Annotated in this window: 43 protein-coding genes and 3 pseudogenes; 25 read left to right on the forward strand and 21 right to left on the reverse strand. The window is 50.3% G+C overall.

From position 1 onward, the window contains the following. Positions 1-267 precede the first annotated feature (267 nt). On the reverse strand, positions 268-1,470 hold the full coding sequence (locus QZF50_RS06215) for an MFS transporter (RefSeq protein WP_000189036.1): 1,203 nt from the start codon (positions 1,468-1,470) through the stop codon (positions 268-270). A gap of 228 nt (positions 1,471-1,698) precedes the next feature. Beyond that, positions 1,699-2,397: an autotransporter outer membrane beta-barrel domain-containing protein gene (locus QZF50_RS06220; RefSeq protein WP_001296791.1), complete on the reverse strand. Its 699-nt coding sequence runs from the start codon at positions 2,395-2,397 to the stop codon at positions 1,699-1,701. 157 nt (positions 2,398-2,554) lie between these two features. Here QZF50_RS06220 and tag point away from each other — a divergent pair, with 157 nt between their 5' ends. Further along, complete coding sequence (tag, locus tag QZF50_RS06225) at positions 2,555-3,118, forward strand: DNA-3-methyladenine glycosylase I (RefSeq protein ID WP_000438953.1); 564 nt, start codon at positions 2,555-2,557, stop codon at positions 3,116-3,118. Further along, positions 3,115-3,555, forward strand: coding sequence for an N-acetyltransferase (locus QZF50_RS06230; RefSeq protein ID WP_000617478.1), 441 nt, complete (start codon positions 3,115-3,117; stop codon positions 3,553-3,555). The genes tag and QZF50_RS06230 overlap by 4 nt, the downstream gene beginning before the upstream one ends. On the opposite strand, the gene bisC is transcribed toward QZF50_RS06230, so the two are convergent. Next, positions 3,524-5,857, reverse strand: a complete 2,334-nt coding sequence (bisC, locus tag QZF50_RS06235; RefSeq protein WP_000013916.1) for a biotin sulfoxide reductase — start codon at positions 5,855-5,857, stop codon at positions 3,524-3,526. The two genes, QZF50_RS06230 and bisC, sit on opposite strands and share 32 nt — an antisense overlap. 152 nt (positions 5,858-6,009) lie before the next feature. Here bisC and QZF50_RS06240 point away from each other — a divergent pair, with 152 nt between their 5' ends. Both QZF50_RS06240 and ghrB read left to right on the forward strand, forming a co-directional pair. Then, on the forward strand, positions 6,010-6,669 hold the full coding sequence (locus QZF50_RS06240) for an OmpA family lipoprotein (protein WP_000747625.1): 660 nt from the start codon (positions 6,010-6,012) through the stop codon (positions 6,667-6,669). Between the two features lie 103 nt (positions 6,670-6,772). Then, complete coding sequence (gene ghrB / locus QZF50_RS06245; RefSeq protein WP_000805027.1) at positions 6,773-7,747, forward strand: glyoxylate/hydroxypyruvate reductase GhrB; 975 nt, start codon at positions 6,773-6,775, stop codon at positions 7,745-7,747. Between the two features lie 49 nt (positions 7,748-7,796). Here the strand turns inward: ghrB and QZF50_RS06250 are convergent, their stop codons facing one another. Next, a complete protein-coding gene (locus tag QZF50_RS06250; RefSeq protein WP_000190517.1) occupies positions 7,797-8,507 on the reverse strand; it encodes a DUF3053 domain-containing protein in 711 nt (236 codons plus the stop codon). A gap of 433 nt (positions 8,508-8,940) precedes the next feature. On the opposite strand from QZF50_RS06250, the gene QZF50_RS06255 reads away from it, so the two are divergent. Both QZF50_RS06255 and cspA read left to right on the forward strand, forming a co-directional pair. After that, the gene (locus QZF50_RS06255; protein ID WP_000455798.1) at positions 8,941-9,231 is read left to right on the forward strand and encodes an HTH-type transcriptional regulator; all 291 of its coding nucleotides are present in this window, start codon (positions 8,941-8,943) and stop codon (positions 9,229-9,231) included. A 280-nt stretch (positions 9,232-9,511) separates the two neighbouring features. Next, positions 9,512-9,724, forward strand: a complete 213-nt coding sequence (cspA, locus tag QZF50_RS06260) for an RNA chaperone/antiterminator CspA (protein ID WP_000014594.1) — start codon at positions 9,512-9,514, stop codon at positions 9,722-9,724. A gap of 190 nt (positions 9,725-9,914) precedes the next feature. Here the strand turns inward: cspA and hokA are convergent. From hokA to QZF50_RS06280, 4 genes and pseudogenes are all read right to left on the reverse strand, one after another. Further along, positions 9,915-10,064 (reverse strand): annotated as a pseudogene (hokA, locus tag QZF50_RS06265) (type I toxin-antitoxin system toxin HokA); the annotation flags it as partial. Positions 10,065-10,389: 325 nt separating this feature from the next. After that, the gene (glyS, locus tag QZF50_RS06270) at positions 10,390-12,459 is read right to left on the reverse strand and encodes a glycine--tRNA ligase subunit beta (RefSeq protein ID WP_001291774.1); all 2,070 of its coding nucleotides are present in this window, start codon (positions 12,457-12,459) and stop codon (positions 10,390-10,392) included. A 9-nt stretch (positions 12,460-12,468) separates the two neighbouring features. Next, positions 12,469-13,380, reverse strand: a complete 912-nt coding sequence (gene glyQ / locus QZF50_RS06275) for a glycine--tRNA ligase subunit alpha (RefSeq protein ID WP_001168544.1) — start codon at positions 13,378-13,380, stop codon at positions 12,469-12,471. 94 nt (positions 13,381-13,474) lie between these two features. Continuing rightward, positions 13,475-13,774: a YsaB family lipoprotein gene (locus tag QZF50_RS06280; RefSeq protein WP_000980111.1), complete on the reverse strand. Its 300-nt coding sequence runs from the start codon at positions 13,772-13,774 to the stop codon at positions 13,475-13,477. Between the two features lie 174 nt (positions 13,775-13,948). Here QZF50_RS06280 and wecH point away from each other — a divergent pair, with 174 nt between their 5' ends. Further along, positions 13,949-14,944, forward strand: coding sequence for an O-acetyltransferase WecH (gene wecH / locus QZF50_RS06285; protein ID WP_001182653.1), 996 nt, complete (start codon positions 13,949-13,951; stop codon positions 14,942-14,944). 41 nt (positions 14,945-14,985) lie between these two features. Here the strand turns inward: wecH and yiaA are convergent, their stop codons facing one another. The 4 genes from yiaA to xylA all read right to left on the reverse strand — a co-directional run bounded on the left by yiaA (position 14,986) and on the right by xylA (position 18,827). Further along, positions 14,986-15,423, reverse strand: a complete 438-nt coding sequence (gene yiaA / locus QZF50_RS06290; RefSeq protein WP_001298726.1) for an inner membrane protein YiaA — start codon at positions 15,421-15,423, stop codon at positions 14,986-14,988. Positions 15,424-15,468: 45 nt separating this feature from the next. After that, a complete protein-coding gene (gene yiaB, locus QZF50_RS06295) occupies positions 15,469-15,810 on the reverse strand; it encodes an inner membrane protein YiaB (protein ID WP_000858193.1) in 342 nt (113 codons plus the stop codon). 168 nt (positions 15,811-15,978) lie between these two features. Beyond that, on the reverse strand, positions 15,979-17,433 hold the full coding sequence (gene xylB, locus QZF50_RS06300; protein ID WP_000275386.1) for a xylulokinase: 1,455 nt from the start codon (positions 17,431-17,433) through the stop codon (positions 15,979-15,981). 71 nt (positions 17,434-17,504) lie between these two features. After that, positions 17,505-18,827: a xylose isomerase gene (xylA, locus tag QZF50_RS06305; protein ID WP_001149592.1), complete on the reverse strand. Its 1,323-nt coding sequence runs from the start codon at positions 18,825-18,827 to the stop codon at positions 17,505-17,507. A 365-nt stretch (positions 18,828-19,192) separates the two neighbouring features. On the opposite strand from xylA, the gene xylF reads away from it, so the two are divergent. From xylF to xylR, 4 genes are all read left to right on the forward strand, one after another. Continuing rightward, positions 19,193-20,185, forward strand: a complete 993-nt coding sequence (xylF, locus tag QZF50_RS06310) for a D-xylose ABC transporter substrate-binding protein (protein ID WP_001296518.1) — start codon at positions 19,193-19,195, stop codon at positions 20,183-20,185. A 77-nt stretch (positions 20,186-20,262) separates the two neighbouring features. Then, on the forward strand, positions 20,263-21,804 hold the full coding sequence (gene xylG / locus QZF50_RS06315; RefSeq protein WP_001146482.1) for a D-xylose ABC transporter ATP-binding protein: 1,542 nt from the start codon (positions 20,263-20,265) through the stop codon (positions 21,802-21,804). Then, the gene (gene xylH, locus QZF50_RS06320) at positions 21,782-22,963 is read left to right on the forward strand and encodes a xylose ABC transporter permease XylH (protein WP_000045978.1); all 1,182 of its coding nucleotides are present in this window, start codon (positions 21,782-21,784) and stop codon (positions 22,961-22,963) included. The genes xylG and xylH overlap by 23 nt, the downstream gene beginning before the upstream one ends. Positions 22,964-23,040: 77 nt before the next feature. Beyond that, a complete protein-coding gene (gene xylR / locus QZF50_RS06325) occupies positions 23,041-24,219 on the forward strand; it encodes a D-xylose utilization transcriptional activator XylR (protein WP_000494484.1) in 1,179 nt (392 codons plus the stop codon). A 107-nt stretch (positions 24,220-24,326) separates the two neighbouring features. On the opposite strand, the gene QZF50_RS06330 is transcribed toward xylR, so the two are convergent. Then, entirely contained in the window at positions 24,327-25,151 is an 825-nt protein-coding gene (locus QZF50_RS06330) for a protein bax (protein ID WP_023568973.1), read from the reverse strand. A 319-nt stretch (positions 25,152-25,470) separates the two neighbouring features. Between QZF50_RS06330 and malS the strand changes: the two genes are divergently transcribed. Then, positions 25,471-27,501, forward strand: a complete 2,031-nt coding sequence (gene malS / locus QZF50_RS06335; RefSeq protein WP_000761259.1) for an alpha-amylase — start codon at positions 25,471-25,473, stop codon at positions 27,499-27,501. Positions 27,502-27,678: 177 nt separating this feature from the next. Beyond that, positions 27,679-28,932 carry a valine--pyruvate transaminase gene (avtA, locus tag QZF50_RS06340; RefSeq protein WP_000144344.1) on the forward strand — a complete coding sequence of 418 codons (1,254 nt, stop codon included), beginning with the start codon at positions 27,679-27,681 and terminating at the stop codon, positions 28,930-28,932. Positions 28,933-29,083: 151 nt separating this feature from the next. Here avtA and QZF50_RS06345 read toward each other — a convergent pair whose 3' ends face one another. Continuing rightward, a complete protein-coding gene (locus tag QZF50_RS06345) occupies positions 29,084-29,557 on the reverse strand; it encodes a 4Fe-4S binding protein (protein ID WP_001315901.1) in 474 nt (157 codons plus the stop codon). A gap of 101 nt (positions 29,558-29,658) precedes the next feature. Next, a complete protein-coding gene (gene yiaJ, locus QZF50_RS06350; protein WP_000514233.1) occupies positions 29,659-30,507 on the reverse strand; it encodes an IclR family transcriptional regulator YiaJ in 849 nt (282 codons plus the stop codon). A gap of 200 nt (positions 30,508-30,707) precedes the next feature. On the opposite strand from yiaJ, the gene yiaK reads away from it, so the two are divergent. The 9 genes from yiaK to araD all read left to right on the forward strand — a co-directional run bounded on the left by yiaK (position 30,708) and on the right by araD (position 38,756). Then, positions 30,708-31,706, forward strand: a complete 999-nt coding sequence (yiaK, locus tag QZF50_RS06355) for a 3-dehydro-L-gulonate 2-dehydrogenase (protein ID WP_000869039.1) — start codon at positions 30,708-30,710, stop codon at positions 31,704-31,706. Between the two features lie 11 nt (positions 31,707-31,717). Continuing rightward, the gene (locus tag QZF50_RS06360; protein ID WP_000576096.1) at positions 31,718-32,185 is read left to right on the forward strand and encodes a YhcH/YjgK/YiaL family protein; all 468 of its coding nucleotides are present in this window, start codon (positions 31,718-31,720) and stop codon (positions 32,183-32,185) included. 117 nt (positions 32,186-32,302) lie between these two features. Next, a complete protein-coding gene (yiaM, locus tag QZF50_RS06365; RefSeq protein WP_000721664.1) occupies positions 32,303-32,776 on the forward strand; it encodes a 2,3-diketo-L-gulonate TRAP transporter small permease YiaM in 474 nt (157 codons plus the stop codon). Between the two features lie 2 nt (positions 32,777-32,778). Next, the gene (gene yiaN, locus QZF50_RS06370) at positions 32,779-34,056 is read left to right on the forward strand and encodes a 2,3-diketo-L-gulonate TRAP transporter large permease YiaN (RefSeq protein ID WP_000279599.1); all 1,278 of its coding nucleotides are present in this window, start codon (positions 32,779-32,781) and stop codon (positions 34,054-34,056) included. Positions 34,057-34,068: 12 nt separating this feature from the next. After that, entirely contained in the window at positions 34,069-35,055 is a 987-nt protein-coding gene (gene yiaO, locus QZF50_RS06375) for a 2,3-diketo-L-gulonate TRAP transporter substrate-binding protein YiaO (protein ID WP_000776894.1), read from the forward strand. A gap of 3 nt (positions 35,056-35,058) precedes the next feature. Further along, positions 35,059-36,555, forward strand: a complete 1,497-nt coding sequence (gene lyxK, locus QZF50_RS06380; RefSeq protein WP_000196082.1) for an L-xylulokinase — start codon at positions 35,059-35,061, stop codon at positions 36,553-36,555. Then, positions 36,552-37,214, forward strand: a complete 663-nt coding sequence (gene ulaD, locus QZF50_RS06385; RefSeq protein ID WP_000089497.1) for a 3-keto-L-gulonate-6-phosphate decarboxylase UlaD — start codon at positions 36,552-36,554, stop codon at positions 37,212-37,214. Before lyxK ends, ulaD begins: the two co-directional genes overlap by 4 nt. Next, on the forward strand, positions 37,207-38,067 hold the full coding sequence (locus tag QZF50_RS06390; RefSeq protein ID WP_001296811.1) for an L-ribulose-5-phosphate 3-epimerase: 861 nt from the start codon (positions 37,207-37,209) through the stop codon (positions 38,065-38,067). Before ulaD ends, QZF50_RS06390 begins: the two co-directional genes overlap by 8 nt. Further along, a complete protein-coding gene (araD, locus tag QZF50_RS06395; protein ID WP_000893142.1) occupies positions 38,061-38,756 on the forward strand; it encodes an L-ribulose-5-phosphate 4-epimerase in 696 nt (231 codons plus the stop codon). Before QZF50_RS06390 ends, araD begins: the two co-directional genes overlap by 7 nt. 31 nt (positions 38,757-38,787) lie before the next feature. Here the strand turns inward: araD and QZF50_RS06400 are convergent. Beyond that, a pseudogene (locus QZF50_RS06400) lies at positions 38,788-38,889 on the reverse strand (AraC family transcriptional regulator); the annotation flags it as partial. Between the two features lie 3 nt (positions 38,890-38,892). Here QZF50_RS06400 and QZF50_RS06405 point away from each other — a divergent pair. Then, positions 38,893-39,156, forward strand: a pseudogene (locus QZF50_RS06405) (hypothetical protein); the annotation flags it as partial. Here the strand turns inward: QZF50_RS06405 and QZF50_RS06410 are convergent. After that, entirely contained in the window at positions 39,103-39,843 is a 741-nt protein-coding gene (locus QZF50_RS06410) for a MipA/OmpV family protein (RefSeq protein WP_000906808.1), read from the reverse strand. The pseudogene QZF50_RS06405 and the gene QZF50_RS06410 overlap by 54 nt on opposite strands. Before the next feature lie 123 nt (positions 39,844-39,966). Here QZF50_RS06410 and QZF50_RS06415 point away from each other — a divergent pair, with 123 nt between their 5' ends. Next, positions 39,967-40,941, forward strand: coding sequence for a LysR family transcriptional regulator (locus tag QZF50_RS06415; RefSeq protein ID WP_000164036.1), 975 nt, complete (start codon positions 39,967-39,969; stop codon positions 40,939-40,941). Here the strand turns inward: QZF50_RS06415 and QZF50_RS06420 are convergent. Both QZF50_RS06420 and QZF50_RS06425 read right to left on the reverse strand, forming a co-directional pair. Beyond that, complete coding sequence (locus tag QZF50_RS06420; RefSeq protein ID WP_000364884.1) at positions 40,938-42,074, reverse strand: HlyD family secretion protein; 1,137 nt, start codon at positions 42,072-42,074, stop codon at positions 40,938-40,940. The genes QZF50_RS06415 and QZF50_RS06420 overlap by 4 nt on opposite strands. 5 nt (positions 42,075-42,079) lie before the next feature. Further along, positions 42,080-42,403 (reverse strand): DUF3302 domain-containing protein, encoded by a 324-nt coding sequence (locus QZF50_RS06425; RefSeq protein ID WP_000478193.1) that lies wholly within the window; start codon positions 42,401-42,403, stop codon positions 42,080-42,082. A 182-nt stretch (positions 42,404-42,585) separates the two neighbouring features. Between QZF50_RS06425 and QZF50_RS06430 the strand changes: the two genes are divergently transcribed. Beyond that, positions 42,586-42,729: a hypothetical protein gene (locus QZF50_RS06430; protein WP_001066080.1), complete on the forward strand. Its 144-nt coding sequence runs from the start codon at positions 42,586-42,588 to the stop codon at positions 42,727-42,729. Positions 42,730-42,947: 218 nt separating this feature from the next. On the opposite strand, the gene aldB is transcribed toward QZF50_RS06430, so the two are convergent. Next, positions 42,948-44,486: an aldehyde dehydrogenase AldB gene (gene aldB, locus QZF50_RS06435; RefSeq protein WP_000183978.1), complete on the reverse strand. Its 1,539-nt coding sequence runs from the start codon at positions 44,484-44,486 to the stop codon at positions 42,948-42,950. Between the two features lie 164 nt (positions 44,487-44,650). Next, a complete protein-coding gene (yiaY, locus tag QZF50_RS06440) occupies positions 44,651-45,802 on the reverse strand; it encodes an L-threonine dehydrogenase (protein WP_000168712.1) in 1,152 nt (383 codons plus the stop codon). Positions 45,803-45,879: the final 77 nt, after the last annotated feature.

Consider the following 45,879-nt stretch of genomic DNA (forward strand, 5'->3'; position numbering starts at 1 on the left):
CATTATACAAATGGTGCTAAAAAAGAAAATTATTTTTACTGAAGATTAGTTTTTGCAATAAATTGAAATGTACTTCAACTTCAATTAATTGCACACAAAAACGCTTCCAACGACTATTTTTTTAGGAATATATTTATATTTACATGATATATAAACAAATAAAATATATTTGTGGTGTAAATATTATTGTTCTTTTAATATGCGTCCATAAAAAAAGGGAGACTTTGAAGTCTCCCTCCTCGCATTTATTTCAGTAGCAACATATTTCTAAATATGCGCCTCACGCAATACTTTCTGCTCTGGCTGACGAATTGTCGTAGAAAGCGCCAATGACAGAATCAGCAGGGCGAAAATCACGTAGAAGGTCACATAGAAGCCGCCAAACAGTGAGGCGATAATCGAACCACAAATGCTACCGATACCGAAACCGAGGTAAATCACACCGTAGTTTTTCGCCAGGTTATTGAGGCCGAAGAACTCACTGACCAGTGACGGAAAGACGGTAATAGTGCCGCCAAAGTTAAATGCCACGCAGGCAATCGCTGCAAAGAACGTCACTGCATTTAATGGTGCAAACAGCAGGGCCGCCATACCCACCAGCGAAATCACCTGACCAATGGTGATAACACGGATACGGGCAATTTTGTCAGACAGTATCCCCAGCACCAGACGACCTGAAAGGTTAGCGATGGAAATAACCGTTACTGCATTGGCTGCGGAAACCACATCAAGGTGTGCCAGACTTTGGGCGATATCTTTCGCTACCCCAATCACGTACAGGCCGCTCATGCAGGCAGTCAGGAACATTACCGCTAACATCCAGTACTGCGGTTTACGCATCGACTCTGCCAGCGTGTAATCTTTCTCCACCACACCATTGCTGGTTTTCACTTCCTGTTTTGGTGCGTCTTTCATTAACGTTGCGCCGAAAACAATCATCACCAGCGCAATCGCTCCCCAAATCACAAATGTTTTTTCCAAACCCACCGTTTCGAGCAGCTGCGTGTCGATAAATTTGAAACCCAGGCTACCCAGACCATAAGAACCGATAGCGAACGCGGAGATCAGACCTTTACGCTCCGGGAACCACTTCACGCAGTTAGAGAGCGTCAGCAGGTAACCCGCGCCATCCGCCAGACCGACCAGCACACCGGCGCTTAACCACAGCATCATCAGGTTGTTGGAATGCGCGGTCAGGAAGAAGCCTAATCCCAGCAAAATGCCGGAAGCCATGGTGACGCGTTTAACGCCAAAACGTTCCTGCAATTTGCCCGCAACAGAAGACGAAATTGCCAGCCCCAGACTTAACAAGCCGAAAGAGAAAGCGACCTGGCTTACCGGCGCATCCAGCTTGGCAGAAAGCGCGCCATTAAACAGGCTCCAGGTATAAACCGACCCCAGTGCAAACTGGGTAATGATAGTACCGATGAGTGTCAGCCAGCGGGTACGCTGATAATTTGAAGGTGTCATGGCAGTATTCCTGCAGTAATAAAAAGGAAAAATCTCTGCCGACAACCATAACGAAGTGCATTTTATGCCTGGGGAAAAACGGCATGAAATGCCATCAGAACGGAATGAAATGCCTTAGTTCAGGAATGAATGACGCGACAATTATTCACCAAATTTATTATTTGGTAAGTTAGCACCCACTATCGCCACAACTGTTGTTATTCAATGGTTTCAATTGTGACTGTTACGTTAAAATCTGGCGCTAACCCCCATCGTATACAGATAGTCGCTATTATTAGTGGTATTTTCTGCCTGAGTTAGCGCGGCATAGGCGGCAATATTTTGATTGAGCAACATATCAGCGCCTACGGTGACATCCAGCCAGTTGCCGTTCTGGTTTGTCGCCGTCATCCGGCTCAGGCCTGATTGCGCCTTCCAGATATTCTCGCCAAATTGCTGGTTATAGCTGATTTGCGCCCAGGGTCGGAGATCGCCAAGCCGGGAGTCAACACGCCAGCCTAAGCTACTCACGCTGGCATGCCATAACGGATCGGTCAGCGTGGTAGTACTGTCGCCAAACTCGTTATACATCGAGGTGGTTGTGCCATCGTAATGTAATGCCGCGACCGGGCCGGTTGTAACCTGTTCATATAAAGGAAAATTCCAGCCCATACTCATACTGCTGGTCACATCCACAGGAGTTTCTTCCGCCAGATTGACTTCCAGTCCCAGCGCCCTTTGGCTACTTTGAATACGTTGCGACAAAATATCGTTGTAATCAGGTTGATGATCACTATCCCAGGTGTAACGCTCTGTGGAATGTCCGGGTTGCGTATCAACGATATATTCTTGTTGCCAGGCGTAAGCTGTGTTGAGAAAAAAGGCACTGATTACCACGCTCGCCAGCAGGCTTAGCTGCCAGCGACCACCGCTTTTTTTTATGATCATTAACACGACTCCAGGGAAGAGCCGAATTCGGCAATATTATTGTCATTGTATGAAGGATATCGGGCATAGTAGCCCTGTATTAAATATTGACTTTTTCACCGATGCGTCAAGAAAAGCGGCTGAAATTTTTACGATCGGGTACATAGCGAGGGAAAGTATGGAACGTTGCGGCTGGGTGAGTCAGGACCCGCTTTATATTGCCTACCATGATAATGAATGGGGCGTGCCTGAAACTGACAGTAAAAAACTGTTCGAAATGATCTGCCTTGAAGGGCAGCAGGCTGGGTTATCGTGGATCACCGTCCTCAAAAAACGCGAAAACTATCGCGCCTGCTTTCATCAGTTCGATCCGGTGAAGGTCGCAGCAATGCAGGAAGAGGATGTCGAAAGACTGGTACAGGACGCCGGGATTATCCGCCATCGAGGGAAAATTCAGGCAATTATTGGTAATGCGCGGGCGTACCTGCAAATGGAACAGAACGGCGAACCGTTTGCCGACTTTGTCTGGTCGTTTGTAAATCATCAGCCACAGGTGACACAAGCCACAACGTTGAGCGAAATTCCCACATCTACGTCCGCCTCCGACGCTCTATCTAAAGCCCTGAAAAAGCGTGGTTTTAAGTTTGTCGGCACCACAATCTGTTACTCCTTTATGCAGGCATGTGGGCTGGTGAATGATCATGTGGTTGGCTGCTGTTGCTATCCGGGAAATAAACCATGATTCGGGAAGCGCAACGTTCAGAACTCCCCGCGATCCTCGAACTGTGGCTGGAAAGTACAACCTGGGGGCATCCCTTTATAAAAGCGAATTACTGGCGTGACTGCATTCCGCTGGTGCGGGATGCCTATCTTGCCAACGCGCAAAACTGGGTCTGGGAAGAGGACGGTAAGCTTCTCGGTTTTGTCAGCATTATGGAAGGCCGATTTCTGGCAGCAATGTTTGTCGCACCGAAGGCCGTCAGACGCGGTATTGGTAAGGCGCTGATGCAGTATGTGCAGCAGCGCTATCCCCATCTGATGCTGGAGGTTTATCAAAAAAATCAACCGGCGATAGATTTTTACCGTGCGCAGGGTTTTCACATTGTCGATTGCGCATGGCAGGATGAAACCCAACTACCCACCTGGATTATGAGCTGGCCGGTGGTTCAAACGCTGTAAGTGTCAGTTCCGGACCGTTGTATTTTTCCAGCCATGCCAGCGCCGTATTACCCGCACAGCCATTCCCCAGCCGCGAGCTGGGGAGATCTTTGGTCAGCACGTTCACTGCGCCGTTTTTACAAATACCGTCAGCGGTTAAATCCAGATCCGGCCATGCCCCTTCGTGAATGCAAATCACGCCAGGTTTAATTCCCTCGCTAATGACCGCTCCGGCAAGGATCTGCCCACGGGAGTTCCACACCCGCACCATATCCCCTTCGGTTATGCCGCGCGCCTGAGCATCGTCAGGATGAATGGTGACAGGCTCACGGTTTGCTACCGCGTACAATTCGCGCAGAGAACTGTAATTCAGCTGGCTGTGCAGGCGGTGCGCCGGATGGGCAGAAAGTACCTGCAACTGTTCTGGTTCGGCATTGCCCTGCCATTCGTCCGGCTCCAGCCACATTGGATGCCCAGGGCAATCCGGGTAACCGTAATCGGCAATACGCTGTGAGAAGATTTCAATCTTGCCGCTGGCGGTTTTTAACGGATGCGCCAGCGGATCGCGGCAAAAATCAGCGAAGCGAATAAACCGCTCGCTGTCCGGGTTTTCCGGCATCTCAATTAACTGGTTGGCTTGCCAGAACTCAGCAAATGGCGGCAATTCAACCTGCTGGCTTGCCCCGCGCTGCCGGGCAACGTTATAAAACGTTTCCAGCCATTGCAGCTGACTTTTTCCTTCCGTAAACCGCGCATAGCCGCCCTTCTCCCAACGTTCACTCAACTCGGCAAAAACATCAAAATCATTACGCGCTTCATAGCGTGGCGGCACCACTTGCTTCATCGGCACCAGATGCTGATTACTGTAATCACCGGTCATGGTGAGATCATTACGCTCAAAAGAGGTAGTCGCAGGCAGAACGATATCCGCGTGTTTCGCCGCCGCCGTCCAGAAGCATTCAGAGATCACCACCAGCTCCGGTTTTTGCCAGGCACGGATCAGACGATTGGTATCCTGATGATGAGTAAAGTTGGCACCGCCCGCCCACCAGATAAAACGAATATCCGGGAAATGTCGGTTCATACCGTTGTGTTGATATGCGCCACCAGGGTTTTCCAGTGCTTCAACAATGCGGGCAACAGGGATTTTATCCACCGCATCGCAGCCACCCGGCAAGCTGCCCTGCATGGAAGAGAGCACCGCAGAACGCCGCGTGGGGTTACCACCATTGGCAAAATGATAAGAAAGACCAAAACCGCCGCCGGGTGTGCCGATTTGCCCCAACATTGCCGCCAGCGTGACGATCATCCAGTGTTTTTGCTCACCAAACTGTTGGCGCTGCATTCCCCAGCCAGCCATCAGCATGGTCGTGTTTTGGTGGAAAAGAGCCGCCAGCTCGCGGATTTTCGCTGCGTTAACCCCACAAATCTCTGCCGCCCATTCGGCGTTTTTCGCTATTCCGTCACTCTCGCCCAGCAAATAAGAGGCGAAGACGGCATAACCTGTGGTGCAACGCGTCAGAAACGCTTCGTCGTGCCAACCATTTTCCACCAGCGTATGGGCGATCCCCAGCATCAGCGCAACATCGGTGCCCATGTGCGGTGCCACCCACTCCATTTTATCGCCAAAGAAATCGACGGTTTCCGATCGCATTGGATCAATACAGATCAGCTTTTTCCCGCTGTCACGCAGTGCGGAAAAGTAAGAAAGCCCCTGCTCATCAGATGCATTCCACGCAATTTTCAGCGTATTGAGTGGGTTAGCACTCCACAACACCACGACATCGCTATGTTCCAGCACCAGCGGCCAACTGGTTTGCTGTTGATAAACTTCGCTACCACCCACGACATACGGCATGATCGCCTGTGCCGCGCCGGTCGAATAATCCCCCAGATGCCCGGTATAACCGCCTGCCAGCGCCATATAGCGTTGTAATAATGTCGAGGCCTTATGCAGCACGCCGTTTGAACGCCAGCCGTAGGAACCAGCAAAAATCGATGCCGGACCATAAGCCTCACGAATGCGTTTATGTTGTTGGTGAATAAGATCCAGCGCCTCATCCCAACTCACGCGAACAAATTCATCCTGCCCACGAATGCCTTGCGGATTTTCCGGTGACGCAAGAAAGCCTTTGCGCACCATTGGAAATCGTACCCGTGTATTGCTGTGAACCTGGTCGCGAACCGCGCTCTGCAAGGAGTTTTCCATTCCTGTGGCTAACGCGCCATGCGAGCTAAACACGGTTTCGCCGTCGGTTTCAACCAGCATGGGCCCCCAATGGGCGGCAGTCAGAACGGAATATCGTGAGGATGAGTTGGCCAAACCGAAAACTCCTGAAAGGTTAGATGTATTGAGCAGTTAAATATTACTTACAAATTTCCGAGTATTCCCAGGAATAATCTTCATGTTCACGCGGCATAATCTCCCGCCACGGAACCCGTGGCAAAGAATAAAAAGGTTATTAAGGATTAACAATGAAGAAACGTGTTTATCTTATTGCCGCCGTAGTGAGTGGCGCTCTGGCGGTATCTGGCTGCACAACTAACCCTTACACCGGCGAACGCGAAGCAGGTAAATCTGCTATCGGCGCAGGTCTGGGCTCTCTCGTGGGCGCGGGTATTGGTGCGCTCTCTTCTTCGAAGAAAGATCGCGGTAAAGGCGCGCTGATTGGCGCAGCAGCAGGCGCAGCTCTGGGCGGCGGCGTGGGTTATTACATGGATGTGCAGGAAGCGAAGCTGCGTGACAAAATGCGCGGCACTGGTGTTAGCGTAACCCGCAGCGGGGATAACATTATCCTCAATATGCCGAACAATGTGACCTTCGACAGCAGCAGCGCGACCCTGAAACCTGCGGGCGCTAACACCCTGACCGGCGTGGCAATGGTGCTGAAAGAGTATCCGAAAACGGCGGTTAACGTGATTGGTTATACCGACAGCACGGGTGGTCACGACCTGAACATGCGTCTCTCCCAGCAACGTGCGGATTCCGTTGCCAGCGCGTTGATCACCCAGGGCGTGGACGCCAGCCGCATCCGTACTCAGGGCCTTGGCCCGGCTAACCCAATCGCCAGCAACAGCACCGCAGAAGGTAAGGCGCAAAACCGCCGTGTAGAAATTACCTTAAGCCCGCTGTAATCCCTTTCATGCCAGGTGATGCAGAAATCACCTGGCATTCTTCAGTTTTCCTTCATCATATTTCAGGCTAAGGTGATCGCCTTATCAGTGAATGGAGAGAAGCATGAAGCCGTCCGTTATCCTCTACAAAGCCTTACCTGATGATTTACTGCAACGCCTGCAAGAGCATTTCACCGTTCACCAGGTGGCAAACCTCAGCCCACAAACCGTCGAACAAAATGCAGCAATTTTTGCCGAAGCTGAAGGTTTACTGGGTTCAAACGAGAATGTTGATGCCGCATTGCTGGAAAAAATGCCGAAACTGCGTGCCACATCAACGATCTCCGTCGGCTATGACAATTTTGATGTCGATGCGCTTACCGCCCGAAAAATTCTGCTGATGCACACGCCAACCGTATTAACAGAAACCGTCGCCGATACGCTGATGGCGCTGGTGTTGTCTACCGCTCGTCGGGTTGTGGAGGTAGCAGAACGGGTAAAAGCAGGCGAATGGACCGCGAGCATAGGCCCGGACTGGTACGGCACTGACGTTCACCATAAAACACTGGGCATTGTCGGGATGGGACGGATCGGTATGGCGCTGGCACAACGTGCGCACTTTGGCTTCAACATGCCCATCCTCTATAACGCGCGCCGCCACCATAAAGAAGCAGAAGAACGCTTCAACGCCCGCTACTGCGATTTGGATACTCTGTTACAAGAGTCAGATTTCGTTTGCCTGATCCTGCCGTTAACTGATGAGACGCATCATCTGTTTGGCGCAGAACAATTCGCCAAAATGAAATCCTCCGCCATTTTCATTAATGCCGGACGTGGCCCGGTGGTTGATGAAAATGCACTGATTGCTGCATTGCAGAAAGGCGAAATTCACGCCGCCGGGCTGGATGTCTTCGAACAAGAGCCACTGTCCGTAGATTCGCCGTTGCTCTCAATGGCCAACGTCGTCGCAGTACCGCATATTGGATCTGCCACCCATGAGACGCGTTATGGCATGGCCGCCTGTGCCGTGGATAATTTGATTGATGCGTTACAAGGAAAGGTTGAGAAGAACTGTGTGAATCCGCACGTCGCGGACTAAGCCGCGACTGCGTGAAGTAAAGCCCGATAATCGCTCGGGCTTTTACTCTTTATTGGGTTGCAGTAACTGCTGTAGTCCAGGCCTGATTAAACGCCTGATGTTGTGCCGGTAATGGCGCAATCAGTTTGTTATATTCACTTGCCTGCTGTGAAGTCGGGAACTGGATGCCATTTGCGACAAAGCTCACCTGAGTACCTTGCTGAGCAATGTAGTCTCCAACCATCACCAGTTGTTGCGTGAAAGTTTGTGCAGCCGGAATCAACGGTTGCAATGCATCAGCTGGCGTCGTTACCACTTTGGTGAATGCCTGATCAAAGACCGGTTTCAAATCATCGGTCTGTTTTAGCGCAGAGTGCGCAGCATCGGCCTGCAACTTCGCATTTTGCAGTTGTTGCGCCAGCACACCCAGCGAACCGTTCATTTCACGCAGCGGACCGCTTTGCGTAACGTAATCCTGCGGTACGCGAATTGCGTTAACGCTGTCTACGACCGGGCGCAGACCGGAATCCATCGCCTGATTCACCTGCTGAGAATAACCATACAGAATCGCGTAATCAGAGACAAAAGGACCAAACTGTTTTTTCTGATCGGCAGTCAGGGTTGGTAGACGTTCACCGCTACGCATCACTGTATTCTGCAGGAAGTCGATAAACGCTTTACGCTGATCGCCTTCTTTATCAAAACACCCACTCAGGCTAACTACCATTAATAACGCCGCAAGAGGCGCAAACCAGCGAGAGCAGGACTTTCCTGTCGCCATTTTCTTACTCCTTTCACCCAAAAAAAGCGCACAACGACACACGCGTGTCTGACGTGACAAGGATAGTCCAGGACAGGCTTGCAGGATACCCTTTCTACGTAATCTTCCTGGTAAAATCATGGAGAAAATGAAACAAGGTTAATTTGTTGTTTCATTGTTAAAAAATGATAGTGCCGTTGCCTTTTTTGTAGCCAGAGATTTACGCCTTCGCAGAAGGTTAGATTTTCGAAATCTTTACAAAACAGGAGTGGTAAGAGATATATCGGCATTTATCAGATCGTTAGGTGGCTATAAGTCACGCTAAATGACAGGCTGAATCGAATCATAGCCAGAGCATGCCCTGACTTCACCCCGCTGTGTCTGCTTTTCCCGACTATTCTTAATGAGCTTCGATGCAATTCACGATCCCGCAGTGTGATTTGAGGAGTTTTCAATGGAATATAAAGATCCAATGCATGAGCTGTTGAGCAGCCTGGAACAGATTGTTTTTAAAGATGAAACGCAGAAAATTACCCTGACGCACAGAACAACGTCCTGTACCGAAATTGAGCAGTTACGAAAAGGGACAGGGTTAAAAATCGATGATTTCGCCCGGGTTTTGGGCGTATCAGTCGCCATGGTAAAGGAATGGGAATCCAGACGCGTGAAGCCTTCAAGTGCCGAACTAAAATTGATGCGTTTGATTCAAGCCAACCCGGCATTAAGTAAGCAGTTGATGGAATAGACTTTTATCCACTTTATTGCTGTTTACGGTCCTGATGACAGGACCGTTTTCCAACCGATTAATCATAAATATGAAAAATAATTGTTGCATCACCCGCCAATGCGTGGCTTAATGCACATCAACGGTTTGACGTACAGACCATTAAAGCAGTGTAGTAAGGCAAGTCCCTTCAAGAGTTATCGTTGATACCCCTCGTAGTGCACATTCCTTTAACGCTTCAAAATCTGTAAAGCACGCCATATCGCCGAAAGGCACACTTAATTATTAAAGGTAATACACTATGTCCGGTAAAATGACTGGTATCGTAAAATGGTTCAACGCTGACAAAGGCTTCGGCTTCATCACTCCTGACGATGGCTCTAAAGACGTGTTCGTACACTTCTCTGCTATCCAGAACGATGGTTACAAATCTCTGGACGAAGGTCAGAAAGTGTCCTTCACCATCGAAAGCGGCGCTAAAGGCCCGGCAGCTGGTAACGTAACCAGCCTGTAATCTCTGCTTAAAAGCACAGAATCTAAGATCCCTGCCATTTGGCGGGGATTTTTTTATTTGTTTTTCAGGAAATAAATAATCGATCGCGTAATAAAATCTAGTATTATTTTTGTGAAAAATAAATTTGGGTGCAATGAGAATGCGCAACGCCGTAAGAAAGGCGGGAATAACTTCCCGCCGAAGACTCTAACTCTTTTAAATTGCAGGCTAAAAATGCCGCCAGCTCATAACTCCCCTGTTTAATATGCAATTCACACAGTGAATCTCTTATCATCCAGGTGAAAAATAAAAGCGTGAAACAAATCACTATTAAAGAAAGTAATCTATATTTCTGCGGCATTCCCAGCCCCCTGTGTTGATTTCCAACGAGTAAGAGGCTAACCTTATGGTGTTCAGGCATAGGGTAGCCTCACTTTGATTTATAGTCAGGTGGGGCTTTTCTCTGTCTGCCTTTCGGTGAATACCTGAGACAAACAGTCTCAAGCACCCGTGGCTATTCTAGCTTAATAAGTTTGTTTCTTCTCCTTGATATAATCCTAAAAAAACCTCATAAAATTAATATATGAGATAATCTTTATTCAGCAGAAGATTATTAAAGGTTGCTGTATTATTTAGCGATAATAAAAAAAGCCTGCCAGATGGCAGGCTTTTTAATAACGGCGTTATTACTGCAACAGCGAAATATCCGCAACGCGCAGGAACAGTTCGCGCAGTTTCTCCAGCATGGTCAGACGGTTGAGACGCAATTCTTTGTCATCAACCATGACCATCACTTTATCGAAGAAAGCATCAACCGGCTCACGCAGCTCTGCCAGTTCGACCAGCGCATCCTGGTAACGACCTTCCGCAAAGTACGGCTCCAGCTTGTCACGTAGCACCACAACCTGCATCGCCAGTTTAATTTCTTCCGGCTCTTTCAGGGTAGAGGCATTCACGCGGTCGCTCAGCACTTCGTCAGATTTCGCCAAAATGTTGGAGACACGCTTGTTCGCCGCCGCCAGTGCAGCAGCTGCTTCAAGGGTACGGAAGTGCGATACCGCTTTCATGCGGGCATCGAAATCAGCCGGACGAGTCGGACGACGCGCCAGTACCGCCTGGATGGTGTCAACGGTGTAACCTTCGTCCTGATACCAGGCGCGGAAGCGACCGAGCATAAAGTCGATAACATCATCAACCACGTTGGCGTTAGTCAGCTTATCGCCATACAGACGCACTGCTTCTTCGGTCAGCGTTTGCAGATCAAGGTTGAGGTTCTTCTCAACGATAATTCGCAGCACGCCAAGTGCGGCACGACGCAGCGCAAACGGGTCTTTGTCGCCTTTCGGATGCTGGCCGATACCGAAGATACCCGCCAGAGTATCCATCTTGTCAGCAATCGCCAGCGCACAGGCTACCGGGTTAGACGGCAGGTCATCACCGGCAAAGCGCGGCTGATACTGCTCATTCAGCGCCACCGCGACATCTTCCGCTTCGCCATCGTGACGCGCATAGTGCATCCCCATAACGCCCTGGGTGTCGGTGAACTCGAAGACCATGTTGGTCATCAGGTCACACTTAGACAGCAGGCCCGCACGGGTTGCGTGGTTAACGTCAGCGCCAATCTGTTCAGCAATCCAGCCAGCCAGCGCCTGGATGCGGTCAGTTTTGTCACGCAGCGTACCCAGCTGTTGCTGGAACAGCACGGTTTGCAGGCGCGGCAGGTTATCTTCCAGACGTTTTTTACGGTCGGTGTTGAAGAAGAACTCGGCATCCGCCAGACGCGGACGAACGACTTTCTCGTTACCGGAGATAATCTGCTGCGGATCTTTCGATTCGATGTTGGCAACGAAGATAAAGTTCGGCAGCAGTTTGCCGTCGTTCGCATACACCGGGAAGTATTTCTGGTCACCTTTCATGGTGTAAACCAGCGCTTCAGCCGGCACCGCGAGGAATTTCTCTTCGAATTTTGCGGTCAGAACGACCGGCCACTCCACCAGCGAAGCCACTTCTTCCAGCAGGCTTTCGCTTAAGTCAGCGTTACCGCCAATCTTACGCGCTGCTTCTTCGGCATCGGCTTTAATCTTCGCTTTACGTTCTTCGTAATCGGCGATGACTTTCCCGCGCTCACGCAGAATTTCCGGATACTGATCGGCGTTGTCGATGGTGAATTCCGGTTCGCCCATAAAGCGGTGGCCGCGAATCACGCGATCGGACTGAATGCCCAGAATGGTTGCCGGAATGACTTTGTCGCCCAGCAGCAGGGTCACGGTGTGCACCGGACGCACGAAGTGCACGTCGCTTGCGCCCCAACGCATCAGTTTCGGGATCGGCAGTTTCGCCAGAGAAGTCGCAACCATATTCGGCAGCAGTGCTTCGGTGCTTTCGCCCTTCACATGGGCGCGATACAGCAGCCATTCGCCTTTATCGGTAGTCAGACGCTCAGCCTGGTCAACGGTAATACCGCAACCACGCGCCCAACCTTCTGCTGCTTTGCTCGGTTTGCCTTCAGCGTCGAACGCCTGGGCAATCGCCGGGCCGCGTTTTTCGATTTCACGATCCGGTTGCGCTTCCGCCAGGTTAGCTACTTTCAGCGCCAGACGACGCGGAGCAGCAAACCATTGAACGGTGCCGTGTGCGAGGCCAGCGTTATCCAGCTCCGCAGTAAAATTCGCAGCAAAGGACTCAGCCAGGCTGCGCAGTGCTTTTGGTGGCAGCTCTTCAGTGCCGATTTCCACCAGAAAAGTTTTCTCAGACATAGCCGCCTCTTACTTATCTTTGTTGCACATCGGGAAGCCGAGGGCTTCACGGGAAGCGTAGTATGCTTCTGCCACTGCTTTGGTCAGGGTGCGAATGCGCAGAATGTAGCGCTGACGCTCGGTGACGGAGATGGCTTTACGCGCATCCAGCAGGTTGAAGCTGTGGGCGGCTTTCAGAATACGCTCGTAGGCTGGCAGCGGCAGCGGATTTTCCAGCGCCAGCAGCTGCTGCGCTTCTTTCTCGTACTGCTCAAAGCAGGTGAACAGGAAGTCCACATCCGCGTATTCGAAGTTGTAAGTGGACTGCTCCACTTCGTTCTGATGGAACACGTCGCCGTAGGTGGTTTTACCCAGCGGGCCGTCGCTCCAGACCAGGTCGTAAACGCTGTCTACGCCCTGAATGTACATGGCCAGACGTTCCAGACCGTAGGTGATCTCGCCGGTAACCGGTTTACACTCCAGACCACCAACCTGCTGGAAGTAAGTGAACTGCGTCACTTCCATGCCGTTTAGCCACACTTCCCAGCCCAGTCCCCAGGCACCCAGAGTCGGGTTTTCCCAGTTATCTTCCACGAAACGGATGTCGTGAATAGTCGGGTCCATGCCCAGCTCTTTCAGAGAACCGAGGTACAGCTCCTGAATATTGTCCGGCGATGGCTTAATGACCACCTGAAACTGATAGTAGTGCTGTAAACGGTTGGGGTTTTCGCCGTAGCGACCATCGGTCGGGCGACGAGAAGGCTGAACATAAGCAGCCGCCATCGGTTCTGGCCCCAGCGCGCGCAGACAGGTCATTGGGTGAGAGGTTCCCGCGCCGACTTCCATGTCCAATGGTTGAACAATGGTGCAGCCCTGGCGAGCCCAGTAATCCTGTAAGGTCAGGATCAAGCCCTGGAAGGTCCTGGTATCAAACTTTTGCATATTATTTCGTGCTGGATACGTGTGGATTTAAAGGAAGGGATCAGTATACCCGCTGGATGGAAGATATACAGTACGAAACGGGAAAAAGCAGGGCTTAACGCATGGAAAGATGCAAAAAATGGCCATCCGCGTCAAAAGAACAGACAAACTGCTCTTTACGGAAGGTATAACCGCGCATTTCATAGCTTCCCTGGAACTGTTCGAAGGCGGTGACGTCGATTTTTTGCTCGCCGGTGTTATAACGTTTTGCCGCCTGATCCTTGCATAACGCTTCCATATTCAACGAACGCAGAGGATCAACCTTTACCCGTTGTGCTTTCTGCACGGGTGACGGTGTAGAACAACCCACTAGCACCATAAGCGCCATTGCCGGAAAGAAAGCGTTCATCATCATTAAATTACCGTCTGGTTTGCAGGTGAGTCTTATTATTTATATCGGTATAGTGGCTGATATCTTACGAATTTCCTTAAGCCTCTATAAGCTGTAGTGATAAAACTCAGATTATTCCAGTGCGCCAACTGAATGATTTATCGGTCAGACTTTTTTTAACCAGATACAGAGACACAGATGCAGCCCAAAATTTACTGGATTGATAACCTGCGAGGGATAGCGTGTTTAATGGTGGTGATGATTCACACCACTACCTGGTATGTGACCAATGCTCATAGTGTTAGCCCCGTCACCTGGGATATCGCCAATGTTCTGAATTCTGCCTCTCGTGTCAGCGTGCCGCTATTTTTCATGATATCCGGCTATCTCTTTTTTGGCGAACGCAGCGCCCAGCCGCGCCATTTCTTGCGTATCGGCTTATGCCTGATTTTTTATAGCGCAATCGCACTGCTCTACATTGCGCTGTTTACCTCCATCAATATGGAGTTAGCGCTGAAAAACCTGCTGCAAAAGCCAGTGTTTTACCACTTGTGGTTTTTCTTCGCGATTGCGGTGATTTATCTGGTTTCACCGCTGATTCAGGTGAAGAACGTCGGCGGAAAAATGTTGCTGGTGCTAATGGTGGTGATTGGCATTATCGCTAACCCAAACACAGTGCCGCAGAAAATTGACGGTTTTGAATGGCTGCCAATTAACTTATATATCAATGGCGATACTTTTTACTACATTCTGTATGGCATGTTGGGCCGCGCTATAGGGATGATGGACACACAGCATAAAGCACTGTCGTGGGTGAGCGCCGCGCTGTTTGCGACGGGGGTTTTTATTATCTCTCGCGGGACATTATATGAATTGCAGTGGCGCGGAAATTTTGCCGATACCTGGTATCTTTACTGTGGGCCGATGGTTTTTATCTGCGCAATCGCGCTATTGACTCTGGTTAAAAACACGCTGGATACGCGTACCATTCGCGGACTTGGCTTAATCTCCCGCCATTCATTGGGTATATACGGATTCCACGCCTTGATTATCCATGCGCTGCGCACCCGGGGAATTGAGCTTAAAAATTGGCCAATACTGGATATTATTTGGATCTTTTGCGCGACGTTGGCAGCGAGTTTGTTACTTTCTATGCTGGTACAACGAATCGACAGAAACAGATTAGTGAGTTAAGTAAAAGCCCGTTCACATTGGACTGACCGGGCTTACGTGAATTATTCGCTGTATTCTTCCTGGGTAACCTGTGTTTCTTTTGGCGGGTTTATTCCGGTATCACGAATATTCTTCTGCACCGCTACTGCACCAAACAAGCTTAAGAAGAAAGCCAGTCCATAAAAACCTTTTTCACTGAGTAATAATGTCGCATTCCACAGACCTACCATCAGTAATGCAACAGAGATAATAAAGACAGTCAGGCAGGTCATATAATAAATGGAAGTGGTCGGTATGCCTTCATACTTGTCCCGAACGGTCTTTTGATAAGACGCAGCAGAAAACAGTCCTAACACCAGTACGGCAAAATAATACCCTTTTTCATTTAACTGCATCTCTGCATTCCATAGCCCTAACAGATAGGTAACGATACCACCAACGAGAGCTATCCATGACACAATACTAAAGGCCGGTGAATAGGTTGATATTTTGTTGTCCATCACAGTATTCCTTTCATTCCTGAATGTGTAAGAGCTTTATGTTGCTCATACCGAGCGAAACAAACGCATTTGACCAAACAAGCAGACAAAAAAGGCGATGGGGTAGATCACCATTTCATAAGCATTGATAGGTGCATTTAAAACACCGATAAACAAGAGACCGATAGTGATTAACGCAACTAACTGGCAGATATGGGTAAAAAAATTATCCAGTTGCCCGAGTTTTTCTGCGCGAAGATATGCATAGTTACCAAAAGTTGCTGTCATTAACACGCCAAGAAAATAGCCTTTTCCACTTAGCAATGGGCATGAGATCCATAGCCCAACCAGATAAACCAGCGCCCCGACAACAAATAATAGTTTTGCCACAGTTTTTGAGGTTTTCATAACGATCTCCATATCTACCAGCGATACATTACGAGTAACCAACGAAAGACAAAACTGAAAAATGCCATTAACAAATGATTTTCAGAATAAATTCATACTAAATATTAATTAATTAGTGAGATATATAGATGTGAATTATCCCCCACCCGGTCAGGCAGGGGATAACGTTTACGCCATTAATGGCAGAAGTTGCTGATAGAGGCGACGGAACGTTTCACGTCGTGGCTGATAAGCGGCATAACGCTGCGCATCTGGTAGATGCGACTGTTCTAACGGTAGCTGCGGCAACAACTCAATGAGCGATTTCTCTGGATTCGCCGCAATCTGCGCCAGCCTTGCTGCGCCCAGTGCTGGCCCCACATCCCCCCCCGTACGGTAATCGAGCTGCTGACCGCTGATATCCGCCAGCATCTGACGCCAGTACTCACTACGCGCCCCGCCACCAATCAACGTAACACTTTGCGGTTTAATGCCGCAGGCATGCACGACATCCATGCCATCTGCCAGCGCATAACCCACGCCTTCCAGCACTGCTCGCGCCAGTTCATTGGGGCCATGTTGATGAGTCAAACCAAAGAAAACCCCCTTCGCCTGGGGATTATTGTGTGGTGTACGCTCGCCGGAAAGATAAGGCAGAAACCAAACTGGCTCGGCACTTTCATCAGCCTGTTGAGCTGCAGCGATTAAAGCTGGGACATTGCACAGGCCGGTTAATTTCGCGACCCAATCCAGACACGATGCTGCACTCAGCATTACAGACATTAAATGCCAACGCTGCGGTAGCGCATGGCAAAAGCTGTGTACAGCGCTTTCTGGCTTGCTTAAGAACCCTTCGCTGACAGCAAAATAGACCCCCGACGTCCCCAGCGATAACATTGCCTGATTAGCATCAACCATTCCCACACCAACTGCACCAGCTGCATTGTCGCCACCGCCTGCGACAACTGGCACCGTCGCCATACCCCACGCTTTCGCAACTTCAGGTAACAAAGCACCAGTAATTTCGCTGCCTTCATATAATGCGGGCATCTGGTCACGAGATAAGTCGCAAGCCTGCAGCATGACGTCACTCCAGTCACGCTTTGCGACATCCAGCCACATGGTGCCAGCTGCGTCAGACATATCGCTGGCAAACTCCCCCGTCATACGCAGACGCAAGTAATCTTTCGGTAATAATACTTTGTCGATTTGACGGAATATCTCCGGCTCATGCCGCTGAACCCATAGCAATTTAGGCGCAGTAAATCCGGGCATCATCAGGTTGCCGGTAATCACTCGTGATTGCGGAACTCTCGCTTCCAGCAAAGTGCACTCTTGCGCACAGCGCCCGTCGTTCCACAAAATGGCAGGGCGCAATACCCGTTGTTGAGCATCCAGTAAGGTTGCTCCATGCATCTGGCCGGCAATACCCAATGCTTTAACGTCCTGCAGAGAATGCTGATCGCCCAGAGCTTTCATTGCGCGATCAGTTGCCTGCCACCACTGTTCCGGGTCTTGTTCCGACCAGAGTGGATGCGGGCGCGAAACGGTCAGCTTTTCCGTTTGCGAAGCAACCACCTCACCCTGCTCGTTGAGCAAAATAACTTTTACGCCCGAGGTGCCAAGATCTATCCCGATATACATATCGATCGTTCCTTAAAAAAATGCCCGGTATCGCTACCGATAACCGGGCCAACGGACTGCACAGTTAGCCGTTATTTGTCGAACAGATAATGATTTACCAGATTTTCCAGTTGCTCCTGGCGACCACTCTGATGCACCGGAGACAAATTATGTTCCTGAGCATATTTGGCTAAATCTGCCAGTGACATTTGGCCTTTCAGGATTTGCTGGCCCAATTCGCTATTCCAGCCGGAATAACGCTGCGCGATGCGTTTATCCAGCTCGCCATCTTCAATCATGCGCGCTGCAATTTTCAGCGCCAGTGCCATCGTATCCATCGCGCCGATATGACCGTAAAACAGATCATATTTATCAGTACTTTGACGACGTACTTTGGCATCGAAGTTCAAACCACCGGTGGTGAAACCGCCTGCTTTGAGAATTTCATACATCACCAGCGCATTCTCTTCCACACTGTTCGGGAACTGGTCGGTGTCCCAGCCCAGTTGCGCATCGCCACGGTTGGCGTCGACAGAACCGAACAGGCCAAGCGCAATGGCGGTGGCTATTTCATGATGGAAAGAGTGACCTGCCAGCGTCGCGTGGTTAGCTTCAATGTTCAGTTTAATCTCTTTTTCCAGACCAAACTGTTTCAGGAAGCCATAGACCGTCGCGGCATCGTAATCATATTGATGTTTAGTCGGTTCTTGCGGTTTCGGTTCGATAAGCAACGTGCCCTGGAAGCCGATTTTATGTTTATGCTCAACCACCATCTGCATAAAGCGGCCCAGTTGTTCACGCTCCTGACGCAAGTCGGTATTTAACAGCGTTTCGTAACCTTCACGACCACCCCACAGGACATAGTTTTCACCGCCCAATTTATGGGTTGCTTCCATCGCTGTAACAACTTGCGTTGCCGCCCAGCTGAAGACTTCAGGATCTGGGTTCGTCGCCGCACCCGCGCCGTAGCGAGGGTTTGTAAAGCAGTTGGCGGTTCCCCACAGCAGCTTCACGCCGCTCTCTTCTTGCTTGCCTGCCAGGACATCAACCATTTGCGCAAAATTATTGATGTACTCTTTTAACGACGCGCCCTCAGGGGAAACATCCACATCGTGGAAGCAATAAAATGGCACATGTAACTTGTGGAAAAACTCAAATGCGACATCTGCTTTACGCTTCGCCAACGCCAGTGCCTCACCAGGCTGCTGCCACGGACGATTAAACGCCCCCACACCAAACATGTCCGCCCCGTTCCAGCAGAAGGTGTGCCAGTAGCAGGCGGCAAAACGCAAGTGCTCTTCCATACGCTTACCCAACACCAGTTCGTCGGGATTGTAGTGACGGAATGCTAACGGGTTTGAGGATTTTGAGCCTTCATAACGAACGCGATCGAGCTGGTCAAAATAGGCTTGCATATTGAACTCCATAATCAGGTAATGCCGCGGGTGATGGATGATGTCGTAATATTGGGCACTCCCTTTCAGTTGCTCAATTATGTTATTTCACACTGCTATTGAGATAATTCACAAGTGTGCGCTCGCTCGCAAAATAAAATGGGATGATGAAACTGGGTAATTCCTCGAAGATAAAAATGCAATAAGTACAATTGCGCAACAAAAGTAAGATCTCGGTCATAAATCAAGAAATAAACCAAAAATCGTAATCGAAAGATAAAAATCTGTAATTGTTTTCCCCTGTTTAGTTGCTAAAAATTGGTTACGTTTATCGCGGTGATTGTTACTTATTAAAGCTGTCCTCTAACTACAGAAGGCCCTACACCATGAAAATAAAGAACATTCTACTCACCCTTTGCACCTCACTTCTGCTTACCAACGTTGCGGCACACGCCAAAGAAGTCAAAATAGGTATGGCGATTGATGATCTCCGTCTTGAACGCTGGCAAAAAGATCGAGATATTTTTGTGAAAAAGGCAGAATCTCTCGGCGCGAAAGTATTTGTACAGTCTGCAAATGGCAATGAAGAAACACAAATGTCGCAGATTGAAAACATGATTAACCGGGGTGTCGATGTTCTTGTCATTATTCCGTATAACGGCCAGGTATTAAGTAACGTTGTAAAAGAAGCCAAACAAGAAGGTATTAAAGTATTAGCTTACGACCGTATGATTAACGATGCGGATATCGATTTTTATATTTCTTTCGATAACGAAAAAGTCGGTGAACTGCAGGCAAAAGCCCTGGTCGATATTGTTCCGCAAGGTAATTACTTCCTGATGGGCGGCTCGCCGGTAGATAACAACGCCAAGCTGTTCCGCGCCGGACAAATGAAAGTGTTAAAACCTTACGTTGATTCCGGAAAAATTAAAGTCGTTGGTGACCAATGGGTTGATGGCTGGTTACCGGAAAACGCATTGAAAATTATGGAAAACGCGCTAACCGCCAATAATAACAAAATTGATGCTGTAGTTGCCTCAAACGATGCCACCGCAGGTGGGGCAATTCAGGCATTAAGCGCGCAAGGTTTATCAGGGAAAGTAGCAATTTCCGGCCAGGATGCGGATCTCGCAGGTATTAAACGTATTGCTGCCGGTACGCAAACTATGACGGTGTATAAACCTATTACGTTGTTGGCAAATACTGCCGCAGAAATTGCCGTTGAGTTGGGCAATGGTCAGGAACCAAAAGCAGATACCACACTGAATAATGGCCTGAAAGATGTGCCCTCCCGCCTCCTGACACCGATCGATGTGAATAAAAACAACATCAAAGACACGGTAGTTAAAGACGGATTCCACAAAGAGAGCGAGCTGTAAGCGTTACGCCCCGGCGCGGAGCGGGGGCGTGATTTCTCTCCATGCCGCGTGAATGAATTGGCTTAGGTGGAGTCGTTATGCCTTATCTACTTGAAATGAAGAATATTACCAAAACCTTCGGCAGTGTGAAGGCGATTGATAACGTCTGCTTGCGGTTGAATGCTGGCGAAATCGTCTCACTTTGTGGGGAAAATGGGTCTGGTAAATCAACGCTGATGAAAGTGCTGTGTGGTATTTATCCCCATGGCTCCTACGAAGGCGAAATTATTTTTGCGGGAGAAGAGATTCAGGCGAGTCACATCCGCGATACCGAACGCAAAGGTATCGCCATCATTCATCAGGAATTGGCCCTGGTGAAAGAATTGACCGTGCTGGAAAATATCTTCCTGGGTAACGAAATAACCCACAATGGCATTATGGATTATGACCTGATGACGCTACGCTGTCAGAAGCTGCTCGCACAGGTCAGTTTATCCATTTCACCTGATACCCGCGTTGGCGATTTAGGGCTTGGGCAACAACAACTGGTTGAAATTGCCAAGGCACTTAATAAACAGGTGCGCTTGTTAATTCTCGATGAACCGACAGCCTCATTAACTGAGCAGGAAACGTCGGTTTTACTGGATATTATTCGCGATCTACAACAGCACGGTATCGCCTGTATTTATATTTCGCACAAACTCAACGAAGTCAAAGCGATTTCCGATACGATTTGCGTTATTCGCGACGGACAGCACATTGGTACGCGTGATGCTGCCGGAATGAGTGAAGACGATATTATCACCATGATGGTCGGGCGAGAGTTAACCGCGCTTTACCCTAATGAACCACATACCACCGGAGATGAAATATTACGTATTGAACATCTGACGGCATGGCATCCGGTCAATCGTCATATTAAACGAGTTAATGATGTCTCGTTTTCCCTGAAACGTGGCGAAATACTGGGTATTGCCGGACTCGTTGGTGCCGGACGTACCGAGACCATTCAGTGCCTGTTTGGCGTGTGGCCCGGACAATGGGAAGGAAAAATTTATATTGATGGCAAACAGGTAGATATTCGTAACTGTCAGCAAGCCATCGCCCAGGGGATTGCGATGGTACCCGAAGACAGAAAGCGCGACGGCATCGTTCCGGTAATGGCGGTTGGTAAAAATATTACCCTCGCCGCACTCAATAAATTTACCGGTGGCATTAGCCAGCTTGATGACGCGGAAGAGCAAAAATGTATTCTGGAATCAATTCAGCAACTCAAAGTTAAAACGTCGTCCCCCGATCTTGCTATTGGACGTTTGAGCGGCGGCAATCAGCAAAAAGCGATCCTCGCCCGCTGTCTGTTACTCAACCCGCGCATTCTCATTCTTGATGAACCTACCAGGGGTATTGATATTGGCGCGAAATATGAGATCTACAAATTAATTAACCAACTCGTCCAGCAGGGTATTGCCGTTATTGTCATCTCTTCCGAATTACCTGAAGTGCTCGGCCTTAGCGATCGTGTACTGGTGATGCATGAAGGGAAACTAAAAGCCAACCTGATAAATCATAACCTGACTCAGGAGCAGGTGATGGAAGCCGCATTGAGGAGCGAACATCATGTCGAAAAGCAATCCGTCTGAAGTGAAATTGGCCGTACCGACATCCGGTGGCTTTTCTGGGCTGAAATCACTGAATTTGCAGGTCTTCGTGATGATTGCAGCTATCATCGCAATCATGCTGTTCTTTACCTGGACCACCGATGGTGCCTACTTAAGCGCCCGTAACGTCTCCAACCTGTTACGCCAGACCGCGATTACCGGCATCCTCGCGGTAGGAATGGTGTTCGTCATAATTTCTGCTGAAATCGACCTTTCCGTCGGCTCAATGATGGGGCTATTAGGTGGCGTCGCGGCGATTTGTGACGTCTGGTTAGGCTGGCCTTTGCCACTTACCATCATTGTGACGTTGGTTCTGGGACTGCTTCTCGGTGCCTGGAACGGATGGTGGGTCGCGTACCGCAAAGTCCCTTCATTTATTGTCACCCTCGCGGGCATGTTGGCATTTCGCGGCATACTCATTGGCATCACCAACGGCACGACTGTATCCCCCACCAGCGCCGCGATGTCACAAATTGGGCAAAGCTATCTCCCCGCCAGTACCGGCTTCATCATTGGCGCGCTTGGCTTAATGGCTTTTGTTGGTTGGCAATGGCGCGGAAGAATGCGCCGTCAGGCTTTGGGTTTACAGTCTCCGGCCTCTACCGCAGTAGTCGGTCGCCAGGCTTTAACCGCTATCATCGTATTAGGCGCAATCTGGCTGTTGAATGATTACCGTGGCGTTCCCACTCCTGTTCTGCTGCTGACGTTGCTGTTACTCGGCGGAATGTTTATGGCAACGCGGACGGCATTTGGACGACGCATTTATGCCATCGGCGGCAATCTGGAAGCAGCACGTCTCTCCGGGATTAACGTTGAACGCACCAAACTTGCCGTGTTCGCGATTAACGGATTAATGGTAGCCATCGCCGGATTAATCCTTAGTTCTCGACTTGGCGCTGGTTCACCTTCTGCGGGAAATATCGCCGAACTGGACGCAATTGCAGCATGCGTGATTGGCGGCACCAGCCTGGCTGGCGGTGTGGGAAGCGTTGCCGGAGCAGTAATGGGGGCATTTATCATGGCTTCACTGGATAACGGCATGAGTATGATGGATGTACCGACCTTCTGGCAGTATATCGTTAAAGGTGCGATTCTGTTGCTGGCAGTATGGATGGACTCCGCAACCAAACGCCGTTCTTGATTTTGATTAAAATTTTCTCAAAGCCGGTTACGTATTACCGGTTTTGAGTTTTTGCATGATTCAGCAGGAAAAGAACCATGTTTACTAAACGTCACCGCATCACATTACTGTTCAATGCCAATAAAGCCTATGACCGGCAGGTAGTAGAAGGCGTAGGGGAATATTTACAGGCGTCACAATCGGAATGGGATATTTTCATTGAAGAAGATTTCCGCGCCCGCATTGATAAAATCAAGGACTGGTTAGGAGATGGCGTCATTGCCGACTTCGACGACAAACAGATCGAGCAAGCGCTGGCTGATGTCGACGTCCCCATTGTTGGGGTTGGCGGCTCGTATCACCTTGCAGAAAGTTACCCACCCGTTCATTACATTGCCACCGATAACTATGCGCTGGTTGAAAGCGCATTTTTGCATTTAAAAGAGAAAGGCGTTAACCGCTTTGCTTTTTATGGTCTTCCGGAATCAAGCGGCAAACGTTGGGCCACTGAGCGCGAATATGCATTTCGTCAGCTTGTCGCCGAAGAAAAGTATCGCGGAGTGGTTTATCAGGGGTTAGAAACCGCGCCAGAGAACTGGCAACACGCGCAAAATCGGCTGGCAGACTGGCTACAAACGCTACCACCGCAAACCGGGATTATTGCCGTTACTGACGCCCGAGCGCGGCATATTCTGCAAGTATGTGAACATCTACATATTCCCGTACCGGAAAAATTATGCGTGATTGGCATCGATAACGAAGAATTGACCCGCTATCTGTCGCGTGTCGCCCTTTCTTCGGTCGCTCAGGGCGCGCGGCAAATGGGCTATCAGGCGGCAAAACTGTTGCATCGATTATTAGATAAAGAAGAAATGCCGCTACAGCGAATTTTGGTCCCACCAGTTCGCGTCATTGAACGGCGCTCAACAGATTATCGCTCGCTGACCGATCCCGCCGTTATTCAGGCCATGCATTACATTCGTAATCACGCCTGTAAAGGGATTAAAGTGGATCAGGTACTGGATGCGGTCGGGATCTCGCGCTCCAATCTTGAGAAGCGTTTTAAAGAAGAGGTGGGTGAAACCATCCATGCCATGATTCATGCCGAGAAGCTGGAGAAAGCGCGCAGTCTGCTGATTTCAACCACCTTGTCGATCAATGAGATATCGCAAATGTGCGGTTATCCATCGCTGCAATATTTCTACTCTGTTTTTAAAAAAGCATATGACACAACGCCAAAAGAGTATCGCGATGTAAATAGCGAGGTCATGTTGTAGCGATGATGAGAATTGTCGGCGTCACATCAGGGAACTCAGCACAGCCACCTGATGCGAGCAAAAGCCTTATCCGACCAACAAATCAGATAAGGCTCAAGGAAATGCAATTACATATGCGCCGCGATTAACCGTTGGTTATCCTGGTACATTGCGAACAGGTAGTTATTATAACTCTTCCCTTTGGTCGAGTAGCCCTTCAGCTTGTGAATCATCGCTGTGGCAGTCACTTCCTGATCCGCTTTACGCAGCTGCGCACGCGATTTACGGAACGAAGAGTAAGCCGGATGCGTATTGAGGTTAGTGACATAGGCGCTCACCGATTCTTTGACAGAACTAAACTGTGAGTACCCTTTCACTTTACCCGGCGCATTGGAACAACGTCCTTTCATGCATTTCATGCCGAAAAGATTGTTGTTGTTGCGCGCCAGCTTCGACGTTCCCCAACCGCTTTCTGCTGCAGCCATCGTCGCCACCATACTGGTAGGGATAATGTCTACGCGTTCAAGCAAGGTATTCCACGGGATTTTTCGCGTATTACCAGACCACTTCACCTTGTAGCGTTTGGCGATGTCTTTCAGACGCGCACGCTCAGCAGGTGACCATTGGCCCTGATACTGTTTTGAAATCAGCCAGTTACGTTCTGCAGTAATGGCTGCATTTTGGCTGGTAATGTAAGGCATTACGGTCCGGAGAAACGCCTTTTTCCTTGGTGTTCCGGAAGGGTATTTTCGCAAATCAGGAAGTGAACTACTCTTTGCACTATTGCGAGAATACTCTTGTTTACTGCTTACCTGTTTATTACTAGCTTTAGTTAAGTGGGACTTTTGACTCGCTGTTGTTGTGTGCGTCTTCGCTAACACCTCACTCGAAAACACCAGAGTGAGTAACATAAGAATCATCGCCCCATATCGTCGTATGGGAGTCAAAATCATCAGGTCTCCTGGTCGGATTTAATCATTCCAACACCTTATATTTTTCACAAATTTGAGAGTTGAATCTCAAATCATATCAAAAATAGCTGTCAAGAGCACCCCAAGGAATAGTCCAAATCTGAAACTATGTCACGTGTTAACGATTCAGATTGGCGCTAAATCGCAGAAAATGTGGGGTTTATCGCAAAATTCAGCCGTTTTTTGCGCGAGATCGCTCACCCTTGCTTCTCATCCTGTGGACTTACCGCTCAGGGATGAGTTTTGTCTGGCTTATCGCTGGCAAACTGTCTGAAATCGCAGCAATAAGGACTCATCCACCATGAAACTCGCCGCCTGTTTTCTGACACTCCTTCCTGGCTTCGCCGTTGCCGCCAGCTGGACTTCTCCGGGGTTCCCTGCCTTTAGCGAACAGGGAACGGGAACATTTGTCAGCCACGCGCAGTTGCCCAAAGGTACGCGTCCACTCACGCTAAATTTTGACCAACAGTGCTGGCAGCCTGCAGATGCGATAAAACTCAATCAGATGCTTTCCCTGCAACCTTGTAGCAACACGCCGCCTCAATGGCGATTGTTCAGAGACGGCAAATATACGCTGCAAATAGACACCCGCTCCGGTACGCCAACATTGATGATTTCCATCCAGAACGCCGCCGAACCGGTAGCAAACCTGGTCCGTGAATGCCCGAAATGGGATGGATTACCGCTCACGCTGGATGTCAGCGCCACTTTCCCGGAAGGAGCCGCCGTACGGGATTATTACAGCCAGCAAATTGCGATAGTGAAGAACGGTCAAATAACGTTACAACCCGCTGCTACCAGCAACGGTTTACTCCTGCTGGAACGGGCAGAAACTGACGCCCCTGCCCCTTTCGACTGGCATAACGCCACGGTTTACTTTGTGCTGACAGATCGTTTCGAAAACGGCGATCCCAGTAATGACCAGAGTTACGGACGTCATAAAGACGGTATGGCGGAAATTGGCACTTTTCACGGCGGCGATTTACGCGGCCTGACCAACAAACTGGATTACCTCCAGCAGTTGGGCGTTAATGCTTTATGGATAAGCGCCCCATTTGAGCAAATTCACGGCTGGGTCGGCGGCGGTACAAAAGGCGATTTCCCGCATTATGCCTACCACGGTTATTACACACAGGACTGGACGAATCTTGATGCCAATATGGGCAACGAAGCCGATCTACGGACGCTGGTTGATAGCGCACATCAGCGCGGTATTCGTATTCTCTTTGATGTCGTGATGAACCACACCGGCTATGCCACGCTGGCGGATATGCAGGAGTATCAGTTTGGCGCGTTATATCTTTCTGGTGACGAGGTGAAAAAAACGCTGGGTGAACGCTGGAGCGACTGGAAACCTGCCGCCGGGCAAACCTGGCATAGCTTTAACGATTACATTAATTTCAGCGACAAAACAGGCTGGGATAAATGGTGGGGAAAAAACTGGATCAGAACGGATATCGGCGATTACGACAATCCTGGATTCGACGATCTCACTATGTCGCTGGCCTTTTTGCCGGATATCAAAACCGAATCAACTACCGCTTCTGGTCTGCCGGTGTTCTATAAAAACAAAACGGATACTCACGCTAAAGTCATCGAAGGCTTTACACCTCGCGATTACTTAACCCACTGGTTAAGTCAGTGGGTCCGCGACTATGGGATTGATGGTTTTCGGGTCGATACCGCCAAACATGTTGAGTTGCCCGCCTGGCAGCAACTGAAAACCGAAGCCAGCGCCGCGCTTCGCGAATGGAAAAAAGCTAACCCCGACAAAGCATTAGATGACAAACCTTTCTGGATGACCGGTGAAGCCTGGGGCCACGGCGTGATGCAAAGTGACTACTATCGCCACGGCTTCGATGCGATGATCAATTTCGATTATCAGGAGCAGGCGGCGAAAGCAGTCGATTGTCTGGCGCAGATGGATACGACCTGGCAGCAAATGGCGGAGAAATTGCAGGGTTTCAACGTGTTGAGCTACCTCTCGTCGCATGATACCCGTCTGTTCCGTGAAGGGGGCGACAAAGCAGCAGAGTTATTACTATTAGCGCCAGGCGCGGTACAAATCTTTTATGGCGATGAATCCTCGCGTCCGTTCGGTCCTACAGGTTCTGATCCGCTGCAAGGTACACGTTCGGATATGAACTGGCAGGATGTTAGCGGTAAATCTGCCGCCAACGTCGCGCACTGGCAGAAAATCAGCCAGTTCCGCGCCCGCCATCCCGCAATTGGCGCGGGCAAACAAACGACACTTTCGCTGAAGCAGGGCTACGGCTTTGTTCGTGAGCATGGCGACGATAAAGTGCTGGTCATCTGGGCTGGGCAACAGTGACTTTTCCGGCTTCCCGTTCGTCAGTACCTCGGGAAGCCGCCAACCAGGATAAAATGTCAGCCCTAATCAGCGTTGCAGGATAAAGCACCGCTCACTCTCCAACAGACCGATTTGCACCCCAGCAAATGTAGCGTTATTGTTACCTTCCTTGCTACAGAGTTCGACAGATATCCCGCTATGACATTCTCCCTTTTTGGTGACAAATTTACCCGCCACTCCGGCATTACGCTGCTGATGGAAGATCTGAACGACGGTTTACGCACGCCTGGCGCGATTATGCTCGGCGGCGGTAATCCGGCGCAGATCCCGGAAATGCAGGACTACTTCCAGACGCTACTGACCGACATGCTGGAAAGTGGCAAAGCGACTGATGCACTGTGCAATTACGACGGTCCACAGGGGAAAACGGAGCTACTCACACTGCTTGCCGGAATGCTGCGCGAGAAGTTGGGTTGGGATATCGAAGCACAGAATATTGCACTAACAAACGGCAGCCAGAGCGCGTTTTTCTACTTATTTAATCTGTTTGCCGGACGCCGTGCCGATGGTCGGGTCAAAAAAGTGCTGTTCCCGCTGGCACCGGAATACATTGGCTACGCTGACGCCGGACTGGAAGAAGATCTGTTTGTCTCTGCGCGTCCGAATATTGAACTGCTGCCGGAAGGCCAGTTTAAATACCACGTCGATTTTGAGCATCTGCATATTGGCGAAGAAACCGGGATGATTTGCGTCTCCCGGCCGACGAATCCAACAGGCAATGTGATTACTGACGAAGAGTTGCTGAAGCTTGACGCGCTGGCGAATCAACACGGCATTCCGCTGGTGATTGATAACGCTTATGGCGTCCCGTTCCCGGGTATCATCTTCAGTGAAGCGCGCCCGCTATGGAATCCGAATATCGTGCTGTGCATGAGTCTTTCCAAGCTGGGGCTGCCTGGCTCCCGCTGCGGCATTATCATCGCCAATGAAAAAATCATCACTGCCATCACCAATATGAACGGCATTATCAGCCTGGCACCTGGCGGTATTGGTCCGGCGATGATGTGTGAAATGATTAAGCGTAACGATCTGCTGCGCCTGTCTGAAACAGTCATCAAACCGTTTTACTACCAGCGTGTTCAGGAAACTATCGCCATCATTCGCCGCTATTTACCGGAAGATCGCTGCCTAATTCATAAACCAGAAGGAGCCATTTTCCTCTGGCTATGGTTTAAGGATTTGCCCATTACGACCGAGCAACTCTACCAGCGCCTGAAAGCACGCGGCGTGCTGATGGTGCCGGGGCACAACTTCTTCCCAGGGCTGGATAAACCGTGGCCGCATACGCATCAATGTATGCGCATGAACTACGTACCAGAGCCGGAGAAAATTGAGGCGGGGGTGAAGATTCTGGCGGAAGAGATAGAAAGAGCCTGGGCTGAAAGTCACTAAAAATTGCCTGATGCGCTACGCTTATCAGGCCTACATGATTTCTGCAATATATTGAATTTGCAAGAATTTGTAGGCAGGATAAGGCGTTTACGCCGCATCTGGCATAAACAAAGCGCACTATTCCGGCGTTGAGAAACGCCGGAAAAACGTTTCAAACAGGCTGCTGCCGTAGCCGATGCCGCTGCACTTTCTCGACATCCATGCACTGCAACGCCTTTGTCGGGCAGGCTTCAACACAGGCCGGCCCCGTCTCCCGATGCCAGCACAGATCGCACTTAATCGCCCTCGCCTTTTTGCGCGAAGAAACGACCTCCATCGCACCAAACGGGCAAGCCAGCATACAGCTTTTACAGCCAATACAACGTGATTGTTCAACGAAAATATGCCCATGTTCGCGGCTTATCGCGTCAACAGGGCAGACATTCGCGCACGGTGCATCTTCACACTGATGACAGGCTACTGCCGTGGTCCAGCTGTGGTCTTTAATGACACGAATACGGGAAATAAACTCGTCTGGTGACAACGCAGCGCAATCCTGATTCTCCTGATGCGACACTGCGCAAGCCACTTCACAGGTACGGCAACCGATACATTTCGTCGCATCCGCAATAATAAACCGGTTCATGATCACTCCTTTGCACTAAAACAGCAGAGTGCCAGAGAGCGCGTCCCTACTGCTTTGATCCAACGAAGGAAATGTTAAAGTTTTGGCACTTGTCCAAAGCGTTATGTGATCGCGCCCTGGTCGTCCCTGACAGTAAATCCCAGTTCATTAGAAATAGCCTGCGCGGTTTCACGCAGTGGTTTCAGGAGATTTTTCTCCCCCACCTGTTTCAGACGTGATGTCGAAAGCGAAATCGACACGGCGTACGGCACCCGCCCATGAATATTAAACACCGGAACAGCAATACAGGAGACGCCGAGTTCGTTTTCTTCTCTGTCCATCGCCGCTCCGCTTTCACGAATGTGCGCCAGTTCGTCGAACATCGCGGGCAGCTCGGTAATGGTATTGCGGGTTAACGGCTGGATCTCATGCTGATGGTTTTCCCAGTATGACTTCACGTAGTCCGGGTGACCAAACGCCATGTAGATCTTGCCCATTGCGGAACAGTAGAGCGGCATATGCTGGCCAATATAGGCACGGGTTCGCAGCATCCCGGTTGTGGGTTCCAGCTTATAAATCAAAATAGCGTGATCGTCTTCGCGGCTGGAGAAGTTAATGGTTTCACCAGTGGCGATGTTCAGTGCCTCAAGATGCGGAGCGGCGATATGAATGATATTCAGCGAAGACAGCGCCTTCTGCCCGACGGCAATAAATTTGGTAGTCAGGCGGTAACTCCCTGCGGCGGGCGCGGTGGTCACATAGCCGCAGGACTGTAATCCCTGCAATAAGCGATGGACGGTACTCTTATTTAAACCAGCCAGCTCCGAAAGATGCGCCAACGGACAACCGTTTGGATAGTTGCTCAAAATCTCAATCAGCATCAACCCGCGAAACAGACTCTGGCTTCCGGCTGGACGCTCTTTTTCCTGCGCCATCTCGTTCTCTTTTTTTCCCATCACTTCTTTCCCCATTTTGTCGCGTCCTGATGGTAGCGCAAAGTGTGCCGTAGTTCACGATCTCGACAGATAATTTATAACCACTTGATTTTTATGTCTTTTGAAATTCATCAATCAGATTGCTTTGTTAAAAAGTGATCGATATATTTGAAATCAAGTTTCGCATATTGAAATTTTAAGCCAAAAAAGCGATCAAAAAAACAAGGAAGCCTGGGATGAAAGTGACATTTGAGCAGTTAAAAGCAGCCTTTAATCGGGTCTTAATTTCACGCGGCGTTGACAGCGAAACGGCTGACGCCTGTGCAGAGATGTTCGCCCGCACCACCGAATCCGGCGTTTATTCTCACGGCGTTAATCGTTTCCCTCGTTTCATTCAACAACTGGAAAACGGCGATATCATTCCTGATGCCCAACCCAAACGTATAACCAGCCTCGGCGCAATTGAACAGTGGGATGCCCAGCGTTCGATCGGCAACCTGACGGCGAAAAAGATGATGGATCGCGCCATTGAACTGGCTGCCGATCACGGTATTGGTCTGGTGGCACTTCGTAATGCCAACCACTGGATGCGCGGCGGCAGCTACGGCTGGCAGGCGGCGGAAAAAGGCTATATTGGCATTTGCTGGACCAACTCCATCGCCGTAATGCCGCCGTGGGGCGCAAAAGAGTGTCGCATTGGCACTAACCCGCTGATCGTCGCCATTCCTTCCACGCCGATCACCATGGTCGATATGTCGATGTCGATGTTCTCTTACGGCATGTTAGAAGTTAACCGCCTGGCGGGCCGTCAGCTCCCGGTCGATGGTGGCTTTGATGATGAGGGCAATTTGACCAAAGAACCTGGCGTTATCGAGAAGAATCGCCGCATTTTGCCGATGGGCTACTGGAAAGGTTCTGGCATGTCGATTGTGCTGGATATGATCGCTACTCTCCTTTCCGACGGCGCATCGGTTGCCGAAGTCACCCAGGACAACAGCGACGAATACGGCATTTCACAAATTTTTATTGCCATTGAAGTGGACAAGCTTATCGACGGTCCCACCCGCGATGCCAAGCTGCAACGTATCATGGATTACGTTACTACCGCTGAACGCGCTGACGAAAACCAGGCCATCCGCTTACCCGGCCACGAATTTACTACCCTGCTGGCCGAAAACCGCCGTAACGGTATTACCGTTGATGACAGCGTGTGGGCCAAAATCCAGGCGTTATAAGGAGATAAGTCATGATTTTTGGACATATCGCGCAGCCCAATCCGTGCCGTTTGCCCGCCGCCATTGAAAAGGGGCTCGATTTTCTGCGCGCTACCGATTTCAACGCCCTGGAGCCGGGCGTTGTCGAAATCGACGGCAAAAATATTTATGCGCAAATTATCGATTTAACCACACGCGAAGCGGTGGAAAACCGTCCGGAAGTGCATCGTCGGTATATCGATATTCAGTTTCTGGCGTGGGGTGAAGAGAAAATCGGCATTGCTATTGATACGGGAAATAATAAAGTCAGCGAATCACTATTAGAGCAGCGCGATATTATTTTTTATCATGACAGTGAACATGAATCATTTATAGAAATGATACCGGGCAGCTACGCAATTTTCTTTCCGCAGGATGTTCACCGACCAGGTTGTATTTTGCAAACAGCCTCTGAGATACGAAAAATTGTGGTTAAAGTCGCATTAACGGCGCTGAATTAATCGAATAATCGTCTACGCCAGAACGACTGGGTAATGTTATTGCTCTAACTATATTAATAATTTAGGTTGCTGCACATGCAACTTGAATTATGACAGACATAGCCTCAAGGAATAGCTATGAAAAAAATACTTGAAGCAATACTGGCGATTAATCTCGCCGTACTTTCCTGTATTGTGTTTATAAACATTATTTTAAGATATGGTTTTCAGACAAGCATTTTATCTGTAGATGAATTGTCACGTTATTTATTTGTCTGGTTAACATTTATTGGCGCGATTGTGGCTTTTATGGATAACGCCCACGTTCAGGTCACCTTTCTGGTGGAGAAACTCTCCCCCGCATGGCAACGACGAGTCGCTCTGGTTACCCATTCCTTAATCTTATTTATTTGTGGCGCACTGGCCTGGGGCGCAACGCTAAAAACAATTCAGGACTGGAGCGATTATTCACCGATCCTCGGTTTACCCATCGGCCTGATGTATGCCGCTTGTCTGCCCACCAGCCTCGTTATCGCATTCTTTGAACTGCGTCATTTATATCAACTCATCACGCGTAGCAATTCTCTAACGTCGCCACCGCAAGGAGCTTAATCATGGCTGTGCTGATTTTTCTGGGCTGTCTGTTGGGTGGTATTGCTATCGGTTTGCCTATTGCCTGGGCACTGTTGTTGTGCGGGGCGGCGTTAATGTTCTGGCTGGACATGTTTGATGTCCAGATCATGGCACAAACGCTGGTGAACGGAGCCGATAGCTTCTCCCTGCTGGCGATTCCGTTCTTTGTGCTGGCGGGTGAAATCATGAATGCGGGCGGCTTGTCAAAACGCATTGTTGACCTGCCGATGAAACTGGTGGGGCATAAACCAGGCGGGCTGGGCTACGTCGGCGTGCTGGCAGCTATGATTATGGCGAGCCTTTCTGGTTCTGCCGTTGCGGATACCGCCGCCGTTGCCGCTCTACTGGTGCCGATGATGCGCAGCGCCAACTACCCGGTCAACCGGGCGGCGGGGCTGATTGCCTCTGGCGGCATTATCGCGCCAATTATTCCCCCTTCCATTCCGTTTATTATCTTCGGCGTTTCCAGCGGATTATCCATCAGTAAGCTGTTTATGGCGGGCATTGCCCCTGGCATGATGATGGGCGCAACGCTGATGCTTACCTGGTGGTGGCAGGCCAGTCGCCTTAATTTACCCCGCCAGCAAAAAGCAACGATGCAGGAAATCTGGCACTCTTTTGTCTCCGGTATCTGGGCGCTGTTTCTTCCAGTCATCATTATTGGCGGGTTTCGCTCCGGTCTGTTTACCCCTACCGAAGCCGGGGCCGTTGCTGCTTTCTATGCGCTGTTTGTCGCCACAGTTATTTACCGTGAAATGACCTTCGCCACACTTTGGCATGTACTCATTGGCGCGGCGAAAACCACCTCAGTGGTTATGTTTCTGGTGGCCTCGGCACAAGTTTCCGCCTGGCTGATTACCATTGCTGAACTGCCGATGATGGTTTCTGATTTACTGCAACCGTTGGTCGATTCACCGCGTCTGCTGTTTATCGTCATTATGGTGGCTATCCTGATTGTCGGCATGGTCATGGATTTAACGCCGACGGTATTAATTCTTACCCCGGTATTAATGCCTTTAGTTAAAGAGGCAGGAATCGATCCGATTTATTTCGGTGTCATGTTTATCATTAACTGCTCAATCGGCTTAATTACACCGCCTATCGGTAATGTACTTAACGTTATTTCAGGGGTGGCAAAACTCAAATTCGATGATGCAGTCAGAGGCGTTTTCCCTTACGTCCTGGTTTTATATTCATTATTAGTCGTATTTGTTTTTATTCCCGATCTCATCATCCTCCCTTTGAAATGGATTAATTAAAAGGAAAATATTATGAAATTACGCTCTGTAACCTACGCATTATTCATTGCTGGCCTGGCTGCATTCAGCACATCTTCTCTGGCGGCGCAATCTTTACGTTTCGGTTATGAAACCTCACAAACCGACTCGCAACATATTGCGGCGAAAAAATTCAATGATTTATTGCAGGAGAGAACCAAAGGCGAGCTGAAATTAAAATTGTTTCCGGATAGCACCCTCGGTAACGCGCAGGCGATGATCAGCGGCGTACGTGGCGGCACCATCGATATGGAAATGTCCGGCTCGAATAACTTTGCCGGGTTATCACCAGTGATGAACTTGCTTGATGTCCCTTTCCTGTTCCGCGATACCGCTCACGCGCATAAAACGCTCGACGGCAAAGTCGGTGATGATCTGAAAGCCTCACTTGAAGGTAAAGGACTGAAAGTACTGGCCTACTGGGAAAACGGCTGGCGCGATGTCACCAACTCGCGCGCACCGGTTAAAACCCCCGCCGACCTGAAAGGGCTGAAAATTCGCACCAACAATAGCCCGATGAATATCGCCGCATTCAAAGTCTTTGGCGCTAACCCGATCCCGATGCCATTTGCCGAAGTCTATACCGGGCTGGAAACGCGCACTATCGACGCTCAGGAACACCCGATCAATGTCGTCTGGTCAGCAAAATTTTTCGAAGTGCAGAAGTACCTTTCTCTGACGCACCACGCCTATTCCCCGCTTCTGGTGGTGATCAACAAAGCGAAGTTTGATGGCTTAACCCCGGAGTTCCAGCAAGCGCTAATTTCATCTGCGCAGGAAGCGGGTAACTACCAGCGCAAACTGGTTGCCGAAGATCAGCAAAAAATCATCGACGGCATGAAAGAAGCGGGCGTGGAAGTCATCACCGATCTCGACCGCAAAGCCTTTAGCGACGCACTGGGTACTCAGGTCCGCGACATGTTTGTAAAAGATGTTCCGCAGGGTGCTGATCTACTGAAAGCCGTGGATGAGGTGCAATAAACCATGACGCAATACTGGCTGGGGTTAGATTGTGGCGGTAGCTGGCTGAAAGCCGGGCTGTATGACCGCGAAGGCCGGGAGGCAGGCGTGCAGCGCCTGCCGCTGTGCGCATTAAGCCCGCAGCCAGGTTGGGCAGAGCGCGATATGGCAGAACTGTGGCAATGCTGCATGGCTGTCATTCGCGAACTGCTTACCCATTCCGGCGTTAGCGGGGAACAAATTGTCGGTATCGGTATCTCCGCACAAGGAAAAGGCTTGTTTTTGCTGGATAAAAACAACAAGCCGCTCGGTAACGCCATTTTGTCCTCGGATCGCCGGGCGATGGAAATCGTTCGTCGCTGGCAGGAAGATGGCATCCCGGAAAAACTCTACCCGTTGACCCGACAAACCTTGTGGACCGGGCATCCGGTGTCGCTGTTACGCTGGCTGAAAGAGCACGAACCGGAACGCTACGCGCAAATTGGCTGCGTGATGATGACGCACGACTACCTGCGCTGGTGTTTAACCGGCGTCAAAGGCTGTGAAGAGAGCAATATTTCCGAGTCCAACCTCTACAACATGAGTCTTGGGGAATATGACCCGTGCCTCACCGACTGGCTGGGGATTGCTGAAATCAATCACGCCCTGCCGCCTGTTGTCGGATCTGCCGAAATCTGCGGGGAGATCACCGCTCAGACAGCCGTACTGACCGGTCTGAAAGCGGGTACGCCCGTTGTCGGCGGCCTGTTTGATGTGGTTTCCACCGCACTCTGCGCCGGGATCGAAGACGAATTTACCCTTAATGCGGTGATGGGCACCTGGGCGGTGACCAGCGGCATAACCCGCGGTTTACGTGACGGTGAAGCGCATCCGTATGTCTATGGTCGCTACGTTAACGATGGTGAATTTATCGTTCACGAAGCCAGCCCCACCTCTTCCGGCAACCTCGAATGGTTTACCGCACAGTGGGGAGAAATCTCGTTTGATGAGATCAACCAGGCCGTTGCCAGCTTGCCGAAGGCCGGTGGCGATCTCTTTTTCCTGCCGTTCCTGTACGGCAGCAACGCCGGACTCGAGATGACCAGCGGTTTCTACGGGATGCAGGCCATTCACACCCGCGCACACCTGTTGCAGGCCATTTATGAAGGGGTGGTGTTCAGCCATATGACCCATCTCAACCGGATGCGCGAACGTTTTACTGATGTGCACACCCTGCGCGTCACTGGCGGCCCGGCGCATTCCGATGTCTGGATGCAAATGCTGGCGGACGTCAGCGGTCTGCGTATTGAGCTGCCGCAGGTGGAAGAAACCGGCTGCTTTGGTGCAGCACTTGCCGCCCGCGTCGGCACCGGGGTTTATCGCGATTTCAGCGAAGCCCAGCGTGATTTACAGCACCCGGTGCGCACCCTGCTGCCGGATATGACTGTCCATCAGCTTTACCAACAAAAATACCAACGCTATCAGCATCTCATTGCCGCACTTCAGGGCTTTCACGCCCGCATCAAGGAGCACATATTATGAGCCGACCACTTCTGCAACTGGCACTCGACCACTCATCACTTGAAGCCGCACAGCGCGACGTGACGCAGTTAAAAGACAGCGTCGATATTGTCGAAGCGGGCACCATTCTCTGTTTAAACGAAGGGCTTGGCGCGGTGAAAGCCTTGCGCGAACAGTGCCCTGACAAAATCATCGTTGCCGACTGGAAGGTCGCCGACGCTGGTGAAACGCTCGCGCAACAGGCATTTGGCGCAGGCGCTAACTGGATGACCATCATCTGCGCCGCACCGCTCGCGACGGTGGAAAAAGGCCACGCGATGGCGCAACGCTGCGGTGGTGAAATTCAGATCGAGCTGTTCGGTAACTGGACGCTGGACGACGCCCGCGACTGGCATCGTATTGGCGTGCGGCAGGCGATTTATCATCGCGGTCGTGATGCACAGGCCAGCGGGCAACAGTGGGGCGAAGCCGATCTGGCACGCATGAAGGCGCTTTCCGATATCGGCCTTGAGCTTTCCATTACCGGCGGGATTACCCCTGCTGACCTGCCGCTGTTTAAAGATATTCGCGTGAAAGCGTTTATTGCCGGGCGAGCACTGGCAGGCTCAGCAAATCCGGCGCAGGTGGCTGGCGATTTCCATGCGCAAATCGACGCTATCTGGGGAGGCAAGCGTGCGTAATCATCCGTTAGGGATTTATGAAAAGGCGCTGGCGAAAGATCTCTCCTGGCCGGAGCGGCTGGTGCTGGCAAAAAGCTGCGGTTTTGATTTTGTCGAAATGTCGGTGGATGAAACCGACGAACGGCTTTCACGTCTTGACTGGAGCACCGCACAAAGGACTTCGCTGGTTGCCGCGATGATCGAAACGGGTGTTGGGATCCCGTCGATGTGCCTGTCCGCACATCGTCGCTTTCCTTTTGGTAGCCGTGACGACGCGGTACGCCAGCGAGCACGGGAGATCATGAGCAAAGCGATTCGTCTGGCACGCGATCTCGGCATACGCACCATCCAGCTGGCGGGCTACGACGTCTATTACGAAGACCACGATGAAGGCACCCGGCAACGTTTTGCTGAAGGGCTGGCGTGGGCGGTCGAACAGGCGGCGGCATCACAAGTCATGCTAGCGGTGGAGATTATGGACACCGCGTTTATGAACTCCATCAGTAAATGGAAAAAGTGGGACGAGATGCTCGCCTCGCCGTGGTTCACCGTCTACCCGGACGTTGGCAACCTCAGCGCCTGGGGCAATGATGTTCCCGCCGAACTGAAACTGGGCATTGACCGTATCGCCGCGATCCACCTGAAAGACACCCAGCCAGTTACCGAGCAAAGTCCCGGACAGTTCCGCGACGTGCCGTTTGGCGAAGGCTGCGTCGATTTCGTTGGCATCTTCAAAACGCTGCATAAACTGAACTATCGCGGTTCTTTCCTGATTGAGATGTGGACCGAAAAAGCCAAAGAGCCGGTGCTGGAGATTATTCAGGCGCGGCGTTGGATTGAAGCGCGTATGCAGGAGGCTGGATTTATATGTTAGAGCAACTGAAAGCCGACGTGCTGGCGGCGAATCTGGCGCTTCCCGCTCACCATCTGGTGACGTTCACCTGGGGCAATGTCAGCGCGGTAGACGAAACGCGGCAATGGATGGTAATCAAACCTTCCGGCGTCGAGTATGACGTGATGACCGCCGACGATATGGTGGTGGTTGAGATAGCCAGCGGCAAGGTGGTGGAAGGTAGCAAAAAGCCCTCGTCCGACACGCCAACGCATCTGGCGCTTTACCGTCGCTACGCCGAAATCGGTGGCATTGTGCATACCCACTCACGCCACGCCACCATCTGGTCGCAGGCCGGGCTGGATCTCCCCGCCTGGGGCACCACGCACGCTGATTATTTCTATGGTGCCATCCCCTGCACGCGACAGATGACCGCAGAGGAGATTAACGGCGAATATGAATATCAGACCGGCGAAGTGATCATTGAAACCTTCGAAGAACGTGGCAGGAGTCCGGCACAAATCCCGGCGGTGCTGGTGCATTCTCACGGCCCGTTCGCATGGGGTAAAAACGCCGCCGATGCCGTGCATAACGCCGTAGTACTCGAAGAATGCGCCTATATGGGCCTATTCTCGCGCCAGCTTGCGCCGCAGCTCCCTGCGATGCAAAACGAACTGCTGGATAAGCACTACCTGCGTAAGCATGGGGCCAATGCCTATTACGGGCAGTAATCCCTCACGCCGGGGCTTCATCGCCCCGGCACTACGAATTGATATGTTCCTTGCTGTAACGCCGCTTCCACGCTGCTGGCGTTAAACCGGTGTGCTTGCGAAAAATCTGCCGGAAATAGCCAACGTCATTAAACCGTATTGCATGGAGCAGGCCGACAACGTCGAGTCACTGCATAACCTGTTGCTGCCCGCCGATGCGCCATTTACGACATTTGAAGGCAAGGGATTGTTCAGCCATAAGATCCTGATTCAGACGCCAGGTTCCCGGTATGAACAGAGCAATCCAGAGCAACAACCTTTGTGGCATTACGACGGAGCACCAGCCGCACCGACATCCACCGGTGAATTAAAAACGCCAGCTCACGCCGGTGATAAAGGTAAAACTCTCATTACGATCAATCATCGGGCTGTTGGTAATCTCTTCCGGCAGCTCGCTGTATCCTGCGCTCGCCATCAATACGACGTGCTCTCCTATCGGGTATTTTGCCGTCAGGCTGACATAGGGCACCCAGGCATCCTGCGCGGAATAACTTGCCAGACCGCTACGACGGGACTCACTCTCTGAAATGCCATAGTAATAGTCACTGAAATTCTCGTCATAATAGAGCACGCCCAGCGCAGGTGTCAGCGACAGGCGACCTATCTGCATTTTGTGGAAAACCGATAGCTCCCCCACCCAGCCGTTGCTGTTATCCAGAACGTCCGCAGCCGCAGAGGCTTTCACAGTTCCCCAACGCTCGTGGTGATACCAGGCAACCCCCGCCATAGCCGTACTATCACGCTTATCAAGCTGTTGCATGGCATAATCGTCATTATCGGCAGGGTCAAATTCCAGCGGCATCCAGGATGCGGTCAGGCTAAGTTCATTTTTTTCACTTTGCGACAGAATAAAACCTAACGTGGTCTGACGAACATAAAAAGAATCACCTTCATAACTAATCAGCGGAATTGCCTTTGTATTTTCATTATAACCGCGATAAGGCGATTCATTATAAGCTGCACCAGCACCAATGGATAATTCAGAAGCAGTTGCGCTTGCCATAAAAGGCAACGCAAATAACGCCACAATATTGCGATTAATTAACATGTCCGGTATTCCATTTTAAAATAAGATAAAAAAGAGTCGGCATAGTAATGCTTACAATTTCTTCGGTGCAAGATTCATATTTATATAGTAATATATAAAATTATATATAATTGGGCTGTTGCGATGACAAAATTACAACTTAAGTACCGGGAGTTAAAAATTATCTCGGTAATCGCTGCCAGTGAAAATATCAGCCATGCCGCGACTGTACTTGGCATCGCACAGGCCAACGTCAGCAAATACCTTGCTGATTTTGAATCAAAAGTGGGTTTAAAAGTCTTTGACCGAACCACCCGGCAGCTGATGCTCACACCTTTTGGTACCGCGCTGTTACCGTACATCAACGACATGCTGGACAGAAACGAGCAGCTTAATAATTTTATTGCAGATTATAAGCATGAGAAACGTGGTCGGGTCACCATCTACGCCCCAACCGGCATAATTACCTATTTATCCAAACATGTAATCGATAAAATTAAAGATATCGGTGATATCACCTTATCGCTAAAAACCTGCAATCTTGAGCGTAATGCCTTTTATGAAGGCGTCGAATTTCCTGATGATTGTGATGTTTTAATCAGCTACGCTCCACCAAAAGATGAATCGCTGGTTGCCAGTTTTATTACCCAATATGCCGTAACCGCTTATGCCAGCCAGCGCTATCTTGAGAAACATCCCATTAGCCGTCCTGACGAACTCGAACATCACTCCTGTATTTTGATCGACTCGATGATGATCGACGACGCGAATATCTGGCGCTTCAACGTCGCCGGGAGTAAAGAGGTGCGGGATTATCGCGTGAAGGGAAATTACGTTTGCGACAACACGCAATCTGCGCTGGAGCTGGCACGAAATCACCTGGGGATTGTGTTTGCGCCAGACAAAAGTGTGCAGAGCGACCTGCAAGACGGCACGCTGGTGCCCTGCTTTCAGCAACCCTATGAATGGTGGCTGGATCTGGTGGCTATCTTCCGTAAACGGGAATACCAGCCCTGGCGGGTCCAGTATGTGCTGGATGAAATGCTGCGTGAAATTCGCCACCAGCTTGCTCAGTCGCAGCAACTGCGGCCTGAACAAGCGGCGGAAAGCGAAGATTAATGATCGAGATAAAGGTAATGCACCCAGCTGGTCATGCGTAATAGCACTTTGCGCATCACCGAGACATGGCTGAAATGATCAGAGTAAACCGCCACCTGGGCGTAAATACCGTCTGGTAAAGCGCTCAAATCAGTGTGCTCATCCAGTTCAATGGTCGCGATAACGCCATCTGAACCCGGCGCTGTGTTTAACGTCTGTAAGGTGCCGGTCGACTGATAAGCTCCGCCGGGAACGGCTGGACTAATGGCTGCCAGCTTACCGCTGAATACCTTACCTGGCAGAGCATTAAACACCACTTCCGCATCGTCGCCAGGAGCCAGTCGCAGCAAGGAGTTCTGACGGAACTGCGCCACGATTTGTCGTTTCTGATCGGGTATAAACACCATCACCGGACGTAGCGGCAGCGACGCGGCATAGGTACCCGGACGAATCAGTACCTGGGTCACATAACCATCGCTCGGCGCACGCACTATCGTCTGCTCAAGGTTATATTTTGCTTCCGCGAGCTGTGCTTTCAGGCTGGCGATTTGAGAATGTTCACCCAACACCAGGCTATCCAGCTGGCTCTGGATCTGTTTTTGTTCCGCCGCCGATGACTTCACGGAGGCTTCCTGCGCCAGATAATTTTGCCGCGCCACATCGATATCGCGTTCTGAAAACGGGTTTACTTTCGCCTGGCTGCCGCGTGCGTAACGCTGATACTCTTTAGCGAATTTATCCCGCGTGGCCTTTGCCTGCTGAGTATTCGCCGCCATCTCATCTAACTCTGCGCCCAACGCCCGCTGTTTATGTTCTGCGGTAACGATATCCGCCATCAGCCGATCCACCCGCGCCTGATAACGCGTCGGGTCCAGTCGAAAAAGCACCTCGCCTTTTTTAATCAGCGTATTTTTCTTGTCCGTCACTTCGATCACCACGCCTGTCACCTGCGGGACAACTGGAATAGAAATAACCGCTTTTTGCGCTTTAAAGGTATACGGATGGTTATAGTTCATTAACAGAATTAAACCGCTGACAATAAATATGCCACCCAGGGCCGCGGTGGGAATGGTCCATTTATTTACAGGAATTTTGAAGATCTTAAACATTGCCCATGCGAAAGCCACATAGGTTAAAATAATCAGTAAATCCATAAGTATTACTCGGCAGAAGAGGATTTGATGTCGGCGAGCTGTTTCTCCAGCCCGGCAATACGCTGTTGTAGTTGCACAACGGAGGAGTCATGGTTTTGCATTCCCCATCCCCGCTCCGGGCGGTAAAGCGTGGCCCAAATCCACAAAAATGGCCAGATAACATGTAACGTAAAAAGACTCACCCAACCAGCAACATGAATGGCGTCGGCATGAGGATGATTACGTTTTTTAGCAATCAGGTAGGGAATATCATGTAAAATAATAATCCCATAGAATATCACCAGAAATACAAAAATAAGCACTCCCAGTGCAAAATAGTCCAGGAACATATTTCCCTCAAAGAATATAAAAAAGAACAATTAACGCATATTATGAAATGCCATGATGCAGTGCAATTTCCTTATTTATATAACGACATATTGTTTTTTATATACTTTCTTAAATGTGCTGTCTGGTTTTTCAACAGGACGAGGTTTATCATATTGAAATAGTGGAACTATTGGCCAAACTAATGAATAACTCCAGTAAAACATCCACAGTACAGATTAAGCGTATTAAACCTTCAATTATCTACCGTTTATTGCTGATTGGCCTCGGATCACCAATGGTGATTTACGGCCTGGTTCGCCCGCTCACCATCGAAACGCGAGATTAAACTCCTGACAAAACACGCCCCAGAAACGCACTTCTGTTGGCGTAGTCTGGGTTATTGCGCACGTAGGTTTAAAACGTAAATTGTAACAACGTGCGCTTTGTTTATGCCGGATGCGGCGTGTACGCCTTATCCGGCCTACGGTCAGGTTCCCGTAGGCATGATAAGACGCGTAAGCGTCGCATCAGGCAATGAATACCCAATGCGACCAGCTTCTTATATCAGAACAGCCCCAACGGTTTATCCGAGTAGCTCACCAGCAGGCACTTGGTTTGCTGGTAATGCTCCAGCATCATCTTGTGGGTTTCGCGACCGATACCTGATTGTTTGTAGCCACCAAACGCCGCATGTGCCGGGTAAGCGTGATAACAGTTGGTCCACACGCGCCCAGCCTGTATGCCGCGCCCCATCTTATAGGCCAGATTACCGTTGCGGCTCCAGACGCCCGCGCCCAGGCCATATTGCGTATCGTTCGCCAGCTCCAGCGCTTCTTCCATCGTTTTGAAGGTGGTCACCGCCAGCACCGGGCCAAAAATCTCCTCCTGGAACACCCGCATATTGTTCTGACCAAACAGAATCGTCGGTTCGAGGTAGTAGCCGTCTTTCAGTTCACCTTCCAGCAGCTTGCGCCGCCCGCCTGTGAGCACGTCAGCGCCCTCTTTTTTACCGATATCAATGTAGTTGAGGATGGTTTCCAGTTGCCCGTGAGAAACCTGCGCGCCCATTTGCGTCACGCTGTCGAGTGGGTTACCGCTGCGAATGCTTTCGACACGGCGGATGGCGCGTTCCATAAAGCGTTCGTAGATAGACTCCTGCACTAAAGCACGGCTTGGACAGGTGCAAACTTCGCCCTGGTTAAAGGCGAACAGTGCAAAGCCTTCCAGCGCTTTATCGAAAAAGGCATCTTCTTCATCCATCACATCAGCAAAGAAGATATTTGGCGACTTGCCGCCCAGCTCCAGGGTTACCGGAATAATGTTTTGCGTGGCGTATTGCATAATTTGTTGGCCCACTTCCGTTGAGCCGGTAAACGCCACTTTGGCGATGCGTTTCGAGGTCGCCAGATATTCGCCAATTTCCCCACCTGCGCCGTTGACCACGTTCACCACGCCCGGCGGCAGTAAATCACCGACGATTTCCATTAGCAGCAGTACAGAAAGCGGGGTAAGACGTGCGGGTTTCAGCACCACACAGTTGCCCGCCGCCAGCGCGGGAGCCATTTTCCAGCTCGCCATCAGCAGCGGGAAGTTCCACGGGATAATCTGCCCCACCACGCCTAACGGTTCATGGAAATGATAGGCCACGGTTTCGCTATCAACTTCACTGATCCCACCTTCCTGCGCCCGAATACACGAGGCGAAATAGCGAAAATGGTCAATCGCCAGCGGCACGTCGGCAGCACTGGTTTCGCGAATGGGTTTGCCGTTATCCCAGGTTTCAGCCGTCGCTAACAGCTCAAGGTTTTGTTCCATTCGATCGGCAATCTTAAACAGAATCGCCGCGCGATCCTGCACCGAGGTGTGCGCCCATTTATCTTTCACTTTGTGCGCAGCATCCAGCGCCAGATCGATGTCTCGTTTGCCCGAAGACGCCACTTCGCACAGCAGCTGCCCGGTCACCGGCGTCAGATTCTGGTAATACTCGCCGTCGGCAGGGGCAACCCATTCGCCGCCAATAAAGTTGTCATAGCGGGCTTTTAACTTGAGGGGGAAACCATACTCGCCGGGCTTAATCTGTGCTGAAGGGGGATTATTGGTCATGATCGTCTCCTTGCGGTGTGAGGTATAACAAGGGTAGACGTGACTGGCGAAATCTTCGCCAGTCGGTAACAGCTTTACGACAGCTATCACGAATTTACGGGCAAGGGTTACAGAGATAGTTGAAAAAGCGGCTGACAATTTGCCAGCCGTTGTGGAAATGATGATTACATCGCTGCGCGATAAATCGCCACAATTTCTTCGTGAGTTGCCTGGATCGGGTTAGTAAAACCACAGGCATCTTTCAGGGCATTAGTCGCCAGAACCGCGAAATCTTCTTCTTTCACGTTCAGGTCGCGTAGGCCTGCCGGGATATCCACTTTCTTCGCCAGTTCACGGATGGCGTTAATGCAGGCTTCAGCACCTTCCGCATCGTTTTTACCTGTCACGTTCACGCCCATTGCAGCGGCACAGTCACGCAGACGTGCGGCGGCGACTTTGCTGTTGAATACCTGAACATGCGGCAGCAAAACGGCGTTACATACACCGTGTGGCAGGTTGTAGAAACCGCCCAGCTGGTGCGCCATCGCATGAACATAACCCAGAGAAGCATTATTGAACGCCATACCGGCGAGGAACTGGGCATAAGCCATTGCTTCACGCGCTTTCGCATTACTGCCATCTTCAACGGCTAACGGCAGATTTTCGGCAATCATGGTCACGGCTTTCAGTGCACAAGCGTCAGTGATCGGCGTGGCGGCAATAGAAACATACGCTTCGATAGCGTGCGTTAAGGCATCCATACCCGTTGCGGCGGTCAGTGACTTCGGCATACCAATCATCAGAGAGGAGTCATTGACAGAAAGCAGCGGAGTGACATGTTTATCAACAATCGCCATTTTGATATGACGCGCTTCGTCAGTGATGATGCAGAAACGGGTCATTTCAGAGGCCGTACCCGCCGTGGTATTGATGGCGATCATCGGCAGCTGCGGTTTTGCAGAGCGGTCAACGCCTTCGTAATCGCGAATATCGCCGCCATTGGCTGCCACCAGCGCAATACCTTTTGCGCAGTCGTGTGGAGAACCACCGCCTAAGGAGATCACGCTATCGCAATTATTCTCTTTAAGTAATTTCAACCCTGCGGCGACGTTTTCCGTGGTGGGGTTAGGTTGGGTGCCATCATAAATAACGCTAAAAATATTGCGTTCTTCCAGTGCTTTTTGCACATCGCCCGCCATACCTAATTTCGTTAACATACTGTCAGTGACAATTAAGGTACGGGTAAATCCATAATCTGCCATCATATTCATTGCATCAGTCAATGAATCAGCGCCGATGACATTCACAGAAGGAATAAAGAAAGTTGAAGATGCCATAACACACTCCTGAAAGTGTAAAAAAGGGTGGGCAGCTTACTGAGGATTTTCATTCGAAAACATGATCATTATTATTA

It is taken from the genome of uncultured Escherichia sp. (assembly GCF_948475835.1).
GTDB lineage: Bacteria > Pseudomonadota > Gammaproteobacteria > Enterobacterales > Enterobacteriaceae > ECMA0423.

Bases quoted from the DNA above. Each gene is read 5' to 3' on its own strand.
- QZF50_RS06215 (WP_000189036.1), bottom strand. From the start codon at position 1,470: ATGACACCTTCAAATTATCAGCGTACCCGCTGGCTGACACTCATCGGT.
- QZF50_RS06220 (WP_001296791.1), bottom strand. From the start codon at position 2,397: ATGATCATAAAAAAAAGCGGTGGTCGCTGGCAGCTAAGCCTGCTGGCG.
- tag (WP_000438953.1), top strand. From the start codon at position 2,555: ATGGAACGTTGCGGCTGGGTGAGTCAGGACCCGCTTTATATTGCCTAC.
- QZF50_RS06230 (WP_000617478.1), top strand. From the start codon at position 3,115: ATGATTCGGGAAGCGCAACGTTCAGAACTCCCCGCGATCCTCGAACTG.
- QZF50_RS06240 (WP_000747625.1), top strand. From the start codon at position 6,010: ATGAAGAAACGTGTTTATCTTATTGCCGCCGTAGTGAGTGGCGCTCTG.
- ghrB (WP_000805027.1), top strand. From the start codon at position 6,773: ATGAAGCCGTCCGTTATCCTCTACAAAGCCTTACCTGATGATTTACTG.
- QZF50_RS06250 (WP_000190517.1), bottom strand. From the start codon at position 8,507: ATGGCGACAGGAAAGTCCTGCTCTCGCTGGTTTGCGCCTCTTGCGGCG.
- QZF50_RS06255 (WP_000455798.1), top strand. From the start codon at position 8,941: ATGGAATATAAAGATCCAATGCATGAGCTGTTGAGCAGCCTGGAACAG.
- cspA (WP_000014594.1), top strand. From the start codon at position 9,512: ATGTCCGGTAAAATGACTGGTATCGTAAAATGGTTCAACGCTGACAAA.
- glyS (WP_001291774.1), bottom strand. From the start codon at position 12,459: ATGTCTGAGAAAACTTTTCTGGTGGAAATCGGCACTGAAGAGCTGCCA.
- glyQ (WP_001168544.1), bottom strand. From the start codon at position 13,380: ATGCAAAAGTTTGATACCAGGACCTTCCAGGGCTTGATCCTGACCTTA.
- QZF50_RS06280 (WP_000980111.1), bottom strand. From the start codon at position 13,774: ATGATGATGAACGCTTTCTTTCCGGCAATGGCGCTTATGGTGCTAGTG.
- wecH (WP_001182653.1), top strand. From the start codon at position 13,949: ATGCAGCCCAAAATTTACTGGATTGATAACCTGCGAGGGATAGCGTGT.
- yiaA (WP_001298726.1), bottom strand. From the start codon at position 15,423: ATGGACAACAAAATATCAACCTATTCACCGGCCTTTAGTATTGTGTCA.
- yiaB (WP_000858193.1), bottom strand. From the start codon at position 15,810: ATGAAAACCTCAAAAACTGTGGCAAAACTATTATTTGTTGTCGGGGCG.
- xylB (WP_000275386.1), bottom strand. From the start codon at position 17,433: ATGTATATCGGGATAGATCTTGGCACCTCGGGCGTAAAAGTTATTTTG.
- xylA (WP_001149592.1), bottom strand. From the start codon at position 18,827: ATGCAAGCCTATTTTGACCAGCTCGATCGCGTTCGTTATGAAGGCTCA.
- xylF (WP_001296518.1), top strand. From the start codon at position 19,193: ATGAAAATAAAGAACATTCTACTCACCCTTTGCACCTCACTTCTGCTT.
- xylG (WP_001146482.1), top strand. From the start codon at position 20,263: ATGCCTTATCTACTTGAAATGAAGAATATTACCAAAACCTTCGGCAGT.
- xylH (WP_000045978.1), top strand. From the start codon at position 21,782: ATGTCGAAAAGCAATCCGTCTGAAGTGAAATTGGCCGTACCGACATCC.
- xylR (WP_000494484.1), top strand. From the start codon at position 23,041: ATGTTTACTAAACGTCACCGCATCACATTACTGTTCAATGCCAATAAA.
- QZF50_RS06330 (WP_023568973.1), bottom strand. From the start codon at position 25,151: ATGATTTTGACTCCCATACGACGATATGGGGCGATGATTCTTATGTTA.
- malS (WP_000761259.1), top strand. From the start codon at position 25,471: ATGAAACTCGCCGCCTGTTTTCTGACACTCCTTCCTGGCTTCGCCGTT.
- avtA (WP_000144344.1), top strand. From the start codon at position 27,679: ATGACATTCTCCCTTTTTGGTGACAAATTTACCCGCCACTCCGGCATT.
- QZF50_RS06345 (WP_001315901.1), bottom strand. From the start codon at position 29,557: ATGAACCGGTTTATTATTGCGGATGCGACGAAATGTATCGGTTGCCGT.
- yiaJ (WP_000514233.1), bottom strand. From the start codon at position 30,507: ATGGGGAAAGAAGTGATGGGAAAAAAAGAGAACGAGATGGCGCAGGAA.
- yiaK (WP_000869039.1), top strand. From the start codon at position 30,708: ATGAAAGTGACATTTGAGCAGTTAAAAGCAGCCTTTAATCGGGTCTTA.
- QZF50_RS06360 (WP_000576096.1), top strand. From the start codon at position 31,718: ATGATTTTTGGACATATCGCGCAGCCCAATCCGTGCCGTTTGCCCGCC.
- yiaM (WP_000721664.1), top strand. From the start codon at position 32,303: ATGAAAAAAATACTTGAAGCAATACTGGCGATTAATCTCGCCGTACTT.
- yiaN (WP_000279599.1), top strand. From the start codon at position 32,779: ATGGCTGTGCTGATTTTTCTGGGCTGTCTGTTGGGTGGTATTGCTATC.
- yiaO (WP_000776894.1), top strand. From the start codon at position 34,069: ATGAAATTACGCTCTGTAACCTACGCATTATTCATTGCTGGCCTGGCT.
- lyxK (WP_000196082.1), top strand. From the start codon at position 35,059: ATGACGCAATACTGGCTGGGGTTAGATTGTGGCGGTAGCTGGCTGAAA.
- ulaD (WP_000089497.1), top strand. From the start codon at position 36,552: ATGAGCCGACCACTTCTGCAACTGGCACTCGACCACTCATCACTTGAA.
- araD (WP_000893142.1), top strand. From the start codon at position 38,061: ATGTTAGAGCAACTGAAAGCCGACGTGCTGGCGGCGAATCTGGCGCTT.
- QZF50_RS06410 (WP_000906808.1), bottom strand. From the start codon at position 39,843: ATGTTAATTAATCGCAATATTGTGGCGTTATTTGCGTTGCCTTTTATG.
- QZF50_RS06415 (WP_000164036.1), top strand. From the start codon at position 39,967: ATGACAAAATTACAACTTAAGTACCGGGAGTTAAAAATTATCTCGGTA.
- QZF50_RS06420 (WP_000364884.1), bottom strand. From the start codon at position 42,074: ATGGATTTACTGATTATTTTAACCTATGTGGCTTTCGCATGGGCAATG.
- QZF50_RS06425 (WP_000478193.1), bottom strand. From the start codon at position 42,403: ATGTTCCTGGACTATTTTGCACTGGGAGTGCTTATTTTTGTATTTCTG.
- QZF50_RS06430 (WP_001066080.1), top strand. From the start codon at position 42,586: ATGAATAACTCCAGTAAAACATCCACAGTACAGATTAAGCGTATTAAA.
- aldB (WP_000183978.1), bottom strand. From the start codon at position 44,486: ATGACCAATAATCCCCCTTCAGCACAGATTAAGCCCGGCGAGTATGGT.
- yiaY (WP_000168712.1), bottom strand. From the start codon at position 45,802: ATGGCATCTTCAACTTTCTTTATTCCTTCTGTGAATGTCATCGGCGCT.